We start from the raw sequence: 54,535 nt of genomic DNA, 5'->3' as shown, positions 1-54,535 counted from the left end.
AGCGTCCCCGTGGGCGGCTTCCTGCGCGCCTGGCAGGCGCAGCGCATGCTGTTCGACGAGTTGCTGGGGCTGCAGGCGGCGCTGGAGCAGACGGCCCAGCGCCTGGCCAACTGCCTGGGGGCTGGCGGCAAGCTGCTGTGGTGCGGGCAGGGCGGTTCGGTGGCCACGGCCCATCGTCTGGCGGCCACCATGAGCGGTCTGCTGCGGCCCGATGGTCGCCCCTTGGCCGCGCTGGCGCTCAGCGGCATGGGTGTGGAGGTGCTGGCGCGCCAGGTTCAGGCCCTGGGCCGGCCGGGTGACGCGATGCTGCTGCTGTCGGCGGGCACGCCGCCGGGGCCCCTGCTGGAGGCGGCCCGCGCTGCCGCCGATGGCGCCCTGCTGGTGGTGGGTCTGCTGGGGCCGGCGCCCGAGGAACTGGCCGCCGACTGCCACCTGACCCTGCAACTGCCGGAAGCCCCGCCCGAGCGGCGCGAGGAGGCCGAACTCTTTCTCGGCCACTGCCTGTGCGGGCTGATCCGCGATCAACTGGCCGGCGCCTGAGCGGTCACCGGCCCGTGCGGTTGGCTCAGCCCTTCTGGGCTTCCTGGTGGTAGGCGGTCACCCGCTCGACCTCGTTCTTCGAACCCAGGATGACGCTGACGCGCTGGTGCAGCTTCTCTGGCTGCACATCCAGAATGCGCTGGTGGCCATTGGTGGCCGCACCGCCGGCCTGCTCGATCAGGAAGCTCATCGGATTGGCCTCATAGAGCAGGCGCAGCTTGCCGGGCTTGTCCGGCTCGCGCTTGTCCCAGGGGTACATGAAGATGCCGCCGCGGGTCAGGATGCGGTGCACATCGGCCACCATGGAGGCGACCCAGCGCATGTTGAAGTCCTTGCCGCGGGGGCCTTCCTTGCCGGCCAGGCACTCGTCCACGTAGCGCTTGACCGGGGCATCCCAGTGGCGCATGTTGGACATGTTGATCGCGAACTCCTTGGTGTCGGCCGGGACCTTGACGTTCTCGGCGGTCAGCACCCAGGAGCCGGTCTCGCGGTCCAGCGTGAACATGGCCACGCCGTCGCCCACGGTCAGCACCAACATCGATTGCGGGCCATAGACGCAGTAGCCTGCGGCGGCCTGTTGGCTGCCCGGTTGCAGGAAGTCGGCCTCGCTGACCGGCTCGATCTCGTCCGGGTTGTCGTGCGGCTTCTTCAGCACCGAGAAGATGGTGCCGATGGAGACGTTGACTTCGATGTTGGACGAGCCGTCCAGGGGATCGAACAGCAGCAGGTATTCGCCGGCCGGGTAGCGGTTGGGCACCGTGTGGATGGTGTCCATCTCTTCCGAGGCCATGGCCGCCAGGTGGCCGCCCCATTCGTTGGCCTCGATCAGCACCTCGTTGGAGATGATGTCCAGCTTCTTCTGGACCTCGCCCTGCACGTTCTCGGTGCCGGCCACGCCCATCACCTCGCCCAGCGCACCCTTGTTGACCGCGATGGCGATGCGCTTGCAGGCGCGGGCCACCACCTCGATCAGCAGGCGCAACTGGCCCGGAATGTGGCCGTGCAGCCGTTGCTGCTCGACCAGGTACTGCGTGAGACTGACGCGCTTGTTCATGACATGTCCTCCTGATCAGTCCTGCAGCGCACGCTCGATGATTTCGCGCGTGTCGCTGGAGAGTTCGGCCTTGGCGGCCACGCGGGCGATGGCCTCGCGGGCGGCGCTGCGGTAGGGCTCGGCCAGGTTGCGCCAGCGGTCCAGCGAGCGCGCAAAGCGCGAGGCCAGCTGCGGGTTGATCGCATCCATCTCGATGACCTTGTCGGCCCACAGCACGTAGCCGGCGGCGTCGGTGCGGTGGAAGGCGGCTGGGTTGGACGCGGTCAGCACGAACAGCAGGGCACGGGCGCGGTTGGGGTTGCCCAACTTGAAGTCCGGGTGCTTGAGCAGGGCCTTGACCTGGGCAAAGACCTGGCCGTTCTTCTCGGGCGCGCGGGCCTGCAGCATGAACCACTTGTCGAGCACCAGCGGATCGTGGCGGAACAGCGCGTAGAAGCGTTCCAGCGCCGGCTGGGCCAGCTCGTGGTGGGCACCGACCAGGGCTTCCAGGGCGCCCAGGCGATCGGTCATGTTGGTGGCGTCCTTGAAGCGCTGGTAGGCCTTGCCGGGCCACACCGGCTCGCCGCTGAGCGTGGCCGCGCGCACCAGCATGGCCAGGGCCCGGTTGGCCAGGGCGCGCAGGCCGCTCTGCTCGGCGTCAGGGCGGTAGCCGCCGGCCACCTGGTGCTCGTCCCAGGCCCAGGTCCAGTCGGCCTGCAAGGCGGTGGCCAGCTGGTCCAGCATGGCCTCGCGCACCGTGTGCAGGCGCTGAGGGTCCACGTCGCTGACCTGCTCGGCCACATAGATTTCCGAGGGCAGGGTCAGGGCCAGTTCCTTGAAGGCCGGGTCCAGGCCAGGCTCGCGCAGCAGGCTGCGCATGGCCTCGATGAAGGGGGCGTCCAGTTGCACCGCTTCGCCATGGCCCAGGGCCGCCTTGATGCGGTTGAGCGCCAGGCGCTGGCCGGCTTCCCAGCGGTTGAAGGCGTCGCTGTCATGGGCCAGCAGCACCAGCAGGTCGGCATCGGTCAGGCCGTCGTCCAGCACCACCGGGGCCGAGAAGTTGCGCAGCAGCGAGGGCACGACATCCGCCTGGATGCCGGTGAAGGTGAAGCACTGCTCGCCTTCGGTCAGCACCAGCACGCGCTCGGTGCCCTGGGGCGCGTCCTCGCCCTGCAACTGCAGCGGCAGGGCCTGGCCCTCGCGGGTCAGCAGGCCCAGCGCCACCGGGATCAGCTGCGGCTGTTTGCCGCTCTGGCCCGGGGTGTCGGGCAGTTGCTGACTCAGCGTCAGGGTGTAGGTGGCAGCCTCGGCGTTCCAGGTGCCGCGGGCGCTCAGGCGCGGCGTGCCGGCCTGGGCGTACCAGCGCTTGAAGATGTCCAGGTGCCCGGCCAGCGCGCTGGCCGGGTTGGCATCGGCCATGGCCTGGGCGAAGTCGTCGCAGGTCACCGCCTGGCCGTCGTGGCGCTCGAAGTACAGCGCCATGCCGGCGGCAAAGCCGTCGCGGCCCACCAGGGTGTGCATCATGCGCACCACCTCGGCGCCCTTTTCATAGACGGTGGCGGTGTAGAAGTTGTCGATGGCCTGGTAGGCGTCCGGGCGCACCGGGTGAGCCATGGGGCCGGCGTCTTCGGGGAACTGGCGCTCGCGCAGCACCCGCACATCGCCGATGCGACGCACCGCGCGGGCCGAGGGGCTGCCCGCCATGTCCATGCTGAACTCCTGGTCGCGGAAGACGGTCAGGCCTTCCTTCAGGCTCAGCTGGAACCAGTCGCGGCAGGTCACGCGGTCGCCGGTCCAGTTGTGGAAGTACTCGTGGGCGACCACGCTCTCGATGCCGTCGAAGTCGGTGTCGGTGGCGGTGGCGGGGCTGGCCAGCACGTACTTGGTGTTGAACAGGTTCAGGCCCTTGTTCTCCATCGCGCCCATGTTGAAGTCGGGCACCGCCACGATCATGAAGCGTTCCAGGTCCAGCGGCAGCTTGAAGCGGGCCTCGTCCCAGACGATGGAGGCGATCAGCGAGTTCATCGCGTGCTCGGTCTTGTCCAGGTCACCGCGGGTGACGTAGACCTGCAGCAGGTGCTCCTTGCCCGAGCGGGTGCGCACCCACTGCTCGCGCGCCACCAGGTCGGCGGCGACCACGGCGAACAGGTAGCTGGGCTTGGGGAAGGGGTCGTGCCACTTGGCGAAGTGCTTGCCACCGTCCAGCGTGCCCTGTTCCACCAGATTGCCGTTGGACAGCAGCACCGGGTACTTCTTCGGGTCGCCGCGCAGGGTGACGGTGTAGACCGCCATCACGTCCGGCCGGTCCAGGAAGTAGGTGATGCGGCGGAAGCCCTCGGCCTCGCACTGGGTGAACAGGCCCGAGCCCGAGGCGTACAGGCCGCTGAGCTGCGTGTTCTTCTCGGGCGAGATGGTGTTGCGGATCTCCAGCGTGAAGGCATCGGCCGCCGGGGCGTCGATGACCAGCAGGCCGTCCTCGTGGCGGAACGAGACGCTCTGGCCGTCCACCAGCACGCGCAGCAGGTTCAGGTCTTCGCCATGCAGGCGCAGGGGCTGCACCGGCAGGGCGCTGTTGCGCTCGATGGCGAGCTTGCTGGAGACGATGGTCTTGGCCGCGTCCAGGTCGAAGGTCAGGTCCGCGGTGCGGATCCAGTAGGCCGGGGCGAGGTAGTCTTCCCGGCGCACCAGGGGGGTGGTGCCTTCACGCATGTGGGGTGTCCTTGGATGGGTTGGTGGGGGCTCAGAGGCCCTGCTTCAGGCTGGCAGCGATGAAGGCGTCGAGGTCGCCGTCCAGCACCTTCTGGGTGTTGGAGGTTTCGACGTTGGTCCGCAGGTCCTTGATGCGGCTCTGGTCCAGCACATAGGAGCGGATCTGGTGGCCCCAGCCGACATCGGTCTTGGTGTCTTCCAGCTTCTGCTGCTCTTCCATGCGCTTGCGCATTTCGTGGTCATACAGGCGTGAGCGCAGGCGCTTCCAGGCCACGTCGCGGTTGCTGTGCTGGCTGCGGCCGTCCTGGCACTGCACGACGATGCCGGTCGGGATGTGCGTCAGCCGCACCGCCGAGTCGGTCTTGTTGATGTGCTGGCCGCCCGCGCCACTGGCGCGGAAGGTGTCGGTGCGCACATCAGACGGGTTGATGTCGATCTCGATCGAGTCATCCACCTCGGGGTAGACGAACAGCGAGGCAAACGAGGTGTGGCGGCCACCGGCCGAGTCGAAGGGGCTCTTGCGCACCAGGCGGTGCACGCCGGTTTCGGTGCGCAGATGACCGAAGGCGTACTCGCCTTCGACCTTGATGGTGGCGCTCTTGATGCCGGCCACGTCGCCCGGGGTCTCGTCTTCCAGCGTGGCTTTGAAGCCCTTGCGTTCGCAGTACTTCAGGTACTGGCGCAGCAGCATGCCGGCCCAGTCGCAGGCCTCGGTGCCGCCGGCACCCGCCTGAATGTCGATGAAGCAGTTGCTCGGGTCGGCCGGGTTGCTGAACATGCGGCGGAATTCCAGCCCCTCGACGATCCCGCGCAGCTTGTCCGCATCGGCCTCGATGGCCTCCAGCCCGGCCTCGTCACCGTCTTCCTTGGACATCTCGAACAGCTCGGTGTTGTCCGAGAGGTTGGAGCTCAGGTGATCGATGGTGCCGACGACTTCGTCGAGCTGCTTCTTTTCCTTGCCCAGTTCCTGCGCCCGCTTGGGGTCGTTCCAGATGGCCGGGTTCTCGAGGGTGGCGTTGACCTCGTTCAGCCGCAGTGCTTTGCGGTCGTAGTCAAAGATACCCCCGTAGGTCGAGCGTGCGCTGGGTCAGGTCGGCCAGCGTGGTGCCAATGGCATTGATGCGTTCGACGTCCATGGTGTGTGTCCTCGTTGACTTGTGTTCAAACGCTGGATTTTCGCTCAAGACGGCCAGGCCGCGACGCCCCCAGATCCCCAGGGGCTTGCCCCGACCCGGCAACTGCGTCCGGACGGGGCATTTGCCGCGACAATGGCGGCTTTGCGGGGCTGTGCGGCCCCCGGCCAGAGGCAGCAGCAGGTGGCAGTCACAGAGCTTCGCAGTCACGCAGGCACGGCAGCGGTGTCGTTGCCGGCGGCCCAGGCCGCGGCGCAGCGCCGGGCCCAACACCGGGCTCATTGGCAGGGCGTGCGGCGCTGGACGGCAGTGTCGCTGCTGATCTGGTTGATGAGCAGCTTCGGCGTGCCCTTCTTCGCCCGCTGGCTCGACTTTCCCTTTGGCGGTGGCCCCTTCAGCTTCTGGTGGGGCGCGCAGGGGGCCATGCTGGTGGACCTGGCGCTGGTGGTGCTGTACGCCTGGGCCACGCACCGCATGGACCTGGCCCACGCCCTGGACGAAGAGGACTGAGCCACGGTGAGCACCCGGCTTGTTCCTCCCCGCCCCAAGGCGCTGGCCAGCATGAGCTTCCGGCGCCGCCTGCACGGCCTGTACCTGGGCTACACGGTGTGCTTCCTGCTGTTCCTGCTGGGCATGGGCCTGCTGGAGCGTTGGGGGGTGCCGCACCAGTACATCGGCTTCATCTTTCTGGCGGCCCCGCTGGTCATCTATGCGATCGTGGGGGTGCTGGGTCGCACCACCGATCCTTCCGAGTACTACGTGGCCGGCCGCCGTGTGCCCGCGCTCTACAACGGCATGGCCGTGGGGGCCGACTGGCTGAGCGCGGCCTCCTTCATCGGCCTGGCTGGCACGCTCTACCTCAGCGGCTACGGCGGCCTGGCCTTCGTGATGGGCTGGACCGGCGGCTTCGTGCTGGTGGCTCTGCTGTTGGCGCCTTACCTGCGCAAGTTCGGCCAGTTCACCATCCCCGACTTTCTGGGCACCCGCTACCAGGGGCAGCTGCCGCGCTTCATCGGCCTGGTGGCCACCATCCTGTGTTCCTTCGTCTACGTGGTGGCGCAAATCTACGGCGTGGGCCTGATCACCACCCGGCTCACCAGCATCGCCTCGTTCGAGATCGGCATCTTCCTGGGGCTGGGCGGGGTACTGGTCTGTTCCTTCCTGGGCGGCATGCGGGCCATCACCTGGACCCAGGTGGCGCAGTACATCGTGCTGATCGTCGCCTACCTGGTGCCGGTGATCTGGCTGAGCGTCAACCAGACCGGCGTGCCCGTGCCCCAGTGGGCCTACGGCGAGCAGCTGCGGGCCGTCAGCCAGGCCGAGGCCCGGCTGGAAGCCGACCCCGGCGAGCAGGAGGTGATCCGCCTGCTGCGCGACCAGGCGCGGGTGCTGGAATACAAGATCGCCCACGCCGAGGCGGCCCTGCAGGCCGATCGCGAGAAGGCCTGGCGCGAGGTGGATGCGCTCAAGCGCAGCCGGGCGGCGCAGTACGAGATCCAGGCGGCCGAGCGCTCGATGGCCCAGATCCCCGCCACCCCGGCCCAGGCGGTGGCGCAGTGGCAGACCGAGCGGCAGGACCTGCTGTCCCGCGCACGGCCCCTGGCGGGCATGCCCGAGCATGCGGCCCAGTTCGATGGCAATCCGGACGGCACGCCTGCCGAACAGGCCCGCTACGACGCCTCGCGCCGCAACTTTCTGGCCCTGGTGTTCTGTCTGATGGTGGGCACGGCCGGCCTGCCGCACATCCTGATGCGCTTCTACACCACGCCCTCGGTGCGCGAGGCGCGCGCCTCGGTGGGCTGGTCACTGTTCTTCATTGTGCTGCTCTACATGACGGCCCCGGCGCTGGCGGTGCTGATCAAGTACCAGATCTTCACCCACGTGGTGGGCACCCGCTTCGACGCCCTGCCGGCGTGGATCGCCAACTGGAGCCGGGTGGACCCGGGGCTGCTGTCCGTCAGCGACATCAACCACGACGGCGTGCTGCAGCTGGGCGAGCTGCACATCGGCAGCGACATCCTGGTGCTGGCCATGCCCGAGATCGCCGGCCTGCCCTACGTGCTCACCGGCCTGGTGGCCGCCGGCGGTCTGGCCGCGGCCCTGTCCACGGCGGACGGCCTGCTGCTGACCATCTCCAACGCGCTCTCGCACGACTTCTACTACCGCATGGTCTCGCCGCGGGCCATCAGTTCGCGCCGGGTCATGCTGTCCAAGCTGCTGCTGCTGCTGGTGGCCCTGTGTGCGGCCTGGGTGGCTTCGCAGAAGCCGGCCAACATCCTGTTCCTGGTGTCGGCCGCCTTTTCACTGGCGGCATCGGCTTTTTTCCCGGCGCTGGTGCTGGGCGTGTTCTGGACTCGGGCCAACCGCTGGGGGGCGGTGGCCGGCATGCTCAGCGGCCTGGGGGTGACCTTCTGGTACATGGTCACCACCCATCCCTGGCTGCGCGGGCTGTTCGGCGTGCAGTCACCGGTGCGCCTGTGGTGGGACATCGATCCCATCTCGGCCGGCATCTTCGGTGTGCCGGTCGGCTTCGCGGTCATCACCGTGGTGAGCCTGCTCACCCCGCCGCCGCCGGCCGAGGTGCGCGAATTCGTCCAGCGCTTGCGCTATCCGCGCTACGACTGAACTCAGGGCAGGTCCAGGAAGGCCTGCAGGTGGCGGGCCAGGGCGTCGGGCTGGTCGTGGTGCAGCATGTGGCTGGCGCCGGCCAGGGTGTGGCGCTCCAGCCAGCCCACCACCGCCAGACGGGCTTCGAACTCCTCGCGCGGGAAGCGGTCACCCCACCAGCGGCTGGTCTCCGATTCGGCACCTTCCACCCACAGCACCGGCGCCGTGATGCGTGCCCAGCAGGCCAGCACCTCCTCCACCCGGTAGACCAGGGGGTTGATGTTCTTGTGCGCCTCGTCGGCCAGGATGTGCCACTGGCCGTCGTCCCGGGGCTCGGCCCATTGGTGGGCCAGCCAGAGGGCGCGCTCGTCAGGCAGGCGCGGGTTGTTTTCCTGCAGCCGGGCCTTCACGCCGTTGACATTGGCAAAGGCGCGCAGCGGCCGCGGGTGGCGCAGGTGGTTGAGCCAGCGCGCCATCCGGCTGGGGGCTTCCGAGGCCTCGGCCCGAGGCAGGCCGAAACCTTCCAGGTTCACCAGGCGGCGGATGCGGGCCGGCTGAACGCCCGCGTAGTTCATGACGATGTTGCCGCCCATGCTGTGGCCCAGCAGGTCCACCGGCGTCTTGCCGTCCAGGCCCAGGGCCTCGCAGCAGAGCAGGGCGTCCAGGTCGGCCAGGTAGTCGGGGAACCAGTAGGCGTCCGTGGCCGGCCCGCGGGTGCGGCCAAAGCCGCGCCAGTCCATGGCCAGGATGTAGCGGTTCTCGCCCTCGTGGTCGGCCATTGCGTCCACCAGGAATTGGAAGGAGGCGCCGATGTCCATGAAGCCGTGGCACAGCAGCAGCGGCGGCCGCTGGGGTGTCACCAGGCTGGGGTCACCCCATTGGCTGATGTGATATTCCAGCCCGCGGATGTCCACCCAGCGGTGGCTGGGCTGGCGACGGGGCTGGTACGAAGGTGCTGGCTTGGGCGCTGCGGCGGCGCTGGGGTCGGCGGGCGTCATGCGGTAAATGTAGGGCCACTGGCGGCCTGGGGACATCCCTTGGTCGATGACAGAATGACCGCACCATGACCCAGATCCATGTCTTGCGCGCGGCCGAACCGCGTGATGTGTCCGCCATCGTTGGCCTGATCCGCGAATTGGCGGACTTCGAGCAGCTCACCCACCTGGTCCAGACCACGCCCGAGAAGTTGATGCCTCACCTGTTCGGCGAGCGCCCGGTGGCCGAATGCCTGGTGGCCGAGGTGGATGGGAACGTGGTGGCTTTTGCGCTCTTCTTCACCAATTTCTCCACCTTCCTGTGCCAGCCGGGCTTGTACCTGGAAGACCTCTACGTGCAGCCAACCCACCGAGGACAAGGTATCGCCAAGGCCTTGTTGCAGCGTCTGGGGCAGCTGGCGGTGGCGCGTGGCTGTGGCCGTTTCGAATGGAGCGTGCTGGACTGGAACGCCAACGCCATCGCCTTCTACGAGCGCATGGGGGCCACGGTGCTGCCGGACTGGCGCATCTGCCGCGTGACCGGCGCGGCGCTGAGCGCGCTCGCGGCTTGAGCGGCGTTGCTGCAGGAAGTGGATGGATGTCGGCAATCAGCGGGGGCAATCGGCGCTGATCACCCGCGCGGCCAGCCAGGGCAGGGCCAGCAGGCCGGCGGGCGACGTGTCGCGCAGGCAGTCGCTCTTGGCCGACTGCCCAACCCCTTCGGAGAGGCGCTGCGCCTGGGTCCGGGGCGAGATGTCGGTGGCCGAGGCTGCACGCTCGGATAACAGGGGCTGGCGCGCCGCCTCGCGGATGGCCGCGCGGGTGGCCTCGCTGTCCAGCAGCCGCCCGCGAGATGGGGCGGGGGCCGATGGCGCCGGGACCGCGGCAGGCAGGGCGTCCGCCGGTGGGGCCGACCACTGCAGCGGCGCGGGCGGCGGTGCGGGGCGCTCCGTGGCCGGCGCCCTGGGGCGCATCGGGGCAGGAGCCGCGAGCGGCCGGGTTGGCTCGCGCTGAGGCGATGCCGCGGCCGGCGCCGGCAAGGTCAGCCACACCAGTGGGACCGTGGCTGCAGGTGGCACGGCGACTTCGGTTTGGTGCAGGGCCTGTCGCCACAGCCCCAGCAGGGCCAGGTGCAGGGCCAGCACGCCCAGCCAGCCGCGGCGCAGGCCGGGCGCAGGGCGGAATTCAGCGGGGTTCGCCGTGGCCAGCATTGCCTGCATCGGCCTCATAGCTCAGCAAGTCACCGGGCTGACAGTCCAGGGCCCGGCAGATCGCCTCCAGGGTGTCGAAGCGAACGCCCCGCACCTTGCCCGACTTCAGCAGTGAGATGTTCTGCTCGGTGATGCCCACCCGCTCGGCCAGTTCGCGCGAGCGCATCTTGCGCTTGGCCAGCATCACGTCCAGGTTCACGACGATGGGCATCAGACGAAGCCCTCGTTCTCGGCGGCCACCCGGGCGGCCTCCTGCATCACCCGCGCCAGGGCCAGCACCAGCAGGGCGAACAGCAGCTGCTGGTAATCGGTGGAGCCGAAGCTCAGCGTGAGCATGCGCTGGCCGGGCGGGTTGTCCCAGCTGCGGGCCACGCTGGCCGCGGCATGGATCAGCGGGCCGGCCACCCAGTCAGCCAGCAGCCAGCCCCCCAGGCGGCGCAGGGACTGCACGGCCCGGTCGGAAAAGAGCCGTCCCTGCCCATACTCGCCGAACAAGCGCCAGAGTTGCCAGGCCATGCCCAGCGCGAACACCAGGCCCAGATAGGTCAGGCCCAGCAGGCGCAACTGGGCGGCCGCGGGCAGGCGGGCATCGCCCAGGCCCAATGAATCGGTGCCGTCCAGCGGAAAGGTGCCCGGGTGCCACCACAGCCACAGAGGCGAGAGCAGCAACAGCGGCAGGCCGATCAGCAGCAGGCCTCGCACCAGGCGGCTCAGACCGCGCAGGCGGCCGGCCAGAGCCTGTTCGTGAGGCGTGGCGATGGAAATGGTTGTCGGATGCATAAAACTTAATGTAAAACAGCAAATACTATGCGTCAAACAAGCATTGATGATCTGTCCGGCTGCGTTCGCCAGCGGCGCTGGGTGGCCGCGCTGCTGTTGGCCCTGCTGGCGCTGGGCCTGTGGTGGCTTGCGCCACGGGTGGAGTTGCAACTGGCCTTGCACTGGGCGGCGCCTCGCCTGCCCCTCAGCCTGGGCGCAGGCCTGCGCTGAGCGGGCCGCGAACGCCCCTGGCCGCTGCAACCCTGTGCCGCTTGGGGCACACTGCCGGCCCATGAACGCCATCCCTTCCTTGCCGACGGCCCGCGTGCCGCTGGGCCGCAGCAACCTCTCCGTCAGCCCCGTCTGCCTGGGCACCATGACTTTTGGTGAGCAGGTGGGTCAGGACGAGGCCCATGCCATCCTGGACCTCGCCCTGGCCGCCGGTGTGAACTTCATCGACACCGCCGAGATGTACGCGGTGCCGGCCCGGGCCGAGACCTGCGGCGCCACCGAGTCCATCGTTGGCGAGTGGTTCGCCCGCCGCCCCGGGGCCCGCCAGCAGGTGGTGCTGGCCACCAAGGTGGCCGGCCCCAGCCGCAACATGGCCTGGATCCGCGGCGGTGCCCGGGACCTCAAGCCCGAGCACATCGTGGCCGCCTGCGAAGCCAGCCTGAAGCGCCTGCAGACGGACGTCATCGACCTCTACCAGATCCACTGGCCCAACCGCAATGCGCCCGCCTTCGGCGCGCTGTACTTCGACCCCGCCAAGGAGACTGAGAACAGCCCCATCGAAGCCCAGCTGCGGGCCATGGAGACCTTGGTGCGCGACGGCAAGGTGCGCCATGTGGGCCTGTCCAACGAAACACCCTGGGGTGTGATGGCCTTTCTGCGCGAGGCCGAACGCCACGGCCTGCCGCGGGTGGAAACGGTGCAGAACCCCTACGCCCTGACCAGCCGGGCGGTGGACAACGGCCTGGACGAGGTGCTGTGGCGCGAGCAGGTGAGCCTGCTGGCCTATTCGCCGCTGGCCTTCGGCGCGCTGACCGGCAAGTACGACGGCCCCGGCCTCGATGCCGACCAGCCGGAGCTGGGCCGTCTGGCCCGCTTCGAATCCATGCGCCTGCAGCGCTGGGCCCGCGGCGAGGCGGTGGCGGTGGCGGCGAAGTACAACGCCCTGGCCCGCGAGCATGGCCTGACCCCCACCCAGCTGGCGCTGGCCTTCTGCTACCGCAGCTGGCGGGTGGCTTCCACCATCATCGGCGTGACCAGCGTGGCCCAGCTGGACGACTGCCTGGCCGCCTGGCCGGTGACCTTGTCCGCCGAGCTGAACCAGGCCATCGACGCGCTGCGCTGGCAGCACCGCGACCCGGCGCAGTGAGCGGGGAGGGCAGCAGTTCATGGCCAAGAAGGACAAGCACGTCAGCGAGACGCCCGCCACCCAGTGGCTCAAGCAGCAGGGCGCGGCCTACACCGAGCATGTCTACGAGTACGTGGACCATGGTGGCACCGGCGAATCGGCCCGCCAGCTCGGCTGGCCCGAGCACGCGGTGGTCAAGACCCTGGTGATGCAGGATGACAAGGCCGAGCCGCTGATCATCTTGATGCACGGCGACAAGCAGGTCAGCACGAAGAACCTGGCGCGGGCCATCGGCGTGAAGAGCGTGGAGCCCTGCAAGCCCGAGGTGGCCCAGCGCCACAGCGGCTACCTGGTGGGTGGCACCTCGCCGTTTGGCACCCGCAAGGCCATGCGGGTCTTCGTCGAAGAGACGGTGCTGGCGCTGGAGCGCATCCTGATCAACGGCGGCCGCCGCGGCTACCTGGTGGAGATCGCCCCGGCGGTGCTCACCGGCCCCCTGGGCGCGCAGCCGGTGCGCTGCGCGATCTGAGGCGGCCTGCTCAAGACGCCGGCCGTTCAGCGGGTCGGCAGCAGCCCCAGGGCCAGCCGCACCAGGGCGTCCTCGAAGGCGGGCCGGGCGATCAGCGCCGGCTCGTCCAGCAGGGCGGCGCGCACACTGGACATCAGCGCGTGGCCCAGCACGAAGCGCAGTTCAGGCGTCAGCGACGGATGGCCCTCGGCGCCGGTCACCGTGATCAGCCGGTCGGCGATGCGTTCGACGGCCGGGGCGAAGCGCCGGTGCACATCCTGCACGTCCCGGTGCAGCAGCACCGTGCGGATCACGTCGCCCATCACCTTGTGGCGCCCACCGAAGGAGCGCAGCCACACCGTCAGGACGGCCCGCACCGCAGCTTCGCGCGGCGCACCGGCCTGGGCCCGGACCACGGCCTCCAGCGTGTGCAGCCCGCGCTCCAACTCGTCCTCGGCCATGGCCACCAGCAGCTCCTGCTTGTTCGGGAAATACTGGTAGAGCGTGCCCACCGCGAAGCCGGCCCGTGCGGCGATGCGGTTGGTGCTCAGCCGGGCCAAGCCTTCGCTCTCCAGCAGTTGCGCGGTGGCCTCGAAGATGGCCCGCAGCGTGTCGTCGACCCGGGCTTGCACAGGCGCCTTGCGCCAGCGGCCCAGGCGGGCGGTGGATGAGTTCATGGGCAGGATTCGGCCTTGAAACTGAGCAGGTGGGGTTCGGGGTGCGAAGAGGGCGTTCCCCTGGGGCCCAGGTGACAGGGCCGCAGGGGCATCGGGGCGGTAATCTTGATGCGCATCAAGCCAACTGGAATATGAGCTCCCGATGACGGCGCCGATTCCTAGAATGAAATCCATGCTGCGCTGCAACGATGGCGCGGTGCCCGTCACTTTGCCACACCCCATGCCGCAGCCTCTGACCGACTTCCGCTGGCGCCTCGCGCCCGTCCTGCTGGCCTGCCTTTCGATGCACATGGGACTGCACGCCGAGACCCTGGCCCAGGCCATGGACCAGGCCGTGCAGGTCGATGGTCAGTTGCAGGCCAGTGAACACCAGGTGAGCGCCGCCCAGGCCGCGCTGGCGGCTGCTCAGGGCCAGGCCCTGCCCAGCTTCGCGGTGGATGGTCTTTACAACCACTGGTCCGAGGCCCCGGCCGTGCAGGCCACCGTGCCCATGCTGGGCACGCTGCAGATGCCGGTGATGGAGGTCAACGGCGGGGTCTACCGGGCGGGCGTGAGTGTGCCGCTCTACACCAGCGGGGCCCTGAGCAGCAACGCCCAGGCCGCCGAGGCCACGGTGGGCGCGGCGCGCAGCGCCAGCGAGCGCACCCGGCAGGACCTGCGCCTGCAGGTGGCCGAGGCCTACATCAACGTGCTGCGCGCCCGCAGCCTGCTGGACCTGGCCGAGAGCGGGGTGCAGACCCTGGCCTCGCACCTGGCCGACGTGAAGGCCTACCTGGACAAGGGGCTGGTGGCCCGCGGTGACCTGCTGGCCGCCCAGGCCGCGTCCGACAACGCCCGTCAGGACCGCATCCGCGCCCAGACCGCGGTGCAGATCGCCGAGTCGGCCTACAACCGCCTGCTGGGCCGCCAGCTGACCCAACCGGTGGTGATCGACGAGATCACCGTCAGCCCGGCCGACCTGGCCACGCTGGACACCGGCCGCACCCGCGCCGAAGTGACCGCCCTGATCCGCCAGACCGAAGCCCTGCGCGCCCAGTCCGACGCCGCGCGCGCCCAGGGAGGGCCGCAGGTGTTGCTGAGCGCCGGCTTCAACCAGATGGACAACCGCTACCTGGCCAAGGAAGGGCTGTGGAACGTCGCGGTGGGCCTGCACTGGTCGCTCTTCGACGGCGGCGTGTACCGCAGTCAGGCCGATGCGCTGGCGGCCAAGGCCGATGCGGTGGCCGCCCAGCGGGCCGATGCCGAGACCCAGATCGCGCTGCAGCAACGGGCCGACCGCCTGCGGGTGGACGAGGCTGCCGCCCGCATCGACGCCGCCCAGAGCGCCGTCGCCCAGGCCGACGAGAACCTGCGCGTGGCGCGCGACCGCTACCAGTCCGGCGTGGGCACCAACACCGAGGTGCTGGACGCCGAAACGCTGCGCCTGAAGAGCCACAACAACCTGAGCACCGCCCGCCACGACCATGCCCTGGCCGTGCAGCGGCTCAAGCGCGACTACGACGTTCTGTGATCCGACGCCCTGTGTCCGCTGCCCTCTGACGACGCCCACTCCACTCCATACCGATCTGCCATGAAACTCTCCAAACCTGTCGTGCTGGGAATCGGGGCCGCGGCCGTGCTCGTGGCCGCCGTGCTGGGCTGGCGTCTGGTGCTGGCGCACCGCGCGCTGCCGGAAGGGCTGATCCAGGTGAACGGCCGCATCGAAGGCGACCAGGTCAGCGTGGCCAGCAAGCTGGCCGGCCGCATCGCCGATCTGAAGGTGCGCGAGGGCGATAGCGTGCAGGCCGGCCAGGTGCTGGCGGTGATGGACGCGGCCCAGATCCAGGCCAAGGTGGACCAGGCCAAGGCGGCCGTGGCCGCGCTGGCATCGCAGCGTGCCGCGGTGGACACCGCGCTGGCCGCGCTGCGCCGCCAGGTGCCGTTGGACCAGGCGGCGGCCGACACCGGGGTGTCGCAAGCCGCCGCGGTCAAGACCAAGGCCGACGCCGCCCGGGCCCAGGCCGAGCGCGATGCGCAGCGGCTGGAAGACCTGGCCCAGCGCGGCTCGGTGCCGGTGCAGCGTGCTGAGCAGGCCCGGCTGGCGGCCACCGCCGCCGCGGCCGATGCCGCCGCCGCCCAGGAGGCCCTGGCCCGTGCCAAGGTGATGTCGGCCCAGGCCGGCCTGGGGGCAGACAAGATCCGCGCGCAGGAGAGCCAGCTGGCGGCCGTCACCGCCCAGCAGGCCCAGGCCCAGGCAACGCTGGCCGAGGCGCAGAGCGTGCTGAACGACCTGAGCCTGAAGGCGCCCAACGCCGGTGTGGTGGTCACCCGCGTGCGCGAGCCCGGCGAGATCGTCGCCGCTGGCAGCCCCATCGTCGAGCTGGTGGACCTGGACCACCTGTACCTCAAGGCCTATGTGCCGGAGGTCCAGATCGGCCGCCTGCGCCTGGGCCTGCCGGCCCAGGTCTGGACCGACGCCTTCCCCGGCCAGCCTTTCGCCGCCACGGTGAAGAACATCGGCCAGCGCGCGGAGTTCACGCCCAAGGAAGTGCAGACGCCCGATGAGCGGGTCAAGCTCACCTATGCGGTCAAGCTCTACCTGGACCAAAACCCCGAGCACCGCCTGACCCCGGGCGTGCCGGCCGACGCCGTGGTGCGCTGGAAGGACGGCGTGGCCTGGCAGCAGCCGCGCTGGTGAGCCGCCCCATGACCGGAGATGCCACCGCCTCGCCGCTGGTGCTGCGAGCGCAGGGCTTTGGCAAGCGCTATGGCAAGACCCAGGCGGTGCAGGGCCTGGACCTGGAAGTGCGGCGCGGCGAGATCTTCGGCCTGATCGGGCCGGACGGTGCGGGCAAGTCCAGCCTGATGAAGGCCGCAGCCGGCGTGCTGAGCTTCGAGGAAGGCACGCTGGAGGTTTTCGGCACCTCGCTGGACAGCGACGCCGCGGCCGAGCGCATCAAGGACCGCATCGGCCTGATGCCGCAGGGCCTGGGCCAGAACCTCTACGCCGACCTGTCCATCGAGGAGAACGTCGACTTCTTCGCCCGCCTGCGCCTGGTGCCCAAGGATGAACTGGCCGAGCGCAAGCAGACCCTGCTGGCCATGACCCGGCTGGACAAGTTCCGCGACCGGCCGATGAAGCAGCTCTCGGGCGGCATGAAGCAGAAGCTCGGCCTGGTCTGCACCCTGATCCACCAGCCGCAGTTCATCATCCTGGACGAGCCCACCACCGGGGTGGATCCGGTGTCGCGGCGCGACTTCTGGGCCATCCTGGCCGAGTTGCTGCGCAGCCAGGGCACGACGGCGCTGGTCTCCACCGCCTACATGGACGAGGCCAGCCGCTTCTCCCGCGTGGCGCTGATGTTCGGCGGCAAGACCCTGGCGGTGGGCGCGCCCGACGAGCTGCGCCAGCTCGCCCGTGGCGTGGTTGTTTCCGTCACCGGCGGCGACCAGGTGCGCACGCTGGACCGCATCGGCGAGCAGCACCCGCAGGTCGAGGCCCTGGGCCCGGCGGTGCGCGTCTTCGTGGACGACCAGGACGAGGCCGGCGGCCGCGCCGAGATCGAGCACACGCTGGACGGCCAGTCCCACGGCTGCACGCTGGACGTGAGCGCGCCCGAGCTGGAGGACGTGTTCATCGCCATGCTGCGCCGGCGCGAGCTGGTGACCCTGGTGCCACCCAAGCTGCCGCCCGCGCGCCGCGCCGCGGTGCAGAACCACGACGGCGCCCTGGCCATCGAGGCGCGTGGTCTGGGCCGGCGCTTCGGCGACTTCAAGGCCGCCGACGATGTGAGCTTCCAGGTGCGGCCGGGCGAGATCTTCGGCCTGCTGGGCGCCAACGGCGCGGGCAAGAGCACCGTGATCAAGATGCTCACCGGCATCCTCTCGCCCACCAGCGGCAGTGGCCAGGTGGCCGGGGCCGACATGCGCAGCGCGGGCTTCGCGATCAAGGAGCGCATCGGCTACATGTCGCAGGCCTTCTCGCTCTACATGGACCTGACGGTGCTGGAGAACATCCGGCTGTACGCCGCGGTCTATGGCCTGAGCGAGGCCCGCACCCGCGAGCGCACCGCCTGGGTGCTGGAGATGGCCGGCCTGGGCGGGCTGCAGGGCATGCGCGCCTCGCAGCTGCCGATGGGGCAGCGCCAGCGCCTGGCCCTGGGCTGCGCGCTGGTGCACGAGCCGCAGGTGGTGTTCCTGGACGAGCCCACCTCCGGCGTGGACCCGGTGGGCCGGCGCAGCTTCTGGGACATCCTGTTTCGCCTCTCGCGCGAGGAGGGCATGGCCGTGCTGGTCACCACCCACTACATGAGCGAGGCCGAGCACTGCGACCACCTGGCGCTGATGTACGCCGGCCGCGTGGTGGCCGACGATTCGCCGGCCGGCATGAAGGCCGCGGTGGAGCGTGACGCCGGCCACCTGCTGGAGATCCGCAGCGACCAGCCCACCGAGACCTTGGCCTGGCTCAAGCAGCAGGGCTGGCGGCACAGCGCCTTGTTCGGCACCCTGGTGCACTGCCTGCCGGCCGACCCGGCGGTGGATGCCGCCACGCTGCAGGCCCGCCTGGGTGAGGCCGGTCTGCCGGCCCAGGACGTGGCCACGCGGCCGCTGTCGATGGAAGACGTGTTCGTCTACCGCATCACCGATCTGGAAAGCCGGGAGCGCCGCGCATGATGAACTTCAGCCGCATCGCTGCCGTGGCCAGCAAGGAATGGCGCGAGATCGTGCGCGACCGCCTGTTCTTCACCCTGGCCTTCGTGGTGCCGGCGGTGCTGACGCTGCTGTTCGGCTACGGCCTGTCGCTGGATGTGGAGAACATCCCGATGGCCATCGTGGACCACGACCGCACGCCGCTCTCGCGCGAATACGCCCACCGCTTCATCGATTCGCGCTACTTCCGCTTCGAGGGCTATGCCGACGACGAGCGCCAGCTCGACCGGGCCATCACCGCGGGCGAGCTGCGCGCGGTCATCGTCATCCCGCCGAAGTTCCAGCAGGACCTGCTGGCCAGCCGGCCGGTGCAGGTGCAGACGCTGATCGACGGCACCTTCCCGTTCCGCGCACTGACCACCAAGAGCTACGTCACCGCCATCAGCAGCGCGATGACGCTGGACGTGCTGGCCGACACCCTGGCCCGGGCCGGCGGCATCACCGCCGAGCAGGCCCGCGCCACGCTGCAGCCGGTGGCGCTGCAGGTGCGCTACCTCTACAACCAGAGCGTGGCCAGCATCTGGTCGCTGGCGCCCAAGCTCATCATGGCCATCATGATGATCTCGCCGCCCTTCCTGACCGCGCTGGGCGTGGTGCGCGAGAAGGAGAGCGGCTCCATCTTCAACATCTACGCCTCCACCGTGCGGCGCAGCGAGTTCCTGATCGGCAAGATCGCGCCCTATGTGGGCATCTCCTGGCTGAACGTGCTGCTGCTGTGGCTGATCGCCACGCTGGTCTTCGGTGCGCCGTTCAAGGGCGACTTCGCCTTCTTCATGGTCGCCTCGCTGCTGTATGTGACCTGCACCACGGGCATCGGCCTGCTGGTGTCGGTGGCGGTGCGCACCCAGGTGGCGGCCATGATGGGCACGGCCATCCTGACGGTGGTGCCGGCGGTGCTGTATTCGGGCGTGTTGATTCCCATTCCCTCGCTGTCGGCGGCGGCCAAGGTCATCGCCCACCTGCTGCCGGGCATGTACTACACCGACATCGTGCTGGGCGCCTTCCTCAAGGACGTGTCCTGGAGCGGGCTGTGGCTGAACATGGTGGTGCTGGCGCTGTATGCCGCGTTGCTGTTCGGCGTGGGCTATGCGCTGTTCCGCAAACGGGTCAAGGCATGAGGGGCGTGGCATGAAGGGTTATTTCAGCGGGCAGGACATCGGCGTGTGGCTGCGCCGCCTGCGTGCCATGAGCTGGAAGGAACTGCTGCAGCTCTGGCGCGACCCGGTGCTGCTGTTCTTCATCGTCTATGCCTTCACGGTGGACATCTACAACGCCGGCTCCGGCGTGACGCTGCAGCTCAACAACGCCGCCTTCGCGGTGCTGGACACCGACCGCAGCGCCGCTTCGCGCGAGCTGGCGGGCCGCTTCCAGCCGCCGCACTTCAACCCGCTGGGCCTGGTGGGGCAGGAGAGCCAGGGCCTGTCCCTGCTGGACAACTCCGACGCCCTGTTCGTGCTGGACATCCCGCCGCAGTTCGAGCGCACGCTCGCACGTGGCGAGCCGGCCACCGTGCAGATGCAGGTGGACGCCAGCAACTCGGTGCTGGCCACGCTGGCCACGGCCGACGCCACCCAGATCGTGGCCAGCTACGGCCTGGAGACGGGCATCGCCCGCCTGGGTTTTGCCAGCACCGGCACCGGGCAGATTGCTGGCGTGCCGATGATCAGCAACGTGCCGCGCGTCTGGTTCAACCCCAACCAGAACGACGCCTGGTTCATGGCCATCTCCGAGCTGCTCAACGTCATCACGGTGTTTGCCATCTTGCTGCCGGCCGCGGCCATGGTGCGCGAGAAGGAACGCGGCACCATCGAGCAGCTGATCGTCTCGCCGCTCACCCCCTTCCAGGTGATGGCGCCCAAGGTGCTGGCCATGACCGGGGTGATCCTGGCGGCCACCGCGCTGTCGCTGGGGGCGGTGCTGGCAGGCGTGTTCGGTGTGCCGGTGCGGGGCAGCCTGCTGCTCTTCTTTGCCGCCACCACACTGTACGTGGTGGCCCTGTCGGGCCTGGGCCTGTATATCGCCACGCTCACCCGCAACATGGCGCAGGCCAGCATGCTGTCCATCCTGGTGCTGGCGCCGATGATCTTCCTCTCCGGCGCCTGGACTCCGCCCGAGGCCATGCCCACCGTGGCCCGTTGGCTGATGGTCATCTCGCCGCTGTACTACTACATCGACGTGGCCTACGGCGTCATCCTGAAAGGAGCCGGGCTGGATGTGCTGGGCCCCAGCTTTGCCGGCATCGTGGTGCTGGGCGGCTTGGTGGTGGGCCTGGGGCTGTGGCGCTTCAAGCGGCAGTTCGACTGAGTCCTTCGCTCCCATGAAAAAGGGCCAGCCCGGTGGGCTGGCCCTTTGCGTTGAGACGGCCCGCGGACCGTCGTCGCGAATCAATGCTTGGGCAGGCCCTTGAGCAGTTCCTGCACGCCGGCTTCGAGCTGCTGGTCCTGGCCGCGCACGATGCGGGCCGGGTCGTTGGCCACCTGCACGTCGGGTTGGATCAGCGCCTTCTCCATGTAGTTGCCCTGCGCATCGCGGAAGCCCACTTCGGGGATGCCGAAGTAGAGGTCCGGGTCCTGCAGCGTTTCCCACCAGACGGCGGTGCCGGTGCCGGCCACCGGCATGCCCACCAGCTTGCCGATGCCCAGATGGTGGTAGGTCCAGGGGAAGAGGTGGGCGTCGGAGTAGTTGCTCTCGCTGATCAGCACCAGCGAGGGCTTGGTCCACTTGCCGGTGGGCTCCCAACCCAGTTCCTGGCCGCGCGGCACGAACTGCAGGTAGCGCTTGCCACTGAGCAGGGTGGCCAGTTCGTCGTGCAGGTTGCCGCCGCCGTTGAAGCGGGTGTCGACGATCACCGCCTCCTTGCCGCTGTCACGGCCCAGCAGCTCGGAGTAGGTGTGGCGGTAGCTCTTGTCGTCCATGCCGCGCACATGGACATAACCGATGCGGCCCCCGGAGAGCTTGTCCACCAGGGCGCGCTCACGCTTGACCCAGCGCTGGTACAGCAGCTCGTTCTGCGCACCGGTGCCGATGGGCTTGACCACCTGCTCGAAGCGCTGGCCCTTGGCCGGATCAAACACCGACAGCAGCACCCGCTTGCCGGCCTTCTGGTTCAGCAGCGAATCCACCTCGGCCCCCGGGGCAATGGCCACCCCGTCGATCTTCTCGATCACCATGCCGGCGGCCACATGGGGCGTCGGGCCCATCTCCAGCGGGCTGCCTTCGATGACCTCGGCCACCTTCAGGCCGGCGCCGGTGTAGGCGCTGTCGTAGAAAGCGCCCAGCTGGGCAGTGGCGTCTGCATTGGGCGCATGACCGGTGTAGCCCGAGCCGGTGTGCGAGACGTTCAGTTCGCCCAGCATCTCGCTGAGCAGCTCGGCGAAGTCGGTGTCGTTGCTCACATAGGGCAGCTGGCGCTCATACACCTGGCGGTAGTAGGCCCAGTCCACGCCCCCCATGTCGGTGGTGTAGAGCTTGGCCTGGGTCTGGCGCCAGACATGGTCGAACAGGTAGGCCCGTTCGGCGGCGCCGTCCAGGTTCAGCTCGGCATTGAAGGCCAGCGGCTCGGCCTTGATCGGACCGTCCTCCTTGGGCACCTTGAACTTCTGGATCCGGCCGCCCACCAGCACGAAGCCCATTTCGCCCTTAGCGTCGAGCTGCAGGTCCATGGACTGCGACTCGCCCCGGCCGCCCTTGGGCGCCGGGAAGCTGGCCACCTTCTTGTTGTCTTCGGCGCGCGGGCGGTTCACCCACAGGTCCACGCTGTCGGCGGTTTCCACCAGGTAGTACAGGGCCTCACCATCGTTGGACAGGGCCGAGGCGCGGATCTCGCCGGCGTTGGGCGTCAGCCGCACGATGCGGTCCTCGATGGGGCCCAACTCCAGCTTGACCGGCGGCGGCAGCTTGATGGCGTCATCGTCTTTCGACTTGGCTTCGTCCTTGCCATCCTTGTCGTCGGCCTTGGCCTCGCTCTTGTCGCCGTCCTTGCCACCGTGCTTGGCCTTGTCCTTGTCCTTCTTGTCCTCGTCTTCCTTCTTCTTCAGCGCGGCGAACTCGCTCTTGTCGAGCTTGAAGCGGTCCCAGGCCTCGCGGGTGAAGAACATGGCGTAGACATCGCGCTCGTTGGAGCCCGAGGCGCCGTGCATGCCGGTGCGGTCGGTCTGCCAGGTCATCATCTGACCGTTGCGGCTCCACTGCGGCAGGAAGTCGTCGTAGCCGCTCTGGGTCAGGTTCACCAGCGGGCCCTTGCCCTGGGCATCCACCAGGCCCACCTCGGCGCCCCAGCGGTTGCGGTCGACAAACTGAACCAGCAGGTGCTGGCCGTCGGGTGCCCAGTCGAACCACTGGTCGCCATCGGCGTAGGAGTAGGTTTGATCACCCGGCAACACGGTGCGGGTCTGGCCGCTGGCCAGGTTCAGCACTTTGACCGTGGTGCGGTTCTCCAGGTAGGCCACTTCCTTGCCGTCGGGCGAGTAGCGGGGCTGGAAGTTGTCTTTGCCGTTCTTCAGCAGGGTGCGGATCTTGACCTGCGCTGCGCTGTAGAAGTTGGGCGCGTCCTTCTTCTTGCCCGGCAGGCGGGCCTCGTAGAGGTTCCAGGCACCATCGCGCTCACCCGCAAAGACCAGGCGGCGGCCATCGGGGCTGAAGCTGACCGAACGCTCCTGGGTCGGGGTGTCGGTGATGCGCTTGGTGTCGCCGAACTCGGTGGAGGTGACGAAGACCTCGCCACGCACGACGAAGGCCACTTCCTCGCCATCCGGGCTGGGGGCGATCTCGGTGGCGCCGTCGCTGTAGCGCTTGAGCTCGGTGCCGCGGGCCAGGGTGTCGGCCGCGATCTGCACCGCCACCTTTTGCGGCTCGGCCGCGCCCGGGGCCAGGCGGTAGAGCTCGCCGTCGTAGCCAAAGGCCAGGGTGCCGTCCTGGGCGATGGACAGGAAGCGCACCGGGTTGCGGCCGAAGTGGGTGACCTGCACGGCCGCATTGGGTTGGTTCAGCGGCATCTTCCAGACGTTGAAGGAGCCGCTGCGCTCACTGAGGAAGTACACCGCCTGCTCGTCGGGCGACCAGACCGGGTCACGGTCCTCACCACCGAAGTTCGTCTGCTTGTGGTGCTGGCCGGTCTTCACGTCGTAGAGCCAGATGTCGTGCGCCACCGGCGAGATGTGGTGCTTGCGGTAGAGGTTCTCGTAGCCCTTCCAGTCCTCGTAGAGCATCTCGGTGCCAGCGCGGTTCATTTGCGCGGCCAGGGCCGGGGTGCTGAGCAGCTGCACGGGGCGACGACCGCCCTCGATCGAGACCTGGTAGAGCTCGCTGGCGCCGCCAGAGGGGAACATCAGGTTGTCCTTGGCGTCCATGCGGGCGGCCGAGAACAGCACGGACCGGCCATCGGGCGTGAAGCCCACTGGCGTCTCGTTGGCCGAGTGGGTGGTCAGGCGCCGGGCCGGGCCGCCCTCGGCCGAGACCAGGAACACGTCGTCATTGCCATAGAGCCTGGATGCGAAGGCGATGCTGTGCCCATCGGGCGACCAGACCGGGTGACTGCTGTACTGACCATTGGCCACCAGCAGGTGGGCGGTGCCGCCGGCCGCAGGCACGGTGAACAGATTGCCCTGGAAGGCGAAGGCGATGCTGCGGCCATCGGGCGAGATGGCGGGGGCACGCATCCACAGCGGGGCGGTGACCGGACCCAGGCTGGGCAGGGCGGTCATCGGTGGTGCGCTGGCGGCGGGATGGGCGGGGGCCGGGTTGGTGGCGGCCCAGGTGGTCAGCGAGGCCAGCGCCAGGGTGAGGGCGGCGGCCTGGGCCAGGGGGGAACTGCGGCGGTGCGCCGTCAGGCGGTGCTTGAGACCCATGTAAGTCCTTTGTGGGGGCGGAAACTGCAGGCTCCGGCGCGTTGACGCCGGGCGGCCGCAGGGTGTGGCATCACATCCAAGCGGCGTTCGAGGGCGCACGGTAACGCTTTGTTCCGCGGTGCCAGACTGCAGGTTAGGGAGAGGGTTGGCCCGCGGCTCAGTCCACCGCGTGGTGCATGCGGATGCGGTGTACGAACCAGGCCACCGCGGCCACCACCGGCACCACCGCAACGCCCACCACCACCTCGGGCTGCAGGTGGAAGGGTTCCAGCCACGGCAGCGTCTTGGCCGCCTTGGCCAGGTAGCCCACCAGGCTCAGCGTGTAGTAGCTGATGGCCACCACCGACAGGCCTTCCACCGTTTGCTGCAACTGCAGCTGCAGGCGCTGGCGGTGCACCAGGGCCTTGAACAGGGCCTGGTTGCTGGCCTCGCGGGTCATCTCCACCCGCACGCGCGAGAGGCTGAGTGCGCGGTTGATCCGCTCGGCGATGTCGGTCAGGCGGCGGTCGGTGCTGTCGCACAGGGCCATGGCCGGCTGGAAGCGGCGGCCCAGAAAGCCCGAGAGCGTGCGCAGCCCGGGGATGCGCTGCTCGCGCAGGCCGTTGACCCGGTCTTCCACGATGGCGTGGTAGGCCCGCGTGGCGGAGAAGCGGTAGCGGGTGCGCGAGGCGCTGTGCTCCACCTCGGCGGCCAGGCGGGTCAAGGCTTCCAGCGCGCTGGCATCATCGCGCTGGTCCTCGTTGGACATGGCGTCGACGATGCCCTGCAGCTGGGTCTCCAGCGCGGCCAGTTCACCGGCTTCCTTCTGCGCCACCGGAAAGCCCAGCATGGCCAGCATGCGGTAGGCCTCCATCTCGGCCACCCGCTGCACGGCCCGGGCCCCTTGGTCGGGTGGCAGGCCGTGGTCCAACAGTACGTAACGCACAAAGCCGTCGCGCCCCAGCTCCAGCCGGGTGAACAGCGTGGCCCCGCCATCGGCGATGTGGGAGCCGATCAGCGGCGGGTGCTCCATGTCGTCCTCCGGCCGCTCCAGCAGGTGGCGGCAGCGGCTGACGGTGCTGTCGTCGGCCGGCAGCAGCAGCACATGGGCGGCAGAGAGCAGGGCGCCGGCCTCGTTCTCGGCGTAGAGCGCCCGGGTGAAGCTCTCGGGCAGGGCGGCGCAGGCACTGGCCTCGCGCCACAGGCTGGCCAGGCGGGCGCTGTCGGGCACCTGGCCGGCGTCCGGCAGCTCCTGGCACATCTGCCAGCTCAGGAATTCGCCATGGCGCTCGAACTTGAGTGTCCAGCCCGATGCCACCAGCACATGGTGGCGGCTGCCCGGTGCCGGGGCCGGCTGGCCCTGGGCTTCACACAGCGCCGCCAGGGCCCGCTCGGCGCCGGCCGGGTCTATGCGCCAGTTGACCCAGCAGGACACGATGCTGCCCGGGCGCACCAGCAGGGGCGGGCGGGCGTGCAGCTCCTCGTGCAGCGCGGTGTACTGGCGTGCGGGCCAGAAAGGGGGCAGGGCGGTGGCGTCGGCGTCAGGGCTCATGGACAAGCAGCAGGGACGGCCGGTTCGGCCAGGGCAGGGATGGCCCCGCAGCTTACACTCCACGCCCGGCATTGTTGCTGCGCTTGTTGCCATGGATGCATTGATTTCCCTGCTGGCCATCGTGCTGGCCTACCTCGTCGGATCGTTGTCTTTTGCGGTCATCGTCAGCCGTGTCATGGGCCTGGACGACCCCCGCAGCTACGGCTCGGGCAACCCCGGCGCCACCAATGTGCTGCGTTCGGGCAGCAAGAAGGCGGCCATCCTCACCCTGCTGCTGGACGCCGTGAAAGGCGTCGTGCCGGTGCTGGTGGCCCAGGCCCTGGCACCCACCCTGCACTGGGGCGAGCTGACCATCGGCATGGTGGGCCTGGCGGCCTTCCTGGGCCATCTGTGGCCGGTGTTCTTCCGCTTCCAGGGCGGCAAGGGCGTGGCCACGGCGGCGGGCGTCATCCTGGCGCTGCACTGGCCGCTGGGCCTGGCCGTGCTGGCCACCTGGCTGGCGGTGGCCTTCATCACCCGCTACTCGTCGCTGGCGGCCCTGGTGGCGGCCGTGGCGGCGCCGCTCATCCAATTGCTGGTGTGGCCACCTTCGGGCCTGGCCCTGCCGCTCATCGCCATGAGCCTGCTGCTGATCTGGCGCCATGGCGCCAACATCCGCAAGCTCATCGCTGGCACCGAATCCAGGATCGGCCAGAAGGCGGAGGCCCCTGCGGCCGCCAAGCCCGCCGCGTCGCACGCGCACGAGAAGCCGCACCGCGACCACCCGCACCGTCACCATTCCCCCTCCCATTCCAGCAAAGGAAAACACTGACATGATCCAACGCTTCGACGTCGGCGCCCGCATGTGCGAAATGACCGTCCACAACGGCGTGGCCTACCTGGCCGGCCAGGTGGCCGAAGACGGCTCGCAAGACATCGTGGGCCAGACCCGCCAGGTGCTGGCCGCCATCGACGCCCTGCTGGCCAAGGCCGGCAGCGACAAGACCAAGATCCTGCGCGCGCAGATCTTCCTGGCCGATCTGGCCGACTTCCCCGGCATGAACAGCGTGTGGGACACCTGGGTGGTGGCGGGCCACACCCCGGCCCGCGCCACCGTGCAGGCCGCCCTGGCCAAGCCGGAATGGAAGATCGAGATCGTCATCACCGCCGCGGTGTGAACGGTCCATGCCGTCGGCCCTGACCGCCGCACAGCGCCGTGAACTGGTGCTGTTCGTGACGGTGGTGCTGACGGCCACCCTGGCCTGGGAAGGCTGGGGCCTGTGGCGCACGTCACAGCAAGACCAGGCCCTGCGGGCCGTGGTGCGGCCTGGCGACCTGAGGCTGATCTCCTCCGTGACCTGCCCCTTCTGCACCCAGGCCCGCCTGCGCCTGCGCGAGGCTCAGGTGCCCTTCAGCGAATGCTTCATCGAGCGCGACGCCGCCTGCGCCGCGGTCTTCCAGGCCCATGGTGCGCCGGGCACGCCGCTGGTGCTGGTGCGTGGGCAGGCGCAGCTGGGCTTCAGTGCCGAGCGGGTGGAAAAGGCATTGCGGGCGGCGACTGACCGCTGACGGCGTCTAGGAAAAGCAATGGCCGGCCGCGCTTCAGCGTGCGCCGCACCATTGATCTTCGCAAGGCACGCCGTCCCCGTCACCGTCCATCTTCACGGTCGGGCAGTGGTCCAGAAAGTACTTCGCCTCCTCGCAGGAGGTCATCTGCGAGCAGTACCGCCGTCCATCGCAATGGAAGCGGCTGCTGGCCGCTGGTGCGGGCAGGGTTCCGGCGGGCTGGGTTTTGACCTTGGGGGCCTGAGCCGCCGCCGCGGAAGCGGCTTCTGCACGGCGCAGCTTCTGCGCGGCGTTGAGCTCTTCCAGCGTCGGGTCCTTGCGGGGCTGGGTGGGGGCGCAGGCCGCCTGCTGGTAGGTGACGGTGCCGTTCACCACGCACCTGTTCAGCGGGGCGGCATGGGCGGCAACGGCGGCCACACAGACTGCTGTTGCGAGGAATCGGGTGGTGAAGCGGAGCATCAGCGTCATTGTTCCATGCCGGGTCGGATGGGGGCTCAGGTCAGGCCGCGCAGCGCCTGCAGCCCCTCCAGTCCAGCGTGCAGTCCGACGAAACCGGCCACATTGGCCAGCACGGTCAACCAGAACACGGCGATGAAGGACGTCTTGCTGGTCTTGTGGCGCAGGATCTGCTGCGCCACCAAGGCGCCAGGCCAACCACCGAGCAGGGCCAGCCCGTGGAGCGTGCTCTCTTGTGTGCGCCACCGGTTCTGACGGGCCGCAGACTTGTCGAACACATAGGCAAAGAAGGCCACCACACTGGCCCCCGCATAGACGTGGAGCACATACGGCTTCAAGCCCCAGCGCATCGCCACGAAGTACACCAGCACCAGAAAGGCCGGGATGGCCAAAGCCCGTGGCAGGGTCCAGGGGGCGGGCGCCTCACCCCGATGGGCAGGCAGGCGGCGCGCGCGAACCGGGTACTGCACATCCTGCGCGCGCTTCTTGCCGTTGGGGCCCAGGGTCACCTCGAAGCTCAGCACCTGGCCGACCTGTGGCCGCCCGGTGCCGGCCGGAAAGGCCTTGATGTGGACAAAGATCTCCTGGCCGCCCTGCGTGGGCTCGATGAAACCGAAGCCGCGGTCGTCATGCCAGGTTTTCAGGGTGCCTTCGAATCTCATGGTCCGGTGGGGTTTTCAACAACAGGGGCAAAACTCACTGCCGATGGGCTGAAGGAGGTGCTGTGCCCGCGCCTCTTGCGCGGCCGATCTCAATACTCGAAGTGCACGCTGCGAATCTGGTCGAAGAAGGTCGAAAAGCGCCCCACCTCGTTCTCACCGAACAGGTCGCAATTGGCCTCCACCATGCCTGTGATGCTGTCCCCGTTCAGCAACGTGACCTTGATCTGGGCCTTGGCCGTGGACGAGGTGTGGCGCTCCGCCCGCAGCACCTCGAATCCGGCCATGTGCTCAAAGCTGATCGACTGCCCGCCGTCCACCGTCAACTCGTGGTTGACCGATATGCAGTTGCTCAAGGTTTCGGCCCGCACACGGGTGGTGCGGCCATCCTTGCCTACCACTGCCGCCTGCACTTGCGACCAGGGCTGGGCTGCAGGTTTGGGGGCAGGCGCGGGAGCGATGGGCGAAGCCGTGGGTGCGGGATTCACTGGCGAAGCACCCGACGGCATGACCTGCCGCGCCCCTGGCGATGCCATCCCCACCGTCGCGGGTGCAGCGGAGGAGGCCTTCTCACCCCCTCCACCATGTTGAACGAACAGGGCCACCAAGCCACTGACTGCCGTGATGACGGCGGCCAAGGCGGTGAGCACCCCCGGAAGGGTTTGCCACCAACTGCCTGTCTTTTCCGTGTCGCTCATGCAAGTTGCTCCGGTGCTGCGCTGAGGCACCGCACCCGAGTGTGGGCCCAGGGCGGGCAAGCTCCCGTCTGTCAGCCGACCATCATGCCCTGGTCCGCTGCTCCTGGGCAGGAGTGGTCGCCGCCCGCCCCCAGGACGAGGGATGAAGGTGCTGGACATTCTCAAGCCACAGGCGGGCGGCATCCGGCGCAGCGGCGTGGCGATATCTGGCGCTGCCAGAGGCGGCGCACCGAGCGAGGTGCCGCCCGCGGAGTTCCAACACGAACACCAGAGACAAGATGCAAGTCAGGCGGAGACCACCTGATTCAAAGCAACGGATCCCCACGGAAACCGGGGCGATTCACCACTGTGGGCAAAGAAGCTCCGCTGGACCGACAAAGCATGGCTGAACTTCAAGCACAGGGTCAAGAAAATCACCGGGAGAAGCTGGGGAGTGAGTATGGAATATCGGCTTCAATATATCAAAAGATATCTGCGGAGCTGGTTCGGCTACTTTGGCGTCAGCCAATGCTGACCGCCCGATCCCAGAATTGGATGAGGGACTGCGTCGGTGCCTGCGCTACGGGAAAAAGTGGCCTTGGGCGCGGACCAAGATCCGGAATATCTTGAATCTAGGTGTGGTGCTCAAGGCCGCCATCCAGCACGGTGTGAGCAGCCTGAGCTACTAATCAGGTGACGTTATGGCAGATTTGATCAAAAACCGGCTTGCCCCAAACCCTGAACTGGTGCAGCCCCATCCAGGTCTTCGCTGATCTCATGCAAGGCTTCGCCGAATCCCATCAGGCTACCGTCCACTGATCAATCAACGAGTGCCGGGTGTTGCACTCCGAATTGGGGACCGCCATGTCGCGTCTATGGTTTTGGGTGTGCATTCGGTGGATTTCATATATTTTGTAGCGTCGCCAATGCTCCATCTGACTTGTGCAGTGTGCGGGAAAACCCTGGTGAGGGGTTCTCGGGAGGGGTGTGGCATGCGCCTACTTATTGATCAATGTCAAAAGATGTTGGCGTGATTTGTGGTTATTTCTGGCGAGAGAAATTTCGGTGGTCGTGATATTTTTCACAGCATGACTTTCGTGTTTGAGTGGTTTTGATACTTTTGCGGGTGATTTCTAAAGTGCAAAGGGAAGTTGCCGATCAGCGTGAGGTTGAAAACGCCCACGCAGGAGGCACTCAAGAACGAGTGAGTGCCTCAGAAAACCTCAGACTGGAAACAGGAGACAACGATGATCAATCGCACATCGATCGCGGTTCTGGCCGCCTGCAGCATGCTGCTGTCGGCTTGTGACGACAACACCTACACAGTCAATGTGCCTCCGGTTGCCAATGCCGGGCCCACGCAAAGCGTTTTCACCTCTTCCACGGTCACCCTGGATGCCAGCGGCAGCACGGATGCGAATGCAGACCCCTTGACCTATCAATGGGTCTTGACCAGCGCGCCGAGCGGTAGCACGGCGGTGCTGTCCAGCGCCACTGCGGTCAAGCCCACGTTCGTCGCCGACGTGGCTGGCACCTATGTGTTCAGCCTCACGGTCAATGACGGCACCGTGGACAGCACCGTCGCGAGCGTGACCATCACTGCCGACGAGGCCAACGTGGCTCCGGTGGCAAATGCCGGTGTGGCCCAAAGTGTCACTGCCGGAGCCGTGGTGACGCTCGATGGGACCGGCAGCAGCGATGCCAACGGCGATGCAGTCACTTATGCATGGACGCTGACGGCGCCCAATGGAAGCTCTGCCACGCTGTCCGATCCGACCGCCGCCCAGCCCGTTTTCACGACGGACCTGCCTGGGGACTATGTCGCCAGCCTGGTGGTGAGTGACGCGAGCCTGTCGAGCACGGCATCGTCCGTGACCATCACGGCCGCCGCGGCCAATGCGGCGCCTGTCGCCAATGCAGGTTCTGCACAAAGCGTGACCCGGGGTGACACCGTCACATTGAACGGCAGCGCCAGCAGCGATGCCAACGGCGACGCGCTCACCTACTCATGGTCCATCACGAGCCGCCCGGCCCAGAGCACCGCCACGCTGTCGAGCACTTCAGTGGTTGCCCCGACATTCACCGCTGACAAGGCCGGCGTTTACGTGGTCCAGCTCATTGTCAATGACGGGCAGGTCAACAGCGCAGGTGCGACCGTCACGATCACCGCCGCGGGCGTGACGACGACCACCGACTTGGTGCAGAACGGCTCCTTCGAGCAAGACCTGGCAGGTTGGACGCAAGACACAAGCATCGAAGCCGGGGCTGCTGGTACCTGTAGCTACAACGCTGACGTTGCTCCGGGTGTCGAGACGCTGACGAACACGGCTGGTTTCGCCGCTACGGATGGCACCAAGATCGTGCTCGGCAGCGTGGCCTCAACCTCTGGCGCAGGCGCACGTTACAACTGCACGCTGTACCAGGACGTTCAGATCCCGGCTGGAGTCACAACACTGACGCTCAAGTACGACATTGCCGTCAAGGCTGGCAACGATGGTTGCATGAACACCGGTGCCTTCATCGGTCTCTATGCCACGTCTGCAGTTCCGAGCCTCGCCGCCGCAACTCTTGGCGGTTCGCTCAACACAGTCTGCACCGCGGCTGCGGCCACTGGCACGGCTCTGCAGACCGTGACCAAGACCATCACGCCCACTTCTCTGGGGGGCACCACCGTTCGGTTGGGTTTCATCAATGCAGCGAACGTGAACGGCCATGAGGTGGTCGTTATCGACAAGGTGAGCCTGACCGCCACGGCGACGAACTGACGATTCGTGATGCCATCTCGCCGAGCCGGGGTATCCCCGGCTCGGCGAGTGCCATTTGGGGGCTCACAAACCCAGTTTCGCCGGGTCGCCGCGCCCCGGGCGCACCACGGTTGGTTCGTCGCCGGTCAGGTCGATGATGGTGGAGGGTTGGCCCGGGCAGCCGGGGGCGCTGATGACGCCGGCCAGCTGTTTTTCAAACCGGGCGCGGATCTCGTCGGGGTCGTTCAGGGCGTCGGTTTCGCCGGGCGGGATGAAGGTGGTGGCCAGCACGGGCTGGCCCAGTTCTTCCAGCAGGGCCTGCATCACCGGGTGGTCCGGCACGCGCAGGCCGATGGTGCGGCGCGACGGGTGCGAAAGCCGGCGGGGCACTTCCTTGGTGGCCTCCAGGATGAAGGTGAAGGCGCCGGGCGAGCCCAGCTTGACCAGACGGAACTGGTGGTTGTCCACCATGGCGTAGTTGGACAGCTCGGACAGGTCGCGGCACAGCAGGGTCAGCAGGTGCTTGTCGTCCATCTGCCGGATGCGGCGCACCTGGTCTACGGCGTTCTTGTCGTCCAGGTGGCAGACGAGGGCGTAGCTGGTGTCGGTGGGCACCGCCAGCACGCCGCCCTTCTGGATGAGCTGCACGGCCTGCTTGATCAGGCGGGGCTGCGGGGTTTCGGGGTGGATTTCGAAATACTGGGCCATGCCCAGCATTGTGCGCGCTCAGGCGCCAGAGGGCGGCTGGGTGTGGGTCAGCAGGTAGGCGCCGTCCGGGTCAAAGGGCTGGATGTCCCGGTGGTACATGAGCATCTGCCAGCCCAGTGGTCCCCGCTGGAAGGTCATGGTGAAGCGCGGGCGGGCCAGTTCGGCCGGGAGGCCGTGCCGCTGAAAGCGTTCTTCGTACACGCCATGGGCCAGGCCCAGTTCGCCCGCCACGCTGGCCTGCACGTCCAGCAACTGCAGGCTGTAGTGCGCCATCTGGGCGAAGAAGTGTTCCAGCAGGGCGCGGTAACGGGCGGGGCCGATGGCAGCGTGGTTGCGCCAGGCGGCCGCCCGCAGGCCAAAGCCGCTGGCCTGGGCTTCCAGGGTCAGGATGCGGTCGATGTCGCGCTGGTGCCAGGCGCCGCACCATTGGCGCACGGCATCGCAAAGTTCTTCGTCGGGTGGTGGCGTCATCCCGAGCTCTGCGCGCTGGGCTCAGCCGGCCAGGGCCGGGGTGTCGGGCTGCTGGGCCGCGGGCAGGCGGTCCTGCCACAGGCTCCAGATGGGGGTGACCTTGCCGGGCAGGTCGGGCAGGCTGCCGGGCTCCACACGGCTTTCGCCGGGGGCGTGGAAGTCGCTGCCGCGCGAGGCCAGCAGGCCGAATTCGCGTGCCATGTCGGCGTACTTGGCCACCTCGTCGGGGAAGTGGCTGGCGCAGGTCACTTCCACGGCTTGGCCGCCGTGTTCCTTGAATTCGGAGAACAGGGCGTATTCGGCCGTGGGGCTGAAGCGGTAGCGGGCCGGGTGGGCGATGGCGGCCACGCCACCGGCGGCCCGGATCCAGCCCAGCGCCTCGCCCAGTCCAGCCCAGCGGTGTTCCACGAAGCCGGGCTTGCCTTCCTTCAGGTAGCGCTGGAAGACCTCGTGCACGCTGCTGCAGTGGCCGTGGTCCACCAGGAAGCGGGCGAAGTGGGTGCGCGAGACCAGTTCAGGGTTCTCGGCATAGGCCAGGGCACCTTCATAGGCCCCGGGGATGCCGGCGCGGGCCAGGCTCTCGCCCATGGCGCGCGCGCGGCCTTCGCGGCCGGCCCGCAGGTCATGCAGCCCTTGCGCCAGGGTGGGGTGCGTGGGGTCCACGTCCAGGCCCAGGATGTGCACGGTTTCACCGGCAAAGGTGACGGACACCTCCACGCCAGGGATGTAGACCATGCCCAGGCGCCGGGCCTCGGCGGCGGCTTCGGCCTGGCCGGCCAGCTCGTCGTGGTCGGTCAGGGCCCACACCTGCACCCCGCCTGCGTGTGCGCGCCGCGCCAGTTCGGTGGGGCTGAGGCTGCCATCCGATGCGGTCGAGTGGCTGTGGAGGTCGGCGTTCAAAACGGCGTTCAAAAGGTGCACTGCAACATTGTAGGAAGCGGGGGCGGGCGCGCTGGGCGTGGGGTCTATGCCTTGCGGGCCAAGCCGGTGTGGATGCACTGGGCATCGTCGGCCCGGAACTGCTGCACCAGGTCGGTCCGGTCCAGGGGCTTCCACTCGGGGTGGGCCAGGTCGATCACGCACCAGTCCAGCGGCAGGGATTCGGCCAGCTGCTGGGTCAGCGCTGGGCCCCAGACCTGCGGGTCCGGCTGCACCAGGGTGCGCGAGCGTTCGATCACCAGCAGGTGCAGGGCCCAGCCCTTGGTCATCGTGGAGGTCTTGCGCCAGTGCCAGGCGCGGCCCACGGCATGTTCGCCCTGCAGCAGGGCCAGCACCGGGCGCAGCACCCGGGTCGGCAGGCCGCCGGGCAGGAATTTCTGTTCGCCTTGGAAGTCGCGCAGCACGGTCAGCGCGGCCTCGGCCTCGTCTTCCAGCGCACGCAGGCGCACGCGGGCGGCCTGCAAGGCGGCAAAGTCCTCACGCAGGCCCAGCTGCTGAATGAGCAACTGGGCGGCGGGCACCCGCCAGCGCGGGTCGGCGGCCAGGGTTTCGGCATAGGTGGCCGAGGCGCGGCCCTCGTCGGTCAGGGTCTGCAGCAGGCGCAGGGCCTCGGCCTGCTCGAGCAGCAACTCGGGCTGGCGGGTCTGGGGTTCGATCGGGGGCGCTTCGTCCAGCAGGGCGCGGGCCAGGCCCAGGCGGGCCTCGGCCGGGGCGGCATGGCGGTCGATCACCCGGCGCCAGGCCATTGCCGCCTCGGCGGGTGGGCTCAGGGCCTGGGTCAGGCGGCCTTGAAAAAGGGCTTCGGATTTCTCGAGCGGGCCTTCGGCGTCCGCGGCGTTCAGTTCGTCCAGCCACTGGGCCTGCTGGCGCCAAGCCAGGTGGCGCTGCAACCAGGCGTCGGCCTGCTGGGTCTGCCAGGCGCTGTCCAGCGCTTCGGCCAGGCCGGGCAGGGCTTGGCCCAGCAGGATCTCGGCCGCGCTGACGGTGGGCATCGCCAGCGGGGCAGGCTTTTCCACCAGGGCCTGCAGGCGCACGCGCAGGCTGAAGTCGGGAGCGTCCACCGCGGCAGGCGTGCGCAGGGCGTCCTGGGCCCACTGCGGGGCCTCGGGGTGGCGCAGGCTCTGTCGCATCAGCACCCGCAGGTCGCGCATGGGGTGGGCGTTGGGCCGGCGTTCGCCGCGGGCCGCGGCCCACACCTGGGGCCAGAACTGCCGGGCCAGGTAGCGCGCCTGCACCGCCTGGGCGAGCAGCGCATCGGCCAGCGTGCGCTGGCCGGTGGTGCCGGTCCAGCGGGCGGCCCAGGCGTCGGCCGCGGGGCCGTGCAGCCGCTCCACCACCAGGGCCCGCCGCAGCACGCCCCGGGCCTGGCGGTGCCACCACAGCAAGCCCCAGCCAGTGGCGCGGGGGCCGGGGGCCTCGGGCAGGCGCTCGGTCAACAGGTGCTGCCAGCGCTGGCGCCAACGGGCGATCCAGGCCGCCAGCGAGCGGCGCCGCAGGCCGTGCATCTCGCGGGCGAGCAGGGCGGCGAATTGCGGCCCGTCCAGGCCCATCAGCAGCGGCAGGCCGATGCGCAGCTGCGGCCGGCCACCGCCCAGCAGGCCCAGCGGGCTGGTGGGCCGCACGCGTAGTTCCTGTTCGGGGGTCAGGCATACATCGCCCAGCGGTCGGGCGTGGGCAGCCTGGGTGAGATGCTGCAGCAACTCGTTCAGGCGGGGCAACTGCGACAGGGGCAGCACCACGCCGTCCGGCTCCGGCAGCTCCGGGCGCCAGAGTGCCGCACTGGCCCACAGCAGGGCGGCGCCCAGCGGCGCCAGGGCCCACCACCAGCCCGAGCCACCGGCCAGCCACAGCCCCAGGGGCAGCAGCAGGACCAGCAGGCCCAGCAGCGCGGGCAGGCCGGCCAGGCCCAGCAGCGCGGCCATTTGCAGGCCGGTCAGGCGAGTGAAGCGGGCGGGGTGGTCGCGCCAGGCCTGCTCCAGCAGGCCCAGCTGTCGTCGGAGGGCAGAGGTGTCCACGGCGGGGCAGAAGGATCTGCCCGGATTCTCGCCCGGGTGGGGGCCGCCTATCATGGCGAGGTTCCCGCTTTTTTCCGGTTCTTTTCATGTTTGCACTGTCCCGTCCCGCCACCCAGCAACTGCGCGATGCGCTGGCCGGGGAGCCCGTGCGCCTGGTCGAATGCGTGCTGGGCGATTTCACCTCGGTGGCCCGGGGCAAGCTGGTGCATGCCGATGACTTTGTCGGCATGGGCGGCTGCCGCCTGCCCTCGGTCGTCATGGGCCTGACGCTGACCTCCGGCGAGCCCGAGGCGGTCTTTGGCCCGCTGCTGCCCGACACCTACGACGACATGGAGCTGGTGCCCGACCTGCGAACGCTGGCCCCCCGGCCGGGCCGCCCGTCCGAGCGCACCGTCATCTGCGAGCCCACCGGCGCCTTGCGCACGGCCGGTGGCCTGGTGGACGCCTCGGCCTGGTCACCCCGCGCGGTGTTGCGCCGCGTGCTGGCCCGCTATGCCGAGGCCGGCCTGCAGGCCCAGGTGGCACCCGAGCTGGAGATGTTCCTGCTGACCCGCGACGCAGCCGATGGCAGCCTGAAGGCGCCGGCTGGCCATGCCAGCGCGCCCACCCGCGAGCGCGCCTGCGAGGTGTTGTCGCTGGAGCGCCTGTCGCACTTCGAGGCCTATTTCGACGATCTGTACGCGGCCTGCGATGCACTGGGCATTCCGGTCAACGGCCACGCCCATGAATCCGCGCTGTCGCAGTACGAGGTCAACTTCCGCCACGGCGAGCCGCTGGCCATGGCCGATGCGGTGTTCCGCTTCAAGCGCGTGGCCCGCGAGATTGCCGCACGCCACGGCTTCCTGTGCAGCTTCGCGCCCAAGCCCTTCCTGGGCGAGCCGGGCACTGGCATGCATTGGCATTTCAGCGTGCAGCATCTGGGCGCCCAGTGGCCGCACCTGTTTGCCGAGCCCGATGGCCGCGACAGCGCCGCCCTGGGGCACTTCGTGGCGGGCCTGCAGGCCGAGGCGGCGGGGGCCATGGCCTTCTTCGCCCCGCACGACATGTCCTATGTGCGCATCGCGCTGAGCAATGCCTCGCCCTCGCATGCCAGCTGGGGGCCGGAGGAGCGTTCGCTGGCCTTCCGCATCCCGGCGTCCGGCGCCTCCAGCCGCCGGGTGGAGAACCGCCTGCCGGGGGGTGATGCCAACCCCTACCTGACGGTGGCCCTGACGCTGGGCCTGGGCCTGCATGGCCTGAAGAACGGCCTGATGCCGCAGGCCGGCGCGGGGGACGACGTGGCCCTGCCGCGCGATCTGCCGACTGCGCTGGACGCGCTGGAGCGCAGCACTGTGCTGCGCGAGCTGCTGGGCGCGCCGCTGCTGGAGACCTACGTGGCGATCAAGCGCCACGAACACGCCGAGCGTGCGGCCTTGGCCGACCCGCGGGCCGCCTGGGACCTGACCCACCTGCTGGAACTGGCCTGAGCGCCGGCAGGCGGCACCAGGGTGGGGTGTTCGTTCAGCCCCAGACCAGCCAGGCCACGATGGCCGCCACCAAGGCCAGCTTGGTCAGCTGGTAGACCGTGCGGTTCCAGTTCTTAAAGCGGCGGCGCCACTGGCCCATCACCGCCGAGATGATGAACAGGCGGTTGATCAGCCCGGTCTTGTCGCCACCCTCATTGGGCGAGGCCGCGGCGGCCACCAGGTTGCGTCCGAACCAGTGGTTGAAGGCGCGGGCGAAACCGTAGCGCTGCGGGCGCTCGATGTCGGCGAAGAAGATCAGCCGGTTCTGGTCGGTGTTGTTCTCGACGTGGTGGATGTAGCTCTCGTCGAAGATCACGCCCTCGCCGTCACGCCAGCTGTAGCGCTGGCCATCCACGTCGATGAAGCAGTTGTCGCTGTTGGGCGTGGCAATGCCCAGGTGGTAGCGCAGCGAGCCGGCATAGGGGTCGCGGTGCGGGCTCAGCGTGGCGCCGGGCGGCAGCTCGGTGAACATGGCCGCCTTGATCGACGGGATCTGCTGCAGCAGCGCGGTCGTCTTGGGGCACAGTCGCTTGGCCGAAGGGTGGGCGTCGTCGTACCACTTCAGGTAGAAGCGCTTCCAGCCCGACTTTGCGAAGGAGTTGAAGCCGGCGTCGTCGTTCCGGTCGGGGCGGCGCAGCTTGGTGGCCTCCATCAGGGCCAGGCCTTCGGCCTTGATCGTGTCGAAGTTCTGGATCAGCAGATCCAGTTCCGGGAAGGTGCTGACCGGCAGGTAGGGCTTGTTGGGCACCGCCGAGGTGGCGTACAGAAAGACATTCACCGGGGCCAGCAGGCCCGAATGGTCAAAGACCTGCTTCCAGAAACTGTGGCGCACCCGCCCGCGCAGGTGCACCACCAGAATGGACGCCAGGAAGATGGCCGGAATCGACCATCTAAGGAGAACATGGCTGAACATGCCGGTATTTTGGCCAAGATGGGTTCAGCCTGCACGGTGTGGGGTGGTGGCTTTGATGGACGTCAACTGTCGGTCGTGCCAGCGCCGCATCAGCGTCAGCGCCAGCAGGGCGCCCAGGCCGGCGCAGGCCATGTCCTCCTGCGTGTCCCAGGGGTCGCCCTGGGAACCCAGGAAGGCATCGGCTCCCTGCTGCAGGGCCACGGCCGCGCCCCATTCGATCAGCTCGTACCAGGCGCTGATGGCCTCGGCCACGCACAGGCACAGAAAGCCCAGCAGCCAGGGGCCGGCTTGCAGGCTGCGGCGCACCAGGATCTCCCGGGCGATCAGGGCTGGCACGAAGCCCTGGGCCAGGTGCCCGATGCGGTCGTAGGGGTTGCGGCTGCCGTCCCACAGCGACTGCATCCAGTAGCCCAGCGGCACCCGGGCGTAGGTGTAGGCGCCGCCATAAATCAGGATCAGCGCATGCACCGCGATCAGCGTGGCCAGCAGGGGCGTGAGCGGAAAGCGGCGGTGGGTGGCGATCAGCAGCGGCGCGGCCACCAGCACCGGGGCCACCTCCAGCCACCAGGTGGCACGGTCATAGGGCTGCCAGCCCGACACCAGCAGGGCCAGGCCCACTGGCAGCAGCAGCCAGGCGTTATGGCGCGACGGGTGTGTCGCGGCGTCGGAGGATGAGGACAGGGTGGTCATGCGGGGGGCTCAGCTTTCCCGCACGTCGCCAATGGGCTCGATGCCAAAGTTGGGCCGCTCGAGCCAGGCCAGCAGCTTGCGCGCGGTGGCCTCGGGGGTGGCCAGCTGGCCCTGGTCCCACAGGGCCTGGAAGCGGCCCTGGTCGGGGAAGGTGGTGGGGTCGGCCCCGCGCAGCTGTTGCTGCATGTCGGTGTCCACCACGCCCGGGGCCAGGGAGACGAGCCGGGCGCCGTTGGCCAGGGGCGCCTGCTCCAGCGCTACGGCGCGGGTGAAGTGGTCCAGCCCGGCCTTGGCGGCGCAGTAGGCGGCGCTGCCAGCCATCGCGCGTCGGCCCAGGCCGGAAGAGATGTTGAGGACCTTGCGCTGGCCCTTCCAGTCCTGGGTGCCGCGCAGGAACAGGCCGGTCAGCGTCATGGCGGCCTCCAGCCCGACGCGCAGCACGCGGGCGGTGTCGCTGGGGTCGCTGTCGGCCAGCGGCTGGGGAGGGGCCAGCACGCCGGCGTTGTTGATCAACGTGGCATGGCGGAAGCGGTCGGCCGGTTGGGCCTGCAGCCACTCCAGCAGGGCCCAGCCCGCGCTCTGGGGCTCCGTCAGGTCGTGCTCCCACTGCTGGAAGGGGGCGTCCTCGCGCAGGGCTTCGGCGTCCAGGCCGGTGTTGCGGTGACGGGCGATGCCGATGACCAGGTGGCCGGCCTGCAGGCACTGGCGGGCCAGGGCTTCGCCCAGGCCGCGGGAGTGGCCGGTGATGAGGGTGAGGGCGGTGGGTGTGCGGCTCATGCGGCAGAGCATACGCAATCCCGTCGGCGCGGGCGAGAATGCCCCGCATGGCTGAAGTTCCCGCTCCCGATTCGTCCCACGATACGCCCGCTGCTGTGCAGGCCGAGGTTCCCGCGCCGCGCCGCGCCACCGTCTGGTGGCAGCGCCCCATCGTGCTGTCGCTGGGCATCACGCTGCTGCTGCTGGCCCTGGCGCTGGGCTGGCCCCTGCTGCGCTGGCAGATGTCGCCCCCCGAGGCGGCGCCGGTTGTGCGGGGCCTGCCCTGGCAGGTGCAGGCCGATGGGGCCGGGGGCAGCGCGGTGTTCGGTCTGCACCTGGGCACGGCCACCCTGGGCGATGCCGAGGCACTTTGGCCGCAGGACTTCAAGGTGGCGTTGATTTCCACCCAAGGCACGAAACAACAGGCCCCGGCACTGGAGGCTTATGTGGAGAGCTTCCAGGCGGCCTTCGTCAACGGCAAGCTGGTGATGTCCGTGGCGGCCGACGCGGACTGGCTGCGCCAGGTCTGGGACCGCTCGCCCCGTGGCGAGGTGGATGCCGGCGGGGAAGGCGCGGTGCGCCGCCGTGAACTGGCGCCGCAGGATCTGGATGCGGCCCGGCGCATCGCCGTGTCCGCCCTGGCCTTCATTCCGGCCGCCCGGCTGGACGAGGCCACGGTGGTCCAGCGCTTTGGCCCACCGACCGAACGCCACGTGGGGGCCGATGGCGTGGTGCAGTTGCTTTACCCCGAGCGCGGCGTGGCGGTGGCCCTGCCGCCGGCCGAGGGCGATGCGGCCCGCGCCAAGCCGGTGATCCAGTACGTGGCGCCACGCGACTTTGAGCGCCTGCTGCGTGCGCCGCTGCAGGGTGCCAAGCCTGCCTCGGCGCCCTGACGCGCAGCGTCAGCGGGCGTCCAGGGGCCGGCCGATGGTCAGGTAGTGGCCGCCGGCCACATGGTGCAGGGTGCGCAGTGCATCCGGCGCGCCCTCGAATTCCCAATGGCCCTGGCGGAACACCGCGTCATCGGCCCAGGCCGCCTGCACCTGGCCCAGGAAGAGGTCGTGACGCCCTTCGATGGCCGGCTCCGGCAGGCGCACGCAGTCCAGCCAGGCCACGCAGCCCGCCACCAGAGGAGAGCGGGCGGCCGGTTCGTCGATCAGTTGCAGGTCCGGGTGGGCGAATTTGTCTTCCTCGCGACCGCTGGTGGAGCCCAGGCGTTCCACCAGGTCCACCTGGGCTGCGCACGGCACGCCCAGCGCGAAATGGCCGGAGGCCTCCAGCAGCCCGCGGGTGAAGGTGTTCTTGTCCAGCACCACCGCCACCTTGGGCGGATCGAAGTCCAGCGGCATGCACCAGGCCGCGGCCATCACGTTGGCGCGGCCGGCGTGGGTGGCGCTCACCAGCACCGTGGGGCCGTGGTTGAGCAGGCGGTAGCACTTGGCCAGGTCGACGCTTTGACGCATGGGGAGGGGTCCGGGATCAGAAAAAACTGATTCTGCGCAGGTTTGGCGCCGCTGTCCTCAAGTCCCCGGCCTGGGCGTCGAAACCCCGCCCAGGGTGTGTCAATTCGGCACGCCGCCTCACTCTTCTCAGGGAACACGTCATGAAATTCAGCGCCCGTCTGACCCTTTCCACGGTGGCGCCCGCATTGCTGTTCTCGACGGCGCTGGTGGTGTCGCTGGTCGGGATGTTCCGTGTCGAGCACACCTATGCCGGCCTGCTGGCCCGCGAGGAGCGTCTGGCCGCGGGGGCCTCGTCCTTGTACGCCGAGGGCCTGCAGATGGGCCAGGCCTTGCGCAACATCGCGCTGGACCCGGCCGACGCCAAGGCCAAGGACAACCTGCAGAAGGCCGCCGAGAACTTCGAGCAGCGCTACCAGGAGATGCGGCCGCTGGCCCAGGGCACGCCGATCGAGCCCATGCTGGCCGAGGTGGGCACGCTGCGGGCCAGCCATCGCGAGGTCCAACAGGCGGTGCTGGCGGCGCTGGCGGCCGATCCTGCCCAGGCCATCCAGACACTCAAGGACAAGGAAACCCCCGCATGGCGCGCGCTGCGGGCCAAGGTGATGGACCTGGGCACACAAGCGCAGGACATGCTCGTCGCCTCCGACAGCGCCGCGCAGGCCACTGCGGCACGGGCCAAGGCCTGGGCGATGGGGCTGGCGCTGCTGGCCATCGGCGTGGCCGTGGGCTCCCTGGTACTGGCGCGACGCACCATGGGCCAGACGCTGGGGGGCGAGCCCGAGGACGCCGGGCGCATGTTGCGCAGCATCGCCGAAGGCGATCTGACCCAGCACATTCCTGTCGCGGCCTGTGAGGGCAGCCTGCTGTCCGAGCTGGCCCGCACCCAGGGCGGCTTGCGTCAGCTGGTGGGCGAGGTGCGGCAACTGGCCGACGGCATCCTGACCGCCAGCGGCGAGGTGGCCGCGGGCAGCCTGGATCTGTCGTCGCGCACCGAGCAGGCGGCCAGCCACCTGCAGGAGACGGCAGCCTCGATGGCCCAGATCTCCGGTTCGGTGCAGCAGGGCGTGGCCTCGGCGGCCGAGGCCAAGCGCCTGGCGGGCTCGGCCTCCGATGTGGCGCAGCGCGGTGGTTCGGCCGTGCGCAATGTGGTCCAGGCCATGGACGAGATTTCCGCCCAGTCGCGCAAGATCGGCGACATCACCGGCGTGATCGACGGCATCGCCTTCCAGACCAACATCCTGGCCCTGAATGCGGCGGTCGAAGCGGCCCGTGCCGGCGAGGCGGGGCGTGGCTTCGCGGTGGTGGCCAGCGAGGTGCGGGCCCTGGCCCAGCGCAGCGCCGAGGCCGCCCGCGAGATCAAGGGCCTGATCGCCACCAGCGTCGAGCGCATCGAGAGCGGTGCCGGCCTGGTGGGCGAGGCCGGCAGCACCATCGACCAGGTGGTGACCCAGGTGGCCCAGGTGGACACCCTGCTGGCCGAGATCTCCCACGCCACCGCCGAGCAGAGCACCGGCGTGAGCCAGGTGGGCGAGGCGGTGCAGGGCCTGGACACCATGACCCAGCAGAACGCGGCGCTGGTGGAGGAATCCAGCGCGGCCGCGGCCACGCTGCGCGGCCAGGCCGAGGCCCTGCGCTCGGCGGTGGAGGCCTTCCGGCTGCCGGCCTGAGTGCCGCGGGAGCTTCCCTTCAGAACGGCACCGGCGCGTGCAGCGCCAGCGGCTCGCCGGTGCGTGGATGTGGCAGCGTGAGCCGCTCGGCATGCAGCATCAGCCGTGGGGCGGCGGCCAGCACCTCGGGTGAGGCGTAAAGCTCGTCACCCAGGATGGGATGGCCGATGGCCTGCAGGTGCACCCGCAGCTGATGCGAGCGGCCGGTCACCGGCTCCAGGGCCAGCCGGGCGCCCAGGGCGTGGGCCTCCAGGCGCTGCCACAGCGTCAGCGAGGGCTTGCCCACCGTGTGGCTCACCATCTGACGCGGCCGGTTGGGCCAGTCGCAGATCAGCGGCAGATCGATACGGCCTTCGGCCTGCGCCGGCCAGCCGGCCACCAGGGCCTGGTAGCGCTTGCTGGTCAGGCGCTGCTCGAAAGCCATCGACAGAGCCCGCTGGGCCGCCGGGCCGCGGCCGAAGACCAGCAGGCCCGAGGTGCCCATGTCCAGGCGGTGCACCACCAGCGCGTCTGCAAAGCGGGCCTGCACGCGCGAGGCCGCGCAGTCGGCCTTGTCCGGTCCGCGGCCGGGCACCGACAACAGGCCCGCGGGCTTGTCGATCACCACCAGGTCGTCGTCCACATGGACCAGGGGCAGGGCATCGTCGGACATGAACGGTGAGGCGCGGGGCGGCAAAGCCCCGCATGGTAGTGGAGGGGCTGGCCGCGGCGCCAGCGCCCCGGAACCCCCGTGGGTACACTGGCCGGCATGATGCAGTGGTTTCCGACGGGCTGGGCCCATTACCTCGTGGGTGGGGTCTTCATCGGGCTGGGCGTGGCCTGGCTGTTCCTGGCCACCGGCCGGGTGGGCGGCATGAGCTCGGTCTTCTCCAGCACCTGGTCGTTCGTCTCGCAGCGCAGCGCCTTCCAGCAGCCACGCTACCTGAACAGCCGGGCCTGGCGCCTGGTCTACGCGCTGGGTCTGATCCTGGGCGCGGCGGTCTGGTGGCTGTTCTTCAGCCCGCGCCAGCCCATGCACACCGGCCTGCCGGTCTGGCAACTGCTGCTGGGCGGCCTGCTGGTGGGCTATGGCGCGCGGCGCGGCAACGGCTGCACCTCGGGCCATGGCATCTGCGGCATGGGCTCCTTCCAGTTGCCCTCGGTGGGCGCGGTGCTGGTCTTCATGGCCACGGCCTTTGCGACGGCCCAACTGGTGGCCGCCTGGCTGCCCGCGGGAGCTGTGCGATGAACTCTGTTTCCACTTCGTCCGCCACTCCGGCACAGGGCGGTGCCTATCGGGTGGACCTGCCGCGCTTTCTGGCGCTGCTGCTGGGCGGGGCGCTGTTCGGCTTCGGGCTGGCCGCCTCGACCATGATCCAGCCGCAGGTGGTGCTGAGCTTTCTGCGCTGGCAGGACTTTGGCCTGGTGCTGGTGATGGGCGGCGGCGTGGTGCTGACCGCACTGGCCTATGCCCTGCTGCCGCGCTGGCGCCAGGCGCCACTGCTGGGGGGCAATTTCGAGCGCCATGCCTCGGCCTGGAACCGGGACACGGTGATCGGCTCGGCGCTGTTCGGCATCGGCTGGGGCCTGTGCGGGGTCTGCCCCGGTCCGGCCATCGCCGGCCTGGGCGCGGGCAACTGGGACCTGCTGTGGGCGCTGGCTGGCATCTTTGCCGGCGCCTGGTGGCAGGGGCGCGAGGCCAGCCGCGGCTGAGGCCCGCAGCGGCGGTTCAGGCCGCCGGCGTCACTCGTGCCGCAGGGCCTCGATCGGGTCCAGCTGCGCGGCGCGGCGGGCCGGGAAGTAGCCGAAGATCACCCCGATGGCCGCCGAGAAGGCGAAGGCCAGCAGGTTCACGCCCGGGTTGAACAGGTAGGGCACGCCCATCAGCGCGGTGATGCCCAGCGAGGCCAGGGTGGCCAGGAAGATGCCCACCAGCCCGCCCAGCGAGGACAGCACCACCGCCTCGACCAGGAACTGCAGCAGCACCTCGCGCGCCAGCGCGCCGATGGCCAGGCGCACGCCGATCTCGCGGGTGCGCTCGGTCACGCTGACCAGCATGATGTTCATGATGCCGATGCCGCCCACCAGCAGGCTCACCGCGGCGACCGCGCCCAGCAGCGAGGTCATCAGCGCGGTGGTGCCCGACAGGGTCTGGGCGATCTGGGCGGTGTCCAGCACGTTGAAGTTGTTGTCCGTGCCTTCGGCCAGCTTGCGGCGGTCGCGCAGCAGGGCGGTGAGCTTGGCGGTGATGCGCGCGCTGTCCGCGCCCTCCTGCATCGAGATCAGCAGGGTGTTGATCTTGGTGCTGCCGGTGACCCGGCGCTGGGCGGTGCGTAGCGGCACGATCACCGTGTCGTCCTGGTCGATGCCCATGGCGGCCTGGCCCTTGGGCGCCAGCAGGCCGACGATCTGGCAGGAGAAGGACTTGACCCGCAGCTGCTCGCCCAGCGGGTTGCTGCTGGCTCCGAAGAGTTCGCGCTGCACGGTGGCGCCGATGACGCAGACGGCCGCGCCGGCTGTCTGTTCCTCGTCGCTGAAGACCCGGCCGGCGGCCAGGTTCCAGTTGTTGGTGACGAAGTAGGCGTTGATGCTGCCGGTGACGGTGGTCGACCAGTTCTTGCCGTTGGCCACCACGGTGACGGCCGAGCGCACCTCGGGGGCCACGGCCTTGAGGCCACCGATCTGGGCCGAGATGGCCTCGACGTCGGCCTCCTTGAAGGGCGGCGCACCGGCCGTGTTCAGCCCCGGGCCCAGGCGCTGGCCGGGCCGCACCTGCAGCAGGTTGCTGCCCAGGCTGCTGATCTGGTCGCGCACCGCCTGGGTGGCGCCGTTGCCCACGGTCACCATGGTGATCACCGCGGCCACACCGATGACGATGCCCAGCACGGTCAGAAAGGAGCGCAGCAGGTTGCGCCGGATGGCCCGCAGGGCCAGCAGGATGGAACTGGCCCACATCAGGCGGCTTCCTCCTGAGGCGGCGCCGCTGTGACCGGCGTCTGCGCCTCGTCGCGCTCGATGCGGCCGTCGCGGAAGTGCACCACCCGGTGGGCCCAGGCCGCCATGTCGGGCTCGTGGGTCACCATCAGCACGGTGATGCCGCCCCGGTTGAGCTCGGCCAGCAGGGCCATGATCTCCTGGCTGCGGGCGCTGTCGAGGTTGCCGGTGGGCTCGTCGGCCAGCAGCACGGCCGGCTGGGTGACGATGGCCCGGGCGATGGCCACGCGCTGCTGCTGGCCGCCGGAGAGTTCGCCAGGGGTGTGGCCTTCCCAGCCGTCCAGGCCCACACGCGCCAGCGCGGCGCGGCCCGCGGTGTGGCGCTCGGCCGTGGGGGTGCCCCGGTAGAGCAGGGGCAGTTCCACGTTCTCCAGCGCCGAGGTGCGGGCCAGCAGGTTGAAGCCCTGGAACACGAAGCCCAGCTGGTGGCGACGCAGGCGGGCGCGGGCGTCGCGGTCCAGCTGCTCCACGTGGATGCCGTCGAAGAGGTATTCGCCGCTGCTGGGCGTGTCCAGACAGCCCAGCACGTTCATCACGGTGGACTTGCCCGAACCGCTGGGGCCCATGATGGCGACGAACTCGCCGCGCTGCACGTCCAGGTCCACGCCCTTGAGGGCCTGGAAGGCGATGGCACCCTTGCCATAGGTCTTGGTGACCCCGCGCAGGCGGATCAGGGGCGGCGCTTCGGCGGATTGGGGCGCAGGGGTGCTCACGGTGCGCTGCCGCTCTGCTGTTCGGTGATCACCGCCATGCCGGGCTGCAGGCCGGGGCCGCTGACCTCGGTCTGGCGGCCGTTGCTCAGGCCCAGCTGCACGTCGACCGCCTTGGGCTGCCCGTCCACCAGCACCCAGATCTGGCGGGTGCTGCCGCTGCGCTCGTCACTGCGGGCGCTGCGGGTGCCGCCGCTGGGCGGGCGGGGGATCAGCATGGAGACGATGCCCTTGCTGCCCGAGGCCGCCTTGGCGCTGGCGGCCGTGGGCGAGAAGTTGAGCGCGCTGCGAGGCACCAGCAGCACGTTCTTGTGCTCGGTGGCGGCGATGGTGGCGGTGGCGGTCATGCCCGGGCGCAGTGTCAGGTCCGGGTTGGCCACTTCCAGGTCGGTGGTGTAGGTCACCACGTTGTCGGTGATGGTAGAGCCGTAGGCCACGCGGGTGATGACGGCCGGGTACTTGCGGTTGGGCCAGGCGCTGACCGTGAACTGGGCCTTCTGACCGACCTGAATCTGGCCGACGTCGGCCTCGTCCACGTTGACGGAGAGCTTCATGTGGCTGAGGTCCTCGGCCACCGTGAACAGGGTGACCGCCTGCAGCGAGGCGGCCACCGCGTTGCCGGGCTCCACCGAGCGCGTCAGCACCACGCCGTCGATGGGCGAGCGGATGGCGGCCTTGGTGAGGTTGGTCTGGTTGGTGCGCAGGGTGGCCTCGGCCTGCACCACCGTGGCGCGCGCGGCGGCCTCGGCGGCCACGGCCCGGTCCAGTGCAGCCTGGGCGGCGTCCAGGTCGGTGGCGGCGGGCACCTTGCCACCCGACAGGCGACCCACTTCCTGCAGGCGCTGCAGGGCCACGCGCGATTCCTTCACCGTGGCCTGGGCCTGCAACACAGAGGCCCGGGCGCTTTCCAGCGCGCCCTGGGAGAGCTTGACCTGGTCCTGAAACTTGGAGCTGTCCAGTTCCACCATCACCTGGCCCTTGCGCACCCGGTCGTTCACGTCCACCAGCACCTGGGCGACGGTGCCGGAAAGCTCGCTGCCGATGTTCACCGAGCGGGTGGGCTCCAGCGTGCCATCGGCCGAGACGTTCAAGGCAAGATCGCCGCGCGCCAGGGGCTCGGTGAGGTAGCGCGGGGCCTGCTGCGCGGCCCGGTGGCGCACCCAGGCCACGCCGCCGGCAATGGCCAGCACCACCAGGCCGACGACCAGCCAGGGCCCCGGGCGCTTCCAGAGCGGACGCTGGTCGCCCCGCAGCCATTCGGGCAGTGCGGAGGCCTCGTTCGGAGTGGGGGTGGCGTCGGTCATGGTTCGTTCCGGAAGAGGGCGCTCAGCGGGTTGCCCGAGGGCGACGGTGCGGGCGGGGTCACGGCAATGTCGTCCTGCGACCAGCCACCGCCGAGCGACTTGTAGAGCCGTACCAGCGCCTGGGCCTGGTCGGTGCGCGCCGTGGCCAGGCTGGTCTGCAGGCTCAGCAGTGTGCGTTGGCTGTCCAGCAGCGTGGCGGTGTCGATCAGGCCGGCTTCGTGCCGCTGGCGCTGGGTGTCGACCACGCGCTGGGCCGCCTCGGTGGCCGTCTGCAGGGCCTGGCAGCGGTCCACGCTGTCGCGCGTGGCCACCAGGGCATCCTCCACATCCTGCACGGCGCCCAGCAGGGTGGACTCATAGCTGGCGCGGCTGAGTTCCCAGGCGGCCTTCTGCTCGGCCACCAGGGCTTCGCGCTTGCCGGCCTCCCAGATCGGCCAATCGATGTTCAGGCCCAGGGCGCTCACCAAGGCCGCACCGCCGCTGGTGATGGCCTTCAGCGCGGTGGCCTGCAGACCCAGCGAGCCGGTCAGGGCAAAGGTCGGCTCGCCGTCGCGCCGGGTCTGCACCATGCTGTACCAGCGCGCCACGACCAGGGCCTCGGCCGAGCGCAGGTCGGGGCGGCGGCGCAGCAGGTCGGCGGGCACCCCCACCTGCAGGCGGGCGATCAGGCCATCGGTGGCGGGCCAGCGGCTGTCTTCGTGGAGTTCGTTCCCCATTTGGCCGGGGGTGCGGCCGGTCAGCTGGGCCAACAGGTGCGCGTCCTGCGCCACCTCGGTGTGCGCGGCCACCCAGGCGGCCCGGGTTTGCTCGCTGCTTTGCCGCGCCTGGTCCTGGTCGAGCTGGCTGAGCAGGCCGGCCTGGGCCTTCCAGTCCACCAGCTGCCGGGTTTCTTCCAGCGAGGCCAGGTTGGCCTGGGCCACGCGCTGGCGCCACTGGGCGCCGCGCCATTGGAAGTAGGCCAGGGCCACCTCGGAGGTGATGACCATGCGGGCGGTGGCCAGATCGTCGGCCGCACTGCGCATGGAGGCATCGGCGGCCTGGACGCCCGCCTCGATGGCATGGTTCCAGTCCAGCTCCCAGCTGGCGCTGACCCCGATCTTGTAGAGCTTGGTGTTGCTGCTGTCCACGCGGCTGCGGGTGGCCGAGGCCGGTGTCGAGAGCTGAGGCCGGCCCCCGGCGGCGATCACAGCCCGGCTGGCCTGGGCCTGCGCGAGCGTGGCGCGGGCCGAGCGCAGGTCGGGGTTGCGTGTCAGCGCCTCTCGGATCAAGGTCTGCAACTGCGGGTCGTCGAACTGCCCCCACCATTGACGCAGGGCCTGATCGTCGGGCGATGCCGTGGCCGCGGGCTCGGCGTTTTGCCAGGCCGCCGGCATGGGGGCGGCCAAGCCAGCCGTGGCTTCAGCGGGGGGCGCCTCTGGCGAGTCTGCGGGAGGTTCCGCTGCAAAGCCGGGCAAGCCGAATCCGCTCAAAGACAGGCACAGGGCCAGCGGCCTCAGGCGGGCCAGACCGTGTGGCGATCGGGCCCACCCCCGTGGTGTGGGGGCCGGAGGTGGCAGTGGATGTCCCAATGGTCGAGCCATGAACCATCATAGTCACGCCGGCCCCCGGACCGGATTCCCCTCGGGGGCAATGCTCTCAGGATTGACGTGAGTCAATTCCAGCGGGTGGGCGCACTATGAAAAAGGCCGCCCGCAGGCGGCCTCTGGCGGCGTGAGCACTCGGTGCGTCACTGGCTCACGAAAGCGCGCTCGATGACAAAGTCGCCCGGCGTGGTGGTGCTGCCTTCCTTCAGGCCGCGCACTTCCATCATGGTCTTCAGGTCGCGCAGCATCTCGGGGGAGCCGCAGATCATCACGCGGTCCTCGGCGGCATTGAGCTGGGGGATGCCCAGATCGTTGGCCAGCTGGCCGTTCTCGATCACGGTGGTCACGCGGCCCTGGTGCTTGTAGGGCTCGCGGGTGACGGTGGGGTAGTAGAGCAGCTGCCTGCTGATCATCTCTCCCAGGAATTCGTGCTGGGGCAGCTCCTGGGTGATGTAGTCGTGGTAGGCCAGTTCGTTGACCTGACGCACGCCGTGCACCAGCACGACCTGCTCGAACTTCTCGTAGGTGTCCGGGTCGCGGATGATGCTCATGAAGGGCGCCAGACCGGTGCCGGTGGACAGCAGGTACAGGCGCTTGCCCGGCACCAGGTAGTCGATCAGCAGCGTGCCGGTGGGCTTCTTGCCGACGATGATGTGGTCGCCTACCTTGATGTGCTGCAGACGCGAGGTCAGCGGGCCGTCCTGCACCTTGATGCTCAGGAACTCCAGCGTCTCTTCGTAGTTGGGGCTGACGATGGAGTAGGCGCGCAGCAGCGGCTTGCCGTCGACCTTCAGGCCGATCATCGTGAAGTGGCCGTTCGAGAAGCGCAGGCCGGTGTCGCGGGTGGTGGTGAAGCTGAACAGCCGGTCGGTCCAGTGGTGCACGCTCAGCACGCGCTCTTCGTGGAAGGCACTCATTCTTGTCGGATCCTGGGACAAAGGGGGGTGGACAACAGGCCAGGGCCCGAACGTCGCCTGGCGGAAAACCCTGAATTGTCGCTCAAGCTGTATCCGCGGAACTGCGCAGGGTCAACTCCTGCGCATTTGCCTTGATGCAGGGCAAGATGGAGGCCCTTGTGGGACCCGCGTCTGTCGAAGGGTCAGCGTCCCAGCCAGTCCTGCAGCACGGCGGTGCCATGTTCGTCCAAGGTGGGCGGCGCCACCCGGTACTGCACGGGCGTGGCCGACAGGCGGATCGGGTTGGCCACCAGGGGCACGCTGCCGAACTGCGGGTGGGGCATGTCCACCTTCAGCCCGCGCGCCAGCACCTGCGGGTCGGCAAAGACCTCGTTGAGCCGGTTGATGGGGCCGCAGGGCACGCCGGCATCTTCCAGCGCGGCAATCCATTCGGCGGTGCTCCGCATCACGGTGGCCTGACGCAACAGGGGGATCAGCACGGCCCGGTGGGCCACGCGCGCCGGGTTGGTCGCAAAGCGCTCGTCCGTGGCCCATTCCGGGTGGCCCGCGACGGCGCAGAACTTGGCGAACTGGCCGTCGTTGCCGATGGCCAGGATCATGTCGCCATCGGCGGTGGGGAAGTCCTGGTAGGGGACGATGTTGGGGTGGGCATTGCCCATGCGCTTGGGCGCGACGCCGCTGGTCAGGTAGTTGGCGGCCTGGTTGGCCAGCGCGGCCACCTGCACGTCCAGCAGGGCCAGGTCGATGTGCTGGCCTTCGCCGGTGGCATCGCGGTGGCGCAGCGCGGCCAGCACGCCGATGGTGGCGTACAGCCCGGTCATGATGTCCACCAGGGCCACGCCCACCTTTTGCGGGCCGGCGCCTTCCTCGTGGTCGGCGCGGCCGGTCAGGCTCATCAGCCCGCCCATGCCCTGGATCAGGAAGTCGTAGCCGGCGCGATGGGCGTAGGGGCCTTCCTGGCCGAAGCCGGTGATGGAGCAGTAGACCAGGCGCGGGTTCAGGGCCTTCAGGCTCTCCCAGTCCAGGCCGTAGGCCTTGAGCCCGCCGACCTTGAAGTTTTCCAGCACCACATCGGCCTGGGCCGCCAGTTCACGGATCAGGGCCTGGCCTTCGGGCGTGGCCATGTCGATGGCGATGGAGCGCTTGTTGCGGTTGGCGCACTGGAAGTAGGCCGCCTGCCGGCTGGGCGTGCCTTCGGCCGTGGGCACCCAGGGCGGGCCCCAGCTGCGGGTGTCGTCCCCGGCGCCGGGGCGTTCCACCTTCACCACATCGGCGCCCAGGTCGCCCAGCAACTGGCTGGCCCAGGGCCCGGCGAGAACGCGGGAAAGATCGAGGACCTTGAGGCCTTGCAGGGCGGTGGTGTTCATGGTGTGTGGGGGAATGTTGTCAAGGTTGGTGCGCGCTCGGGGACTCGGGTGGGCCCTTGCACTCATGTCCCCCGGCCTGCGGCCTCCTCCTTGACTTCGTTCCAGGGCCCACCCGAGTCCCCGGCCTGCAGACGTCGCGGTGTTTCACCCTCCGAACAGCCAGAACGGTGCCAGGTTCGGGTGTCGGGTTGTGCTGTGAAGCGAAGTCAAGGAGGAGGCCGAAGGCCGGGGGAGAGAGTCTGGACATAAACAGTCCAGTGGACTGTTTGTGCCTGACGAGCGCCCGGTGCACTGCACCGGGCATGAGCGGAGCAGCACAGCCCGGCGACCGAACCTCGCGCCAAGCGAACGCGAGGTTTTTCAGCAGTCCAATCCGTTCAGAAAGCCGCAATACCCGTCTGCGCCCGGCCCAGGATCAGTGCATGGATGTCATGCGTGCCTTCGTAGGTGTTCACCACCTCCAGGTTGACCAGGTGGCGGGCGATGCCGAATTCGTCGGAGATGCCGTTGCCGCCCAGCATGTCGCGCGCAGTGCGGGCGATGTCCAGCGCCTTGCCGCAGCTGTTGCGCTTCATGATGGAGGTGATCTCCACCGCGGCCGTACCCTCGTCCTTCATGCGGCCCAGGCGCAGGCAGCCCTGCAGGCCCAGGGTGATCTCGGTCATCATGTCGGCCAGCTTCTTCTGCACCAGCTGGTTGGCGGCCAGCGGCTTGCCGAACTGCTTGCGGTCCAGCGTGTACTGGCGGGCCATGTGCCAGCAGAACTCGGCCGCGCCCAGCGCACCCCAGGCAATGCCGTAGCGGGCGCTGTTCAGGCAGGTGAACGGGCCCTTCAGACCGCGCACCTCGGGGAAGGCGTTTTCGTCGGGACAGAAGACCTCGTCCATCACGATCTCGCCGGTGATGGAGGCGCGCAGGCCCACCTTGCCGTGGATAGCCGGGGCCGAGAGGCCCTTCCAGCCCTTTTCCAGCACGAAGCCGCGGATCGCGCCTTCGTCGTCCTTGGCCCAGACCACGAACACGTCGGCGATCGGGCTGTTGGTGATCCACATCTTGCTGCCCGACAGGCTGTAGCCGCCCGGCACCTTCTTGGCGCGGGTGATCATGCTGGCCGGGTCGGAGCCGTGGTTGGGCTCGGTCAGGCCGAAGCAGCCGATCCACTCGCCGGTGGCCAGCTTGGGCAGGTACTTCTGCTTGGTCTGCTCGTTGCCGAACTCGAAGATCGGCACCATGACCAGCGAGGACTGCACGCTCATCATCGAGCGGTAGCCCGAATCGACGCGCTCCACCTCGCGGGCCACCAGGCCGTAGCAGACGTAGTTCAGGCCGGCGCCGCCGTAGGCCTCGGGGATGGTCGGGCCCAGCAGGCCCAGTTCGCCCATCTCGCGGAAGATGGCGGCATCGGTCTTCTCGTGGCGGAAGGCCTCCAGCACGCGCGGGGCCAGCTTGTCCTGGCAGTAGGCGAGGGCGGCATCGCGCACCTGGCGCTCGTCCTCGGTCAGCTGGTCTTCCAGCAGCAGGGGGTCGTCCCAGTGGAAGACGGGCTTGGCGGCGCGAGGGGCGTGGCTCATGGGATGTCTCTCAGGTGATGTTGTGCTGGTGTTGCATCTTAGGTTGTGGCTTGCGGGCAGACAAACGAGAATTTGGCACCCAAATGTGCGCTGGGCGCACTCCGGAGTTGCCGTGCGCCGCAAATTGCCCTCCACCGCCGCCCTGGCCGCCTTCGAGGCAGCCGCCCGCCACCAGAGCTACACCCGGGCCGCCAGCGAACTGGCGGTCACCCAGAGCGCCATCTGCCGCCAGATTGCCAGCCTGGAGGACTTCCTGGGCGTGCAGCTGTTCCGCCGCAGCCAGCGCGGCGTGGCCCTGACCGAGGCGGGCCAGCGCTACAGCCGCCGGGTGGCCGCGCGGCTGGACGAGGTGGAACGCGATGCGCTGGACCTGATGAGCGGTGGCGAGGAAGGCGGCGGCAGCCTGGAACTGGCGGTGGTGCCCACCTTCGCCACCCAGTGGTTGCTGCCGCGCCTGGGCGACTTTCAACGCCAGCACCCGGGCATCACGCTGCACTTCACGCCGCGCACCCGGCCCTTCCTGTTCACCGACACGCCCTTCGATGCTGCCATCCTGCCCGGCAGCGAGCCCTGGCCTGGCACCGAATCGATTGATCTGCTGCCCGAGCCCCTGGTGGCGGTGGCCAGCCCGCACCTGCCGGGCGCGCAGGCCTGCTGTTCGGCCGAGGACGTGGCCCGGCTCCCGCTGCTGCAGGCCAGCACCCGGCCGGACGGCTGGCGGCAGTGGTTCGCCTCGCTGGGGCTGGCGGTGGAGCACGACATGGCCGGGCCGCGCATGGAGTTGTTCTCCATGCTGTCCGAGGCGGCCGCCCAGGGCCTGGGCGTGGCCCTGGTGCCGCGCCTGCTGGTGGAAAGCGACCTGGCCAGTGGCCGGCTGGTGGTGCTGCTGCCGCACCCGCATGCCAGCGGCCGCAGCTACCGGCTGATCTATCCGCCGCACAAGGCCGATGGGCCACTGCTGCAGGCCCTGGCCGGCTGGCTGACAGGGCAGGCCGCGGCCTACCGGGCCCAGGCTTGAAGTGCAGCCCCGGAGGCCCGGGCTCCCAAGTGCCTCAGCGGTGGGCAGCCAGCAGCAGGCCGCCGGCCCCGGCGAAGAAGCCGCCGGTGGCCTTGTTCAGCCGCCGGGCCCCGCGCGGCGTGGTGATGAAGCGGCGCAACTGGCGGCCGCCCGCGCCATAGACCGCGGCGGACACGAACTCGGCCGCGAGATAGGTGGCACCCAGCACCAGGAACTGGTGGGCCGCCGGCTTGGCCGGGTTGATGAACTGCGGAAAGATGGCCGCGAACAGCAGCATGGCCTTGGGGTTGCTGATGCCCAGCAGGAATTC

Annotated in this window: 52 protein-coding genes and 2 pseudogenes (2 of these 54 only partly in view); 24 read left to right on the top strand and 30 right to left on the bottom strand. The window is 69.2% G+C overall.

The window, feature by feature from the left end; translation table 11 throughout:
* A protein-coding gene (locus M0L44_RS06280) for an SIS domain-containing protein (protein WP_252768795.1) crosses the window boundary here: on the top strand, positions 1-540 show its 3' portion. Its footprint begins 54 nt before the window's first position; the window shows 540 of its 594 coding nt (coding positions 55-594); its start codon lies off the left edge, out of view; the stop codon is at positions 538-540.
* Between the two features lie 25 nt (positions 541-565).
* Here M0L44_RS06280 and M0L44_RS06275 read toward each other — a convergent pair whose 3' ends face one another.
* The 3 genes from M0L44_RS06275 to prfB form a co-directional block, all read right to left on the bottom strand.
* Entirely contained in the window at positions 566-1,594 is a 1,029-nt protein-coding gene (locus tag M0L44_RS06275; RefSeq protein WP_252768794.1) for a class 1 fructose-bisphosphatase, read from the bottom strand.
* A gap of 15 nt (positions 1,595-1,609) precedes the next feature.
* Positions 1,610-4,282, bottom strand: a complete 2,673-nt coding sequence (gene pepN, locus M0L44_RS06270) for an aminopeptidase N (RefSeq protein ID WP_252768793.1) — start codon at positions 4,280-4,282, stop codon at positions 1,610-1,612.
* A gap of 31 nt (positions 4,283-4,313) precedes the next feature.
* Positions 4,314-5,418 (bottom strand): peptide chain release factor 2 gene (prfB, locus tag M0L44_RS06265; protein WP_252768792.1). Its coding sequence is split into 2 segments (ribosomal slippage): positions 4,314-5,336 and positions 5,338-5,418, totalling 1,104 coding nucleotides; the frame shifts between segments, so codons are not numbered across the junction.
* Between the two features lie 222 nt (positions 5,419-5,640).
* Here prfB and M0L44_RS06260 point away from each other — a divergent pair.
* Both M0L44_RS06260 and M0L44_RS06255 read left to right on the top strand, forming a co-directional pair.
* A complete protein-coding gene (locus tag M0L44_RS06260; RefSeq protein WP_252768791.1) occupies positions 5,641-5,925 on the top strand; it encodes a DUF4212 domain-containing protein in 285 nt (94 codons plus the stop codon).
* A 51-nt stretch (positions 5,926-5,976) separates the two neighbouring features.
* Positions 5,977-8,040 (top strand): VC_2705 family sodium/solute symporter, encoded by a 2,064-nt coding sequence (locus M0L44_RS06255; RefSeq protein ID WP_252768914.1) that lies wholly within the window; start codon positions 5,977-5,979, stop codon positions 8,038-8,040.
* Between the two features lie 2 nt (positions 8,041-8,042).
* On the opposite strand, the gene M0L44_RS06250 is transcribed toward M0L44_RS06255, so the two are convergent.
* Positions 8,043-9,020: an alpha/beta fold hydrolase gene (locus M0L44_RS06250; RefSeq protein ID WP_252768790.1), complete on the bottom strand. Its 978-nt coding sequence runs from the start codon at positions 9,018-9,020 to the stop codon at positions 8,043-8,045.
* Between the two features lie 65 nt (positions 9,021-9,085).
* Here M0L44_RS06250 and M0L44_RS06245 point away from each other — a divergent pair, with 65 nt between their 5' ends.
* A complete protein-coding gene (locus tag M0L44_RS06245; protein ID WP_252768789.1) occupies positions 9,086-9,568 on the top strand; it encodes a GNAT family N-acetyltransferase in 483 nt (160 codons plus the stop codon).
* 36 nt (positions 9,569-9,604) lie between these two features.
* Here the strand turns inward: M0L44_RS06245 and M0L44_RS06240 are convergent, their stop codons facing one another.
* The 3 genes from M0L44_RS06240 to M0L44_RS06230 are packed head-to-tail and all read right to left on the bottom strand — an operon-like array spanning position 9,605 to position 10,987.
* Positions 9,605-10,207, bottom strand: a complete 603-nt coding sequence (locus tag M0L44_RS06240; protein WP_252768788.1) for a hypothetical protein — start codon at positions 10,205-10,207, stop codon at positions 9,605-9,607.
* On the bottom strand, positions 10,182-10,418 hold the full coding sequence (locus tag M0L44_RS06235; RefSeq protein WP_252768787.1) for a helix-turn-helix domain-containing protein: 237 nt from the start codon (positions 10,416-10,418) through the stop codon (positions 10,182-10,184). Before M0L44_RS06235 ends, M0L44_RS06240 begins: the two co-directional genes overlap by 26 nt.
* A complete protein-coding gene (locus M0L44_RS06230; protein ID WP_252768786.1) occupies positions 10,418-10,987 on the bottom strand; it encodes a DUF2975 domain-containing protein in 570 nt (189 codons plus the stop codon). The genes M0L44_RS06235 and M0L44_RS06230 overlap by 1 nt, the downstream gene beginning before the upstream one ends.
* 27 nt (positions 10,988-11,014) lie before the next feature.
* Between M0L44_RS06230 and M0L44_RS06225 the strand changes: the two genes are divergently transcribed.
* The 3 genes from M0L44_RS06225 (at position 11,015) to M0L44_RS06215 (ending at position 12,852) form a co-directional block, all read left to right on the top strand.
* The gene (locus tag M0L44_RS06225; RefSeq protein WP_252768785.1) at positions 11,015-11,197 is read left to right on the top strand and encodes a hypothetical protein; all 183 of its coding nucleotides are present in this window, start codon (positions 11,015-11,017) and stop codon (positions 11,195-11,197) included.
* Positions 11,198-11,258: 61 nt separating this feature from the next.
* Positions 11,259-12,344: an aldo/keto reductase gene (locus M0L44_RS06220; RefSeq protein WP_252768784.1), complete on the top strand. Its 1,086-nt coding sequence runs from the start codon at positions 11,259-11,261 to the stop codon at positions 12,342-12,344.
* A 19-nt stretch (positions 12,345-12,363) separates the two neighbouring features.
* The gene (locus M0L44_RS06215; RefSeq protein ID WP_252768783.1) at positions 12,364-12,852 is read left to right on the top strand and encodes an aminoacyl-tRNA deacylase; all 489 of its coding nucleotides are present in this window, start codon (positions 12,364-12,366) and stop codon (positions 12,850-12,852) included.
* Between the two features lie 26 nt (positions 12,853-12,878).
* Here the strand turns inward: M0L44_RS06215 and M0L44_RS06210 are convergent, their stop codons facing one another.
* On the bottom strand, positions 12,879-13,508 hold the full coding sequence (locus M0L44_RS06210) for a TetR/AcrR family transcriptional regulator (protein ID WP_252768782.1): 630 nt from the start codon (positions 13,506-13,508) through the stop codon (positions 12,879-12,881).
* Positions 13,509-13,728: 220 nt separating this feature from the next.
* On the opposite strand from M0L44_RS06210, the gene M0L44_RS06205 reads away from it, so the two are divergent.
* From M0L44_RS06205 to M0L44_RS06185, 6 genes and pseudogenes are all read left to right on the top strand, one after another.
* A complete protein-coding gene (locus tag M0L44_RS06205) occupies positions 13,729-15,018 on the top strand; it encodes a TolC family protein (RefSeq protein WP_252768781.1) in 1,290 nt (429 codons plus the stop codon).
* A gap of 60 nt (positions 15,019-15,078) precedes the next feature.
* Positions 15,079-16,185, top strand: coding sequence for an HlyD family secretion protein (locus tag M0L44_RS06200; protein WP_252768780.1), 1,107 nt, complete (start codon positions 15,079-15,081; stop codon positions 16,183-16,185).
* 8 nt (positions 16,186-16,193) lie between these two features.
* Positions 16,194-16,706 (top strand): annotated as a pseudogene (locus M0L44_RS22265) (ABC transporter ATP-binding protein); the annotation flags it as partial.
* 510 nt (positions 16,707-17,216) lie between these two features.
* Positions 17,217-18,161, top strand: a pseudogene (locus M0L44_RS22260) (ABC transporter ATP-binding protein); the annotation flags it as partial.
* Positions 18,158-19,315: an ABC transporter permease gene (locus tag M0L44_RS06190; protein ID WP_252768778.1), complete on the top strand. Its 1,158-nt coding sequence runs from the start codon at positions 18,158-18,160 to the stop codon at positions 19,313-19,315. The pseudogene M0L44_RS22260 and the gene M0L44_RS06190, both read left to right, overlap by 4 nt.
* A gap of 10 nt (positions 19,316-19,325) precedes the next feature.
* Positions 19,326-20,501: an ABC transporter permease gene (locus tag M0L44_RS06185; RefSeq protein WP_252768777.1), complete on the top strand. Its 1,176-nt coding sequence runs from the start codon at positions 19,326-19,328 to the stop codon at positions 20,499-20,501.
* A gap of 80 nt (positions 20,502-20,581) precedes the next feature.
* On the opposite strand, the gene M0L44_RS22085 is transcribed toward M0L44_RS06185, so the two are convergent.
* Entirely contained in the window at positions 20,582-24,043 is a 3,462-nt protein-coding gene (locus M0L44_RS22085) for a S41 family peptidase (RefSeq protein WP_290429040.1), read from the bottom strand.
* Between the two features lie 157 nt (positions 24,044-24,200).
* Positions 24,201-25,574, bottom strand: a complete 1,374-nt coding sequence (locus M0L44_RS06170; protein ID WP_252768776.1) for a DUF3422 domain-containing protein — start codon at positions 25,572-25,574, stop codon at positions 24,201-24,203.
* 91 nt (positions 25,575-25,665) lie between these two features.
* Here M0L44_RS06170 and plsY point away from each other — a divergent pair, with 91 nt between their 5' ends.
* Genes plsY through M0L44_RS06155 form a run of 3 tightly spaced genes read left to right on the top strand, consistent with a single transcriptional unit; the run spans position 25,666 to position 27,122 of the window.
* Positions 25,666-26,385 (top strand): glycerol-3-phosphate 1-O-acyltransferase PlsY, encoded by a 720-nt coding sequence (plsY, locus tag M0L44_RS06165; RefSeq protein ID WP_252768775.1) that lies wholly within the window; start codon positions 25,666-25,668, stop codon positions 26,383-26,385.
* 1 nt (position 26,386) lies between these two features.
* Positions 26,387-26,731: a RidA family protein gene (locus M0L44_RS06160; RefSeq protein ID WP_252768774.1), complete on the top strand. Its 345-nt coding sequence runs from the start codon at positions 26,387-26,389 to the stop codon at positions 26,729-26,731.
* A 7-nt stretch (positions 26,732-26,738) separates the two neighbouring features.
* Positions 26,739-27,122: a glutaredoxin family protein gene (locus M0L44_RS06155; protein WP_252768773.1), complete on the top strand. Its 384-nt coding sequence runs from the start codon at positions 26,739-26,741 to the stop codon at positions 27,120-27,122.
* A gap of 33 nt (positions 27,123-27,155) precedes the next feature.
* Here the strand turns inward: M0L44_RS06155 and M0L44_RS06150 are convergent, their stop codons facing one another.
* From M0L44_RS06150 to M0L44_RS06140, 3 genes are all read right to left on the bottom strand, one after another.
* The gene (locus tag M0L44_RS06150) at positions 27,156-27,491 is read right to left on the bottom strand and encodes an excalibur calcium-binding domain-containing protein (RefSeq protein ID WP_252768772.1); all 336 of its coding nucleotides are present in this window, start codon (positions 27,489-27,491) and stop codon (positions 27,156-27,158) included.
* 122 nt (positions 27,492-27,613) lie between these two features.
* Positions 27,614-28,237: a DUF1294 domain-containing protein gene (locus M0L44_RS06145; RefSeq protein ID WP_252768771.1), complete on the bottom strand. Its 624-nt coding sequence runs from the start codon at positions 28,235-28,237 to the stop codon at positions 27,614-27,616.
* 89 nt (positions 28,238-28,326) lie between these two features.
* Positions 28,327-28,932, bottom strand: a complete 606-nt coding sequence (locus M0L44_RS06140; RefSeq protein WP_252768770.1) for a hypothetical protein — start codon at positions 28,930-28,932, stop codon at positions 28,327-28,329.
* A 346-nt stretch (positions 28,933-29,278) separates the two neighbouring features.
* Between M0L44_RS06140 and M0L44_RS22160 the strand changes: the two genes are divergently transcribed.
* Together M0L44_RS22160 and M0L44_RS06135 are read left to right on the top strand one after the other, a co-directional pair.
* Positions 29,279-29,446, top strand: a complete 168-nt coding sequence (locus M0L44_RS22160) for a group II intron maturase-specific domain-containing protein (RefSeq protein WP_354004102.1) — start codon at positions 29,279-29,281, stop codon at positions 29,444-29,446.
* Between the two features lie 712 nt (positions 29,447-30,158).
* A complete protein-coding gene (locus tag M0L44_RS06135) occupies positions 30,159-31,676 on the top strand; it encodes a PKD domain-containing protein (protein ID WP_252768769.1) in 1,518 nt (505 codons plus the stop codon).
* Between the two features lie 63 nt (positions 31,677-31,739).
* Here the strand turns inward: M0L44_RS06135 and M0L44_RS06130 are convergent, their stop codons facing one another.
* Genes M0L44_RS06130 through M0L44_RS06115 form a run of 4 tightly spaced genes read right to left on the bottom strand, consistent with a single transcriptional unit; the run spans position 31,740 to position 35,788 of the window.
* Positions 31,740-32,363: an L-threonylcarbamoyladenylate synthase gene (locus M0L44_RS06130; RefSeq protein WP_252768768.1), complete on the bottom strand. Its 624-nt coding sequence runs from the start codon at positions 32,361-32,363 to the stop codon at positions 31,740-31,742.
* A gap of 18 nt (positions 32,364-32,381) precedes the next feature.
* Positions 32,382-32,834 (bottom strand): YybH family protein, encoded by a 453-nt coding sequence (locus tag M0L44_RS06125; RefSeq protein WP_252768767.1) that lies wholly within the window; start codon positions 32,832-32,834, stop codon positions 32,382-32,384.
* 21 nt (positions 32,835-32,855) lie between these two features.
* Complete coding sequence (locus tag M0L44_RS06120) at positions 32,856-33,746, bottom strand: 3',5'-nucleoside bisphosphate phosphatase (RefSeq protein WP_252768912.1); 891 nt, start codon at positions 33,744-33,746, stop codon at positions 32,856-32,858.
* A 53-nt stretch (positions 33,747-33,799) separates the two neighbouring features.
* Positions 33,800-35,788, bottom strand: a complete 1,989-nt coding sequence (locus M0L44_RS06115; protein ID WP_252768766.1) for a M48 family metalloprotease — start codon at positions 35,786-35,788, stop codon at positions 33,800-33,802.
* Between the two features lie 86 nt (positions 35,789-35,874).
* Here M0L44_RS06115 and M0L44_RS06110 point away from each other — a divergent pair, with 86 nt between their 5' ends.
* Complete coding sequence (locus tag M0L44_RS06110; RefSeq protein ID WP_252768765.1) at positions 35,875-37,254, top strand: glutamine synthetase family protein; 1,380 nt, start codon at positions 35,875-35,877, stop codon at positions 37,252-37,254.
* 34 nt (positions 37,255-37,288) lie between these two features.
* On the opposite strand, the gene M0L44_RS06105 is transcribed toward M0L44_RS06110, so the two are convergent.
* From M0L44_RS06105 to M0L44_RS06095, 3 genes are read right to left on the bottom strand one after another with little or no spacing between them, the layout of a single operon-like run.
* A complete protein-coding gene (locus tag M0L44_RS06105) occupies positions 37,289-38,206 on the bottom strand; it encodes an aspartyl/asparaginyl beta-hydroxylase domain-containing protein (protein ID WP_252768764.1) in 918 nt (305 codons plus the stop codon).
* A 24-nt stretch (positions 38,207-38,230) separates the two neighbouring features.
* Positions 38,231-38,896, bottom strand: a complete 666-nt coding sequence (locus M0L44_RS06100) for a DUF2238 domain-containing protein (RefSeq protein WP_252768763.1) — start codon at positions 38,894-38,896, stop codon at positions 38,231-38,233.
* 9 nt (positions 38,897-38,905) lie between these two features.
* On the bottom strand, positions 38,906-39,673 hold the full coding sequence (locus M0L44_RS06095) for an SDR family NAD(P)-dependent oxidoreductase (protein ID WP_252768762.1): 768 nt from the start codon (positions 39,671-39,673) through the stop codon (positions 38,906-38,908).
* A gap of 47 nt (positions 39,674-39,720) precedes the next feature.
* On the opposite strand from M0L44_RS06095, the gene M0L44_RS06090 reads away from it, so the two are divergent.
* A complete protein-coding gene (locus tag M0L44_RS06090; RefSeq protein ID WP_252768761.1) occupies positions 39,721-40,545 on the top strand; it encodes a hypothetical protein in 825 nt (274 codons plus the stop codon).
* Between the two features lie 9 nt (positions 40,546-40,554).
* On the opposite strand, the gene M0L44_RS06085 is transcribed toward M0L44_RS06090, so the two are convergent.
* Positions 40,555-41,115 carry a flavin reductase family protein gene (locus M0L44_RS06085; RefSeq protein ID WP_252768760.1) on the bottom strand — a complete coding sequence of 187 codons (561 nt, stop codon included), beginning with the start codon at positions 41,113-41,115 and terminating at the stop codon, positions 40,555-40,557.
* A 140-nt stretch (positions 41,116-41,255) separates the two neighbouring features.
* Here M0L44_RS06085 and M0L44_RS22080 point away from each other — a divergent pair, with 140 nt between their 5' ends.
* Positions 41,256-42,782 carry a methyl-accepting chemotaxis protein gene (locus tag M0L44_RS22080; protein WP_290429039.1) on the top strand — a complete coding sequence of 509 codons (1,527 nt, stop codon included), beginning with the start codon at positions 41,256-41,258 and terminating at the stop codon, positions 42,780-42,782.
* A 19-nt stretch (positions 42,783-42,801) separates the two neighbouring features.
* On the opposite strand, the gene M0L44_RS06075 is transcribed toward M0L44_RS22080, so the two are convergent.
* A complete protein-coding gene (locus M0L44_RS06075; protein ID WP_252768759.1) occupies positions 42,802-43,434 on the bottom strand; it encodes an RluA family pseudouridine synthase in 633 nt (210 codons plus the stop codon).
* Between the two features lie 78 nt (positions 43,435-43,512).
* Here M0L44_RS06075 and M0L44_RS06070 point away from each other — a divergent pair, with 78 nt between their 5' ends.
* Positions 43,513-44,010: a YeeE/YedE family protein gene (locus M0L44_RS06070; protein ID WP_354004100.1), complete on the top strand. Its 498-nt coding sequence runs from the start codon at positions 43,513-43,515 to the stop codon at positions 44,008-44,010.
* On the top strand, positions 44,007-44,474 hold the full coding sequence (locus M0L44_RS06065) for a YeeE/YedE family protein (protein WP_252768758.1): 468 nt from the start codon (positions 44,007-44,009) through the stop codon (positions 44,472-44,474). The genes M0L44_RS06070 and M0L44_RS06065 overlap by 4 nt, the downstream gene beginning before the upstream one ends.
* Before the next feature lie 30 nt (positions 44,475-44,504).
* Here M0L44_RS06065 and M0L44_RS06060 read toward each other — a convergent pair whose 3' ends face one another.
* The 7 genes from M0L44_RS06060 to M0L44_RS06030 form a co-directional block, all read right to left on the bottom strand.
* Complete coding sequence (locus M0L44_RS06060; RefSeq protein ID WP_252768757.1) at positions 44,505-45,716, bottom strand: ABC transporter permease; 1,212 nt, start codon at positions 45,714-45,716, stop codon at positions 44,505-44,507.
* Entirely contained in the window at positions 45,716-46,468 is a 753-nt protein-coding gene (locus tag M0L44_RS06055; protein ID WP_252768756.1) for an ABC transporter ATP-binding protein, read from the bottom strand. The genes M0L44_RS06060 and M0L44_RS06055 overlap by 1 nt, the downstream gene beginning before the upstream one ends.
* The gene (locus M0L44_RS06050) at positions 46,465-47,769 is read right to left on the bottom strand and encodes an efflux RND transporter periplasmic adaptor subunit (RefSeq protein ID WP_252768755.1); all 1,305 of its coding nucleotides are present in this window, start codon (positions 47,767-47,769) and stop codon (positions 46,465-46,467) included. Before M0L44_RS06050 ends, M0L44_RS06055 begins: the two co-directional genes overlap by 4 nt.
* A complete protein-coding gene (locus M0L44_RS06045; RefSeq protein ID WP_252768754.1) occupies positions 47,766-49,154 on the bottom strand; it encodes an efflux transporter outer membrane subunit in 1,389 nt (462 codons plus the stop codon). Before M0L44_RS06045 ends, M0L44_RS06050 begins: the two co-directional genes overlap by 4 nt.
* 341 nt (positions 49,155-49,495) lie before the next feature.
* On the bottom strand, positions 49,496-50,269 hold the full coding sequence (locus M0L44_RS06040) for a ferredoxin--NADP reductase (protein WP_252768753.1): 774 nt from the start codon (positions 50,267-50,269) through the stop codon (positions 49,496-49,498).
* 182 nt (positions 50,270-50,451) lie between these two features.
* A complete protein-coding gene (locus M0L44_RS06035) occupies positions 50,452-51,636 on the bottom strand; it encodes a CaiB/BaiF CoA transferase family protein (RefSeq protein ID WP_252768752.1) in 1,185 nt (394 codons plus the stop codon).
* 377 nt (positions 51,637-52,013) lie between these two features.
* Positions 52,014-53,207, bottom strand: coding sequence for an acyl-CoA dehydrogenase (locus M0L44_RS06030; RefSeq protein WP_252768751.1), 1,194 nt, complete (start codon positions 53,205-53,207; stop codon positions 52,014-52,016).
* 112 nt (positions 53,208-53,319) lie between these two features.
* On the opposite strand from M0L44_RS06030, the gene M0L44_RS06025 reads away from it, so the two are divergent.
* Entirely contained in the window at positions 53,320-54,225 is a 906-nt protein-coding gene (locus tag M0L44_RS06025; protein WP_252768750.1) for a LysR family transcriptional regulator, read from the top strand.
* A gap of 34 nt (positions 54,226-54,259) precedes the next feature.
* On the opposite strand, the gene M0L44_RS06020 is transcribed toward M0L44_RS06025, so the two are convergent.
* Positions 54,260-54,535: the end of a LysE family translocator gene (locus tag M0L44_RS06020; RefSeq protein WP_252768749.1), read on the bottom strand. 342 nt of this gene lie beyond the right edge of the window; 276 of the gene's 618 nt are visible here — the last part of the coding sequence; its start codon lies beyond the right edge, outside the window; the stop codon is at positions 54,260-54,262.

It is taken from the genome of Ideonella oryzae (assembly GCF_024055665.1).
Classification (GTDB): Bacteria; Pseudomonadota; Gammaproteobacteria; order Burkholderiales; family Burkholderiaceae_C; genus Ideonella; species Ideonella oryzae.
Note: the sequence above shows the minus strand (reverse complement) of the source record. Positions and strands in the feature narration are given on the sequence as shown.

Excerpts from the sequence above, each read along its gene's own strand:
- M0L44_RS06185 (WP_252768777.1), top strand. The coding sequence starts at position 19,326 with ATGAAGGGTTATTTCAGCGGGCAGGACATCGGCGTGTGGCTGCGCCGC.
- M0L44_RS06135 (WP_252768769.1), top strand. The coding sequence starts at position 30,159 with ATGATCAATCGCACATCGATCGCGGTTCTGGCCGCCTGCAGCATGCTG.
- M0L44_RS06105 (WP_252768764.1), bottom strand. The coding sequence starts at position 38,206 with ATGTTCAGCCATGTTCTCCTTAGATGGTCGATTCCGGCCATCTTCCTG.
- M0L44_RS06170 (WP_252768776.1), bottom strand. The coding sequence starts at position 25,574 with ATGAGCCCTGACGCCGACGCCACCGCCCTGCCCCCTTTCTGGCCCGCA.
- M0L44_RS06230 (WP_252768786.1), bottom strand. The coding sequence starts at position 10,987 with ATGCATCCGACAACCATTTCCATCGCCACGCCTCACGAACAGGCTCTG.
- M0L44_RS06200 (WP_252768780.1), top strand. The coding sequence starts at position 15,079 with ATGAAACTCTCCAAACCTGTCGTGCTGGGAATCGGGGCCGCGGCCGTG.
- pepN (WP_252768793.1), bottom strand. The coding sequence starts at position 4,282 with ATGCGTGAAGGCACCACCCCCCTGGTGCGCCGGGAAGACTACCTCGCC.
- M0L44_RS06145 (WP_252768771.1), bottom strand. The coding sequence starts at position 28,237 with ATGAGATTCGAAGGCACCCTGAAAACCTGGCATGACGACCGCGGCTTC.
- M0L44_RS06215 (WP_252768783.1), top strand. The coding sequence starts at position 12,364 with ATGGCCAAGAAGGACAAGCACGTCAGCGAGACGCCCGCCACCCAGTGG.
- M0L44_RS06030 (WP_252768751.1), bottom strand. The coding sequence starts at position 53,207 with ATGAGCCACGCCCCTCGCGCCGCCAAGCCCGTCTTCCACTGGGACGAC.
- plsY (WP_252768775.1), top strand. The coding sequence starts at position 25,666 with ATGGATGCATTGATTTCCCTGCTGGCCATCGTGCTGGCCTACCTCGTC.
- M0L44_RS06040 (WP_252768753.1), bottom strand. The coding sequence starts at position 50,269 with ATGAGTGCCTTCCACGAAGAGCGCGTGCTGAGCGTGCACCACTGGACC.
- M0L44_RS06255 (WP_252768914.1), top strand. The coding sequence starts at position 5,977 with ATGAGCTTCCGGCGCCGCCTGCACGGCCTGTACCTGGGCTACACGGTG.
- M0L44_RS06140 (WP_252768770.1), bottom strand. The coding sequence starts at position 28,932 with ATGAGCGACACGGAAAAGACAGGCAGTTGGTGGCAAACCCTTCCGGGG.
- M0L44_RS06220 (WP_252768784.1), top strand. The coding sequence starts at position 11,259 with ATGAACGCCATCCCTTCCTTGCCGACGGCCCGCGTGCCGCTGGGCCGC.
- M0L44_RS22085 (WP_290429040.1), bottom strand. The coding sequence starts at position 24,043 with ATGGGTCTCAAGCACCGCCTGACGGCGCACCGCCGCAGTTCCCCCCTG.
- M0L44_RS06035 (WP_252768752.1), bottom strand. The coding sequence starts at position 51,636 with ATGAACACCACCGCCCTGCAAGGCCTCAAGGTCCTCGATCTTTCCCGC.
- M0L44_RS06050 (WP_252768755.1), bottom strand. The coding sequence starts at position 47,769 with ATGACCGACGCCACCCCCACTCCGAACGAGGCCTCCGCACTGCCCGAA.
- M0L44_RS06235 (WP_252768787.1), bottom strand. The coding sequence starts at position 10,418 with ATGCCCATCGTCGTGAACCTGGACGTGATGCTGGCCAAGCGCAAGATG.
- M0L44_RS06240 (WP_252768788.1), bottom strand. The coding sequence starts at position 10,207 with ATGCTGGCCACGGCGAACCCCGCTGAATTCCGCCCTGCGCCCGGCCTG.
- M0L44_RS06075 (WP_252768759.1), bottom strand. The coding sequence starts at position 43,434 with ATGTCCGACGATGCCCTGCCCCTGGTCCATGTGGACGACGACCTGGTG.
- M0L44_RS06125 (WP_252768767.1), bottom strand. The coding sequence starts at position 32,834 with ATGACGCCACCACCCGACGAAGAACTTTGCGATGCCGTGCGCCAATGG.
- M0L44_RS06225 (WP_252768785.1), top strand. The coding sequence starts at position 11,015 with ATGCGTCAAACAAGCATTGATGATCTGTCCGGCTGCGTTCGCCAGCGG.
- M0L44_RS06275 (WP_252768794.1), bottom strand. The coding sequence starts at position 1,594 with ATGAACAAGCGCGTCAGTCTCACGCAGTACCTGGTCGAGCAGCAACGG.
- M0L44_RS06155 (WP_252768773.1), top strand. The coding sequence starts at position 26,739 with ATGCCGTCGGCCCTGACCGCCGCACAGCGCCGTGAACTGGTGCTGTTC.
- M0L44_RS06190 (WP_252768778.1), top strand. The coding sequence starts at position 18,158 with ATGATGAACTTCAGCCGCATCGCTGCCGTGGCCAGCAAGGAATGGCGC.
- M0L44_RS22080 (WP_290429039.1), top strand. The coding sequence starts at position 41,256 with ATGAAATTCAGCGCCCGTCTGACCCTTTCCACGGTGGCGCCCGCATTG.
- M0L44_RS06160 (WP_252768774.1), top strand. The coding sequence starts at position 26,387 with ATGATCCAACGCTTCGACGTCGGCGCCCGCATGTGCGAAATGACCGTC.
- M0L44_RS06110 (WP_252768765.1), top strand. The coding sequence starts at position 35,875 with ATGTTTGCACTGTCCCGTCCCGCCACCCAGCAACTGCGCGATGCGCTG.
- M0L44_RS06090 (WP_252768761.1), top strand. The coding sequence starts at position 39,721 with ATGGCTGAAGTTCCCGCTCCCGATTCGTCCCACGATACGCCCGCTGCT.
- M0L44_RS06205 (WP_252768781.1), top strand. The coding sequence starts at position 13,729 with ATGCCGCAGCCTCTGACCGACTTCCGCTGGCGCCTCGCGCCCGTCCTG.
- M0L44_RS06250 (WP_252768790.1), bottom strand. The coding sequence starts at position 9,020 with ATGACGCCCGCCGACCCCAGCGCCGCCGCAGCGCCCAAGCCAGCACCT.
- M0L44_RS06060 (WP_252768757.1), bottom strand. The coding sequence starts at position 45,716 with ATGTGGGCCAGTTCCATCCTGCTGGCCCTGCGGGCCATCCGGCGCAAC.
- M0L44_RS06100 (WP_252768763.1), bottom strand. The coding sequence starts at position 38,896 with ATGACCACCCTGTCCTCATCCTCCGACGCCGCGACACACCCGTCGCGC.
- M0L44_RS06065 (WP_252768758.1), top strand. The coding sequence starts at position 44,007 with ATGAACTCTGTTTCCACTTCGTCCGCCACTCCGGCACAGGGCGGTGCC.
- M0L44_RS06085 (WP_252768760.1), bottom strand. The coding sequence starts at position 41,115 with ATGCGTCAAAGCGTCGACCTGGCCAAGTGCTACCGCCTGCTCAACCAC.
- M0L44_RS06210 (WP_252768782.1), bottom strand. The coding sequence starts at position 13,508 with ATGAACTCATCCACCGCCCGCCTGGGCCGCTGGCGCAAGGCGCCTGTG.
- M0L44_RS06095 (WP_252768762.1), bottom strand. The coding sequence starts at position 39,673 with ATGAGCCGCACACCCACCGCCCTCACCCTCATCACCGGCCACTCCCGC.
- M0L44_RS06245 (WP_252768789.1), top strand. The coding sequence starts at position 9,086 with ATGACCCAGATCCATGTCTTGCGCGCGGCCGAACCGCGTGATGTGTCC.
- M0L44_RS06130 (WP_252768768.1), bottom strand. The coding sequence starts at position 32,363 with ATGGCCCAGTATTTCGAAATCCACCCCGAAACCCCGCAGCCCCGCCTG.